This window comes from Pseudomonas qingdaonensis, assembly GCF_018398475.1.
Classification (GTDB): Bacteria; Pseudomonadota; Gammaproteobacteria; order Pseudomonadales; family Pseudomonadaceae; genus Aquipseudomonas; species Aquipseudomonas palmensis.
The window spans coordinates 2,166,929-2,215,000 of record NZ_CP074676.1; the positions used below are offsets into that span (position 1 = coordinate 2,166,929).

Annotated in this window: 40 protein-coding genes, 2 tRNA genes and 1 rRNA gene (2 of these 43 only partly in view); 29 read left to right on the forward strand and 14 right to left on the reverse strand. The window is 64.7% G+C overall.

Annotated elements, in window-relative coordinates:
• Positions 1 to 607 carry the 3' portion of a peptidase C39 family protein gene (locus KH389_RS09895; protein ID WP_054915713.1) on the forward strand. It extends 131 nt beyond the left edge of the window, so the window shows 607 of its 738 coding nt (coding positions 132-738); the start codon falls outside the window, past its left edge; its stop codon occupies positions 605 to 607.
• An 18-nt stretch (positions 608 to 625) separates the two neighbouring features.
• Here KH389_RS09895 and KH389_RS09900 read toward each other — a convergent pair whose 3' ends face one another.
• Positions 626 to 1,909 (reverse strand): NAD(P)/FAD-dependent oxidoreductase, encoded by a 1,284-nt coding sequence (locus KH389_RS09900; protein WP_043863032.1) that lies wholly within the window; start codon positions 1,907 to 1,909, stop codon positions 626 to 628.
• A gap of 203 nt (positions 1,910 to 2,112) precedes the next feature.
• Between KH389_RS09900 and KH389_RS09905 the strand changes: the two genes are divergently transcribed.
• Both KH389_RS09905 and KH389_RS09910 read left to right on the forward strand, forming a co-directional pair.
• Positions 2,113 to 2,189, forward strand: a tRNA-Val gene (locus KH389_RS09905).
• Positions 2,190 to 2,346: 157 nt separating this feature from the next.
• Positions 2,347 to 2,423 (forward strand) — tRNA-Val (locus tag KH389_RS09910).
• Between the two features lie 111 nt (positions 2,424 to 2,534).
• Here the strand turns inward: KH389_RS09910 and KH389_RS09915 are convergent.
• Complete coding sequence (locus tag KH389_RS09915) at positions 2,535 to 2,753, reverse strand: hypothetical protein (RefSeq protein WP_043859680.1); 219 nt, start codon at positions 2,751 to 2,753, stop codon at positions 2,535 to 2,537.
• A 147-nt stretch (positions 2,754 to 2,900) separates the two neighbouring features.
• On the opposite strand from KH389_RS09915, the gene KH389_RS09920 reads away from it, so the two are divergent.
• The gene (locus KH389_RS09920) at positions 2,901 to 3,455 is read left to right on the forward strand and encodes an NADPH-dependent FMN reductase (RefSeq protein WP_213607277.1); all 555 of its coding nucleotides are present in this window, start codon (positions 2,901 to 2,903) and stop codon (positions 3,453 to 3,455) included.
• Between the two features lie 100 nt (positions 3,456 to 3,555).
• On the opposite strand, the gene phnX is transcribed toward KH389_RS09920, so the two are convergent.
• Positions 3,556 to 4,383: a phosphonoacetaldehyde hydrolase gene (gene phnX, locus KH389_RS09925; RefSeq protein WP_213607278.1), complete on the reverse strand. Its 828-nt coding sequence runs from the start codon at positions 4,381 to 4,383 to the stop codon at positions 3,556 to 3,558.
• A gap of 49 nt (positions 4,384 to 4,432) precedes the next feature.
• Entirely contained in the window at positions 4,433 to 5,539 is a 1,107-nt protein-coding gene (locus tag KH389_RS09930) for a 2-aminoethylphosphonate--pyruvate transaminase (protein ID WP_213607279.1), read from the reverse strand.
• Positions 5,540 to 5,651: 112 nt separating this feature from the next.
• Between KH389_RS09930 and KH389_RS09935 the strand changes: the two genes are divergently transcribed.
• The 18 genes from KH389_RS09935 to KH389_RS10020 all read left to right on the forward strand — a co-directional run bounded on the left by KH389_RS09935 (position 5,652) and on the right by KH389_RS10020 (position 31,343).
• A complete protein-coding gene (locus KH389_RS09935) occupies positions 5,652 to 6,512 on the forward strand; it encodes a LysR substrate-binding domain-containing protein (RefSeq protein WP_213607280.1) in 861 nt (286 codons plus the stop codon).
• A gap of 73 nt (positions 6,513 to 6,585) precedes the next feature.
• Entirely contained in the window at positions 6,586 to 7,599 is a 1,014-nt protein-coding gene (locus KH389_RS09940) for an AraC family transcriptional regulator (protein WP_043859675.1), read from the forward strand.
• Positions 7,600 to 7,681: 82 nt separating this feature from the next.
• Positions 7,682 to 12,250 (forward strand): NEL-type E3 ubiquitin ligase domain-containing protein, encoded by a 4,569-nt coding sequence (locus KH389_RS09945; protein ID WP_213607281.1) that lies wholly within the window; start codon positions 7,682 to 7,684, stop codon positions 12,248 to 12,250.
• A gap of 136 nt (positions 12,251 to 12,386) precedes the next feature.
• A complete protein-coding gene (locus KH389_RS09950; RefSeq protein WP_213607282.1) occupies positions 12,387 to 14,039 on the forward strand; it encodes an AMP-binding protein in 1,653 nt (550 codons plus the stop codon).
• Between the two features lie 9 nt (positions 14,040 to 14,048).
• The gene (locus KH389_RS09955; protein WP_213607283.1) at positions 14,049 to 14,816 is read left to right on the forward strand and encodes an SDR family NAD(P)-dependent oxidoreductase; all 768 of its coding nucleotides are present in this window, start codon (positions 14,049 to 14,051) and stop codon (positions 14,814 to 14,816) included.
• Positions 14,817 to 14,830: 14 nt separating this feature from the next.
• Positions 14,831 to 16,024, forward strand: a complete 1,194-nt coding sequence (locus tag KH389_RS09960; RefSeq protein WP_054915720.1) for an acetyl-CoA C-acyltransferase — start codon at positions 14,831 to 14,833, stop codon at positions 16,022 to 16,024.
• A gap of 8 nt (positions 16,025 to 16,032) precedes the next feature.
• Entirely contained in the window at positions 16,033 to 17,160 is a 1,128-nt protein-coding gene (locus KH389_RS09965) for an acyl-CoA dehydrogenase (protein ID WP_043860115.1), read from the forward strand.
• Between the two features lie 14 nt (positions 17,161 to 17,174).
• Positions 17,175 to 17,948, forward strand: a complete 774-nt coding sequence (locus KH389_RS09970) for an enoyl-CoA hydratase (RefSeq protein ID WP_043860114.1) — start codon at positions 17,175 to 17,177, stop codon at positions 17,946 to 17,948.
• A gap of 72 nt (positions 17,949 to 18,020) precedes the next feature.
• Entirely contained in the window at positions 18,021 to 22,598 is a 4,578-nt protein-coding gene (locus KH389_RS09975) for a dermonecrotic toxin domain-containing protein (protein ID WP_213607284.1), read from the forward strand.
• A 130-nt stretch (positions 22,599 to 22,728) separates the two neighbouring features.
• On the forward strand, positions 22,729 to 24,249 hold the full coding sequence (gene exaC / locus KH389_RS09980) for an acetaldehyde dehydrogenase ExaC (RefSeq protein ID WP_123752225.1): 1,521 nt from the start codon (positions 22,729 to 22,731) through the stop codon (positions 24,247 to 24,249).
• A 109-nt stretch (positions 24,250 to 24,358) separates the two neighbouring features.
• Positions 24,359 to 24,430, forward strand: a complete 72-nt coding sequence (pqqA, locus tag KH389_RS09985; protein ID WP_020289857.1) for a pyrroloquinoline quinone precursor peptide PqqA — start codon at positions 24,359 to 24,361, stop codon at positions 24,428 to 24,430.
• 122 nt (positions 24,431 to 24,552) lie between these two features.
• The gene (gene ercA, locus KH389_RS09990) at positions 24,553 to 25,716 is read left to right on the forward strand and encodes an alcohol dehydrogenase-like regulatory protein ErcA (protein WP_043860111.1); all 1,164 of its coding nucleotides are present in this window, start codon (positions 24,553 to 24,555) and stop codon (positions 25,714 to 25,716) included.
• On the forward strand, positions 25,700 to 27,382 hold the full coding sequence (locus KH389_RS09995; protein ID WP_054915724.1) for a hybrid sensor histidine kinase/response regulator: 1,683 nt from the start codon (positions 25,700 to 25,702) through the stop codon (positions 27,380 to 27,382). Before ercA ends, KH389_RS09995 begins: the two co-directional genes overlap by 17 nt.
• Before the next feature lie 250 nt (positions 27,383 to 27,632).
• Positions 27,633 to 28,037: a TraR/DksA family transcriptional regulator gene (locus tag KH389_RS10000; RefSeq protein ID WP_043860109.1), complete on the forward strand. Its 405-nt coding sequence runs from the start codon at positions 27,633 to 27,635 to the stop codon at positions 28,035 to 28,037.
• Positions 28,038 to 28,577: 540 nt separating this feature from the next.
• Positions 28,578 to 29,807 carry a methyl-accepting chemotaxis protein gene (locus KH389_RS10005; protein ID WP_371917321.1) on the forward strand — a complete coding sequence of 410 codons (1,230 nt, stop codon included), beginning with the start codon at positions 28,578 to 28,580 and terminating at the stop codon, positions 29,805 to 29,807.
• Between the two features lie 117 nt (positions 29,808 to 29,924).
• Positions 29,925 to 30,134: a hypothetical protein gene (locus KH389_RS10010; protein WP_054915725.1), complete on the forward strand. Its 210-nt coding sequence runs from the start codon at positions 29,925 to 29,927 to the stop codon at positions 30,132 to 30,134.
• 535 nt (positions 30,135 to 30,669) lie between these two features.
• Positions 30,670 to 31,137, forward strand: coding sequence for a hypothetical protein (locus KH389_RS10015; RefSeq protein ID WP_043860106.1), 468 nt, complete (start codon positions 30,670 to 30,672; stop codon positions 31,135 to 31,137).
• Positions 31,134 to 31,343, forward strand: coding sequence for a hypothetical protein (locus tag KH389_RS10020; protein ID WP_235384112.1), 210 nt, complete (start codon positions 31,134 to 31,136; stop codon positions 31,341 to 31,343). The genes KH389_RS10015 and KH389_RS10020 overlap by 4 nt, the downstream gene beginning before the upstream one ends.
• A 9-nt stretch (positions 31,344 to 31,352) precedes the next feature.
• Here KH389_RS10020 and KH389_RS10025 read toward each other — a convergent pair whose 3' ends face one another.
• The 7 genes from KH389_RS10025 to KH389_RS10055 all read right to left on the reverse strand — a co-directional run bounded on the left by KH389_RS10025 (position 31,353) and on the right by KH389_RS10055 (position 38,522).
• Positions 31,353 to 31,724, reverse strand: a complete 372-nt coding sequence (locus KH389_RS10025; protein WP_043860104.1) for a Na+/H+ antiporter subunit G — start codon at positions 31,722 to 31,724, stop codon at positions 31,353 to 31,355.
• Positions 31,721 to 31,999 carry a K+/H+ antiporter subunit F gene (locus tag KH389_RS10030; RefSeq protein ID WP_043860103.1) on the reverse strand — a complete coding sequence of 93 codons (279 nt, stop codon included), beginning with the start codon at positions 31,997 to 31,999 and terminating at the stop codon, positions 31,721 to 31,723. Before KH389_RS10030 ends, KH389_RS10025 begins: the two co-directional genes overlap by 4 nt.
• Positions 31,996 to 32,484 (reverse strand): Na+/H+ antiporter subunit E, encoded by a 489-nt coding sequence (locus KH389_RS10035; protein ID WP_043860102.1) that lies wholly within the window; start codon positions 32,482 to 32,484, stop codon positions 31,996 to 31,998. Before KH389_RS10035 ends, KH389_RS10030 begins: the two co-directional genes overlap by 4 nt.
• Positions 32,481 to 34,166 (reverse strand): monovalent cation/H+ antiporter subunit D, encoded by a 1,686-nt coding sequence (locus KH389_RS10040; protein ID WP_213607285.1) that lies wholly within the window; start codon positions 34,164 to 34,166, stop codon positions 32,481 to 32,483. Before KH389_RS10040 ends, KH389_RS10035 begins: the two co-directional genes overlap by 4 nt.
• A complete protein-coding gene (locus KH389_RS10045) occupies positions 34,163 to 34,507 on the reverse strand; it encodes a Na+/H+ antiporter subunit C (RefSeq protein WP_007986256.1) in 345 nt (114 codons plus the stop codon). The genes KH389_RS10040 and KH389_RS10045 overlap by 4 nt, the downstream gene beginning before the upstream one ends.
• Positions 34,507 to 37,425 (reverse strand): monovalent cation/H+ antiporter subunit A, encoded by a 2,919-nt coding sequence (locus tag KH389_RS10050; RefSeq protein WP_054915726.1) that lies wholly within the window; start codon positions 37,423 to 37,425, stop codon positions 34,507 to 34,509. Before KH389_RS10050 ends, KH389_RS10045 begins: the two co-directional genes overlap by 1 nt.
• 149 nt (positions 37,426 to 37,574) lie before the next feature.
• Positions 37,575 to 38,522, reverse strand: a complete 948-nt coding sequence (locus tag KH389_RS10055; RefSeq protein ID WP_078480523.1) for a DMT family transporter — start codon at positions 38,520 to 38,522, stop codon at positions 37,575 to 37,577.
• A gap of 84 nt (positions 38,523 to 38,606) precedes the next feature.
• Between KH389_RS10055 and KH389_RS10060 the strand changes: the two genes are divergently transcribed.
• Positions 38,607 to 39,170 (forward strand): helix-turn-helix domain-containing protein, encoded by a 564-nt coding sequence (locus tag KH389_RS10060; RefSeq protein ID WP_043859845.1) that lies wholly within the window; start codon positions 38,607 to 38,609, stop codon positions 39,168 to 39,170.
• A 7-nt stretch (positions 39,171 to 39,177) separates the two neighbouring features.
• Here the strand turns inward: KH389_RS10060 and KH389_RS10065 are convergent, their stop codons facing one another.
• On the reverse strand, positions 39,178 to 39,735 hold the full coding sequence (locus KH389_RS10065) for a cysteine hydrolase family protein (protein WP_054915728.1): 558 nt from the start codon (positions 39,733 to 39,735) through the stop codon (positions 39,178 to 39,180).
• 104 nt (positions 39,736 to 39,839) lie between these two features.
• Between KH389_RS10065 and KH389_RS10070 the strand changes: the two genes are divergently transcribed.
• The 4 genes from KH389_RS10070 to KH389_RS10085 all read left to right on the forward strand — a co-directional run bounded on the left by KH389_RS10070 (position 39,840) and on the right by KH389_RS10085 (position 45,466).
• Entirely contained in the window at positions 39,840 to 40,820 is a 981-nt protein-coding gene (locus KH389_RS10070; RefSeq protein WP_054915729.1) for a GlxA family transcriptional regulator, read from the forward strand.
• Between the two features lie 77 nt (positions 40,821 to 40,897).
• A complete protein-coding gene (locus tag KH389_RS10075; RefSeq protein WP_213607286.1) occupies positions 40,898 to 42,337 on the forward strand; it encodes an FAD/NAD(P)-binding protein in 1,440 nt (479 codons plus the stop codon).
• A 105-nt stretch (positions 42,338 to 42,442) separates the two neighbouring features.
• Positions 42,443 to 43,603, forward strand: a complete 1,161-nt coding sequence (locus KH389_RS10080; protein WP_078480526.1) for a cysteine desulfurase family protein — start codon at positions 42,443 to 42,445, stop codon at positions 43,601 to 43,603.
• Positions 43,604 to 43,657: 54 nt separating this feature from the next.
• Positions 43,658 to 45,466, forward strand: a complete 1,809-nt coding sequence (locus KH389_RS10085; RefSeq protein WP_213607287.1) for an aminopeptidase P family protein — start codon at positions 43,658 to 43,660, stop codon at positions 45,464 to 45,466.
• A 43-nt stretch (positions 45,467 to 45,509) separates the two neighbouring features.
• On the opposite strand, the gene KH389_RS10090 is transcribed toward KH389_RS10085, so the two are convergent.
• Positions 45,510 to 45,791, reverse strand: coding sequence for a hypothetical protein (locus KH389_RS10090; protein WP_043859840.1), 282 nt, complete (start codon positions 45,789 to 45,791; stop codon positions 45,510 to 45,512).
• Positions 45,792 to 45,972: 181 nt separating this feature from the next.
• The gene (rhtA, locus tag KH389_RS10095) at positions 45,973 to 46,860 is read right to left on the reverse strand and encodes a threonine/homoserine exporter RhtA (RefSeq protein ID WP_100634752.1); all 888 of its coding nucleotides are present in this window, start codon (positions 46,858 to 46,860) and stop codon (positions 45,973 to 45,975) included.
• Positions 46,861 to 46,862: 2 nt separating this feature from the next.
• On the opposite strand from rhtA, the gene KH389_RS10100 reads away from it, so the two are divergent.
• Both KH389_RS10100 and KH389_RS10105 read left to right on the forward strand, forming a co-directional pair.
• Positions 46,863 to 47,144, forward strand: a complete 282-nt coding sequence (locus KH389_RS10100; RefSeq protein WP_213607288.1) for a hypothetical protein — start codon at positions 46,863 to 46,865, stop codon at positions 47,142 to 47,144.
• Between the two features lie 318 nt (positions 47,145 to 47,462).
• Positions 47,463 to 48,072 (forward strand): 16S ribosomal RNA (locus tag KH389_RS10105) (it continues 927 nt past the right edge of the window).

Here is a 48,072-nt window from a genome sequence, read left to right on the forward strand (position 1 = left end):
CGGTTGCGCCAGCCAGCCTTCATCCCAGCTCAACAGCCTGCCCCAGCGCGTGGAACTGGGCGCGGTGCCGTTCTACCGTGGTAACGCCAACCAGAGCGCGCCGATGGCGCTGGCCGCGATCCTCTCGCAGCAGGGGGTGCGCATCACCCCCGGCCTGCTCGAAGGGCCCTTGCAACTGCCACAAGGTGTCGACAGGCTGCAGGCCTCGGTAGCGACCGTGGCACGCCAGTACGGCATGGTGGTGTACCCGCTCGACGGCACCCTGCCGGCGTTGCTGACTCAGGTGGCCGCGGGCAATCCGGTGCTGTTGCGCTATCAGGAAGGTTCGGCGTTCTGGAGCGAGCCGCGCTATGCCCTGCTGGTGGGCTATGACCGCTACAAGTCGCGGGTGCTGCTGCGTGCGGGCAACAATCGGCGGTTGCTGATGGACTTCGACGATTTCGCCGCAGCCTGGAAGAAGGAGGGGAGCTGGGCGGTGCTGGTGCAGCCGCCCGGCCAACTGCCGGCCCAGGTGGACCGCCAGCGCTGGCTCAAGGCCGCCAATGAACTGGCCCAGGCAGGCCAGGAGCAGGCGGCCCGCCAGGCCGTCAATGCCGTGGGGCAGTGACGGCCCGGGGTTGCCGGCTTACACGCCCAGGCGGTCGCGCAGGCTGTAGTACCACGCGCCCAGGGCACTGAACGGTACGCGCAGCATCTGGCCACCCGGGAACGGGTAGTGCGGCAGTTCGGCGAAGGCGTCGAAACGCTCGGCCTGGCCGCGCAGGGCCTCGGCCAGCACCTTGCCGGCCAGGTGGGTGTAGGTGACGCCGTGGCCGCTGCAGCCCTGGGAGTAGTAGATGTTGTCGCCCAGACGACCTACCTGCGGCAGGCGCGACAGGGTCAGCAGGAAGTTGCCGGTCCAGGCGTAGTCGATCTTCACGTCCTTGAGCTGCGGGAAGGCCTTGAGCATTTTCGGGCGGATGATCGCCTCGATGTTGGCCGGGTCACGCGCGCCGTATACCACGCCACCGCCGAAGATCAGGCGGTTGTCGCCGGTCAGGCGGTAGTAGTCGAGCAGGTAGTTGCAGTCTTCCACGCAGTAGTCCTGCGGCAGCAGGGTACGTGCCAGCTCTTCGCTCAGCGGCTCGGTGGTGATCACCTGAGTGCCGCATGGCATCGACTTGGCGGCCAGCTCCGGTACCAGGTTGCCCAGGTAGGCGTTGCCCGCCACGATGATGAACTTGGCGCGCACCTTGCCCTGCGGGGTATGCACGACCGGGTTGGCACCGCGCTCGATGCGGATGGCCGGGGACTGTTCGTAAATCTTGCCACCCAGCGATTCCACTGCGGCGGCTTCGCCCAGGGCCAGGTTGAGCGGGTGGATATGGCCGCCGCTCATGTCCAGCATGCCGCCGATGTAGCTGTCGCAGGCGACCACTTCACGGATGCGGCGCTGGTCCATCAGTTCCAGCTGGGTGTGGCCGTAGCGTTCCCACAGGCGTTGCTGGGATTCCAGGTGGCCCATCTGCTTTTTGGTCAGGGCGGCGAACACGCCACCGTCCTTCAGGTCGCACTGGATGTTGTACTTGGCCACGCGCTCGCGGATGATGCGCCCGCCCTCGAAGGCCATCTGGCCGAGCAGCTGTGCCTGTTTGGGGCCGACGGTACGTTCGATCACGTCGATGTCGCGGCTGTAGCTGTTGACGATCTGACCGCCGTTGCGGCCAGAGGCACCGAAGCCGACCTTGGCGGCTTCAAGCACGGTGACGCTGAAACCGTTCTCGAGCAGGAACAGGGCACTGGACAGGCCGGTGTAACCCGCACCGATCACGCAGACGTCGGTCTGTACTTCTTCCTGCAGGCTCGGGCGCTGCGGGACGGGGTTGGCCGATGCGGCGTAATACGACTGGGGGTAGGGGGTGTTGGCCATGTGCGGGCACCTCAGGGTTTGTAGTTGTATGTTCTATATTTTTTACGATTGTGCAGATCGTATCAACAATAATAAACACCCGCCAGCCAGACGGTAAAAATCGCGCAAACCCGGGCTGGGGTAAAAAATATTAGTATTCAGTGGCTTAGCGTGAAAAAAGTATTGACACGCTGCGTCGATTGCGTAGAATGCCGCCTCACAGCAGGCACATAGCTCAGTTGGTTAGAGCACCACCTTGACATGGTGGGGGTCGTTGGTTCGAATCCAATTGTGCCTACCAAACATCACCGCCCCTGCTGGCGGTACACGAAAAAGGCGATCCGAGAGGGTCGCCTTTTTCGTTTGGGCTGTTTTCATGGGCGCGGCAAAGCTGCTGATTTTTTTGTACATTTCGCTTTACGAGGGGGCTTGAACCTGAGTAGAATGCGCCCCGCAGCAGGCACATAGCTCAGTTGGTTAGAGCACCACCTTGACATGGTGGGGGTCGTTGGTTCGAATCCAATTGTGCCTACCAAACATCACCGCCCCTGCTGGCGGTAACACAAAAAGGGCGACCCGCAAGGGTCGCCCTTTTTGTTTGCCTGAAGCAAAGGGCGCGGCCGGATTGCTCGGGCCGCGCGGTGCATCAGGGGATACGGGTGATCTCCACGCCGCTCTGTACCAACTCGAAGCGATCCTCGCCCAGGTGGTTGACCCGATCGCCGATGGCCAGGCGATAGCTGGTGATCGGCAAGGAGTCGGCACTTCCATCGGCCTGCAGGGTGGCTTCCTGAAATTCATGAACGGGGTAGATGCGTCCTTCAGCATCCCGAGCATGAAATTGTCCGACCAGTACTGCTGTCATTTGGCGTGTGCCCTCTGAAATGTTCTCTATGGGCCATAGACCACTGTTTTGCCTGGGAAGTTTAGTCCCCCTGGAAAAAAACCTGTGGGCCGCGCCGTAGCGTCTATAACTACCACTTCTCTATGTCGATCAGGTTGGAGCGTGGTCATGAGCCAGGTCTATTCGGTTGCGGTGTTGGTAGGCAGCTTGCGCAAGGAGTCGATCAACCGCAAGGTCGCCAGGGCGCTTGCAGAGCTGGCACCGGCCAGCCTCAAGCTGGATATCGTCGAAATTGGCGAGCTGGCGTTGTACAACGAGGATATCGACACCGACCCACCGGCAGCCTACAAGGCCTTTCGCGACAAGGTGCGTGCCAGCGACGCGGTGCTGTTCGTGACCCCCGAGTACAACCGCTCGGTGCCCGGGGTGCTCAAGAACGCCATCGACGTCGGCTCGCGCCCGTATGGGCAGAGTGTGTTCAGCAAGAAGCCGGGGGCGGTGATCAGTGTGTCGCCGGGGGCGGTGGGGGGCTTTGGTGCCAACCACCACCTGCGCCAGTCCCTGGTGTTTCTCGATGTGCCCTGCATGCAGCAGCCAGAGGCCTATGTGGGTGGGGCGGCGACGCTGTTCGACGAGCATGGCAAGCTTTCTGAGAAGACCCGGCCGTTTCTGCAGAGCTTCATCGACAGTTATGCGGCGTGGGTGGCGCGGCACCTGGCATAGGGCCCAGGCGCGCCCTTGGCTGGCGAGGGCGGCTCCTGGCCTGCAGGAGCCGCCTTGCCGATTGCAGGAGCCGGCCTTGCCGGCGAAAGCCCAACGCGGTCTATACCCCCTGCGGCATCTCACCCTGCGCCAAACGCCGATTGATATCGTCCACCACCTGCGGCAGGTCATTGATGGTGTCGATCAGGTAGTGCGGGCGTGACCCTTCGAACAGCGCATGAATGCGCGCACGCTCGCTGGCCAGTTGCTTGGCATCCAGTGCCAGGTAACCTTCATGGGTCAGCCCCAGCGCGTTGCCCGAGCACACCAGCGCCACGGTCCACATGCCGGCACGACGCCCTTCCAGAATGCCCGGTACGGTGTCGTCCACCTTCACGCACGCCGCCACATCGTCGATACCCAGCGCAATCACGTTGGCCAGCGCCTGGGCCGGCCACGGGCGACCGTTGGGGGTCTGGTCGGTGGCCACCACATGGTCGGCCACATAGCCATTGCGCCCGGCCAGTTCCACCACCTTGTCCATCACCACCTTCGGATAACCGGAGCACGAACCGATCTTCAGGCCCTGCCGGCGCAGGGCGCTGATGGTCTGCAGTGCGCCGGGGATCAGCGCCGAATGGGTGGCGATCTTTTCGATCTGCAGCGGCATGAAGCGGTTGTAGAGCGCCGTCACGTCATCATCGCTCGGCACGCGGCCGAACACCGCGCGATATCGCTCGGCAATCTGCGGCTGGTCGCACAGCGTGCGGATATGGTCCCACTTGCCCATGCCCATAGGGCCGCGGGCCTCCTCGATGGACACCTGTACATCGAATTCGGCAAAGGCCTCGACGAAGATCTGCGTGGGGGCGAACGAGCCGAAGTCGACCACGGTTCCGGCCCAGTCGAGAATGGCCGCTTGCAGCTGTGTGGGGTTGCTGTAGTTCATCATTGCGTTCCTTGTTCGGTATACCGCAGAAAAGGGGGATAAAACGGAATCAGATGTGCAGCACTTCCATTTCCCGCAGCGCATCGGCCACGGCCTGGACCGCGGCGCGCATCTCGTGGGGGCCGACGCAGCCGATGCAGCCCACGCGGAATGTCTCGACCTGGGTCAGCTTGCCGGGATAGAGGATGAACCCCTTGGCCTTGACCCGTTCGTAGAAGTCCGCGAACTGGTAGCGCGGGTCACGCGGGGCGTGGAAGGTGACGATGATCGGGGCCTGGATGGCAGCGGGCAGAAAGCTGCGCAAGCCGATGGCCGCCATGCCGTCGAGCAGGCTATTGCAGTTGCTTGCATAGCGCTGGTGGCGCGCCGCCAGGCCGCCTTGCTCGTGGTACTGCAGCAGCGCCTCGTGCAGCGCCGCCACCACGTGGGTGGGCGGGGTGAAGCGCCACTGGCCGGTGCGGGCCATGTAGGCATGCTGGTCATGCAGGTCCAAGGCCAGCGACGGCGAGTTGCCCTCGGCGCCAGCCAGTGCGGCCTTGTCGGTGAACACGAAGCCCATGCCCGGTACGCCTTCGAGGCACTTGCCGGACGCCGCGATCAGGGCGTCGAAAGGCACCTGGGCCGCGTCGATCGGCAGGGCGCCGAACGAGCTCATGGCGTCGATGATCAGGCGCTTGCCGTGATCGGCGACGACCTGGGCGATCTGCGCCAGCGGGTTGAGGATGCCGGTACTGGTTTCGCAGTGAATCAGCGCCACGTGGGTAATGCTGGCATCGGCGCGGATCAGGCGTTGGACATCGGCGGCGGTGGTGGGCTGGTCTTCGGCGGTCTCGAAGGTGGTGAATGCGCGGCCCAGCACCTGGCAGATCCTGGCCAGGCGTTGGCCATAGGCGCCGTTGACCAGTACCAGCACCTTGCCGTCACGGGGCACCAGCGTGCCGATGGCCGCCTCCACGGCGAAGGTGCCGCTGCCTTGCAGGGGCACGCAGTGGTGGCTGGCGTGGCCATTGACGATGCTCAGCAACTGCTGGCACAGGTTGGCGGTCAAGGTGTTGAATTCGCGGTCCCATGAGCCCCAGTCGAGCATCATCGCCTGCCGCGTGCGTGCCGAGGTGGTCAGGGGGCCCGGCGTCAGCAGGACGGGGGTGTGGGTCATGGCGATGCTCCTCGCAAGCGGTGGGCTGAAACTACGGTGCCTACGTTGCAATTGCGCGCTTCATCAATCAAATTGTTTGTCGTTATGCCAACCATAAGTCAGGCCGATAGATATGAACCTGTTCCAGCTTCGCGCTTTCGATGCGGTGGCCCGCGAGGGCAGCTTTACTCGCGCTGCCGCGCGCCTGTTCATCAGCCAGCCAGCGGTCACCGGGCACATCAAGGCACTCGAGGAGCATTACCAGATCACCCTGCTGCGGCGCACTGCGCGGCGTGTGGAGCTGACCGAGGAGGGCACCCGCCTGGCCGCCATCACCCGCGCGATGTTCGGCCTGGCCGAGGAGGCGCAGGTGATGCTCGAAGCCAACCGCCAGTTGCTTACCGGGCGCCTGGAAGTTGCCGCCGACGGGCCACACCAGGTCATGCCGATGCTGGCCCAGCTGCGCGTGCGCTACCCCGGCATCACGGTCAACCTGCGCCTGGGCAATGCCCAGGAAACCCTGGCGGCGCTGCTGTCCGAGCATGCCGACGTGGCCGTGCTGACCGAGGTCGAACCGCGCAAGGGCCTGCACCTGCAGGCCCTGGGCCCGTCGCGTATCTGTGCCTTGCTGCCGGCCGGCCATCGCTGGGCCAGCCGCCCCGAGTTGCCCCTTGCCGAACTGGACCAGCAGATCATGGTGCTGCGCGAACCCGGCTCGATCACCCGGCGCACCTTCGACCAGGCCTGTGCCCGGGCCGGGGTGCAGCCACGGGTGCTGCTGGAGCTCGACAGCCGCGAAGCGGTGACCGAGGCGGTGGCCGCGCAGCTGGGGCTGGGTATCGTCTCGTCGATGGAGACCAGCCACGATCCGCGGGTGGTGGCCCGGCCCATAGAGGGGCCAGGGCTGGTCAACCAGCACATGCTCGGTTGCCTGGAGCGGCGCCGCGAGTTGCGCCTGATCCAGGCCTTTCTCGGCCTGGCGTCACCGGCATGACACGGCGTTGGCGTTTTGCCGTCGGCCCCCTAAGATGGCCGGCACACACCACCTGCAACACGAGTGAGGGTCGATGAAGGAGAAAGACACCATCTCCATGCAACTGGTGCGCGAGGCCCTGTTGCAAAGCAGCGCACCCGGCGCGGCGGCTGCGGCGTTGCTGCAGCGGGTGGGGATCGACCCGCAGCAACTGGAGCAGCCCCAGGCCCGCGTGCCGGCCAGTGCCTATGCCCGGCTGTGGCGGCTGCTGGCGCGGCGCTGCAACGACGAGTTCTTCTGCATGGACCCGCGTGGGCTGCGCAGCGGCAGCCTGGCGTTCATCTGCCGCTCGTCCATGGCCCAGCCGACCCTGGGCGCGGGCCTGGAGTGCGCGCTGGGGTTTCTGTCGCTGATGCTCGAGCACCTGCACCCGGTGCTGGTGCGCCAGCAGAGCCTGGCTGAAATCGTGATCGGCGAACCCGCCGAGGCGCCGCGCCGACCCTTCACCTATTTCACCTTCTGGATGATCGTGCATGGTGTGGCCTGCTGGCTGGCGGGTCGGCGCATTCCGATTCTGGCCATCGAATTGCGCTGCGCCGAGCCGGACTACTGCGATGACTACCGCGTGATGTTTTCACAGAACCTGCAGTTCGAGCGCCCACGCACGCGGCTGATTTTCGCTGCCGATTGCCTGGACCTGCCGCTCAGGCGCACACCTGAAGAGCTGCAGCGTTTTCTGGCCGAGGCGCCGGCCAACATTCTGGTGAAGTACCGCGACCCCACCAGCCTGGCGCGGCGGATCCGCGACGACCTGCGCCAGTTGCCCGCCAGCCAGTGGCCGGATGCCGAGGCACTGGCCCAGCAGCTGTGCCTGTCGGCCTCCACCCTGCGTCGACGCCTGGCCGAGCAGGGCCAGACCTACCAGGCCCTCAAGGACAGCGTGCGCCGCGAGCTGGCCATCGGCTGGCTGGCCGATGCGCAGGTCAGCTACGTGGAGATCGCCGAACGCCTGGGGTTTGCCGACACCAGTTCGTTCTACAAGGCCTTTCGCAAGTGGTCGGGGTGCAACCCCGGGCATTACCGCAGCCTCGTGCTGGGTTCGGGCTGAGGCCGCGAGGCAAGCCTTCCCGCTCCCTTGCCGGCGGGGCTGTTCCTAGTCTGGGTGCCCACCCCTTGATGGAGCAGGCGCCATGAGCCCGACCTCGAGCACCCGCAAAACCACCGGCACCACAGACGATCCCACCATTCTCGATCAATTCATCGCCGAACGCCTGCCGGGTTGGCTGCGCACGGCATCCAGGGAACAGGCGCGCGCAGTGAGCGCTGCATTGATCCGGCATCAGGCGTCGCTTGAAGCGTTGACCGAGTTGTTCCAGCTCCTGCAGTCGCCCGACGTGTTCGCTGCGCCCCTGCTGGACAAGGCCTTGCGCGACACCCTGGGGCTGCAACTGGACACGCGTGCGGCGTACTGGAAGGAAGTGCGCCTGCGTCAGTACCGCCCGGGGCTTTCGGCCACGCCCATGCCTTATCTGGAGGCGATCGAGATCCAGAGCCCGCTGTTGCAGCGTGCCCTGCAGAACTTCAGCGAGACTGCCGGCGGCTACTGGGGATTCTTTCGCGGCACGGCGATCGTGTCTGCGGGTCAGGCACTGGGCGTCGCGCCCGAGCGGTTTGCCGGCCTGTGTCGCACGCTGGACCTGGGCCAGAAGTATCAGGCTCATCTGGACAGTGTGCTCGACCCGCCGGATGACGCACTCAAGCGCCAGCGCCATGCGCTGCTGGCCCGCGAACAGCGCGATCAGCTGGATGTGGCCGCCCAGGTCGGCTACCTGAAAAAGGACATCGACGAGGTGGCCTACCGCATGCTGCGCCAGGTGGTCGACGGGGCGAGCCAGGTGACTTACGCCGAGCACCCGGTAAGGGTGCGCAGCATCGAGGTGCTGGGGCAGCAGGTACAGGGCGCGGTCGCCTTTCTGGCCCGTGGCGAACCCCTGGAGGGGGCGATACGCTGGACCGAGGCCGGCCTGGTGCGCCAGGTGGTGGTGTTTCTGCCTGGCGATCCGCAGCGCCCGCTGCGTCAGTATCCGACCTGGTATGCCTGTGCAACCGATCTGGGCCTGGCCTTGAAATCGGCTGATTACCTGAGCTACTTCCAGAGCCTGATCAGCCTGCAGGAGCGTGCAGCTTTCGGCGCGGCCTGGCAGGCGCAGCGAGACGCGGCGCGCCCGGACCTGGAGCTGCTCGATTACCCGCTGGCCGGGGAGTTGTTCGCCAGCCTTGCGCAATGGCGTATCGCCCGGCTCAAGGCCGACGCAGCGGTGCTTGCCGTGCCTACGGCCAGGGTCGACGATGCGCTGGCCGAAGCACGTCGCGAGGCCTACCTGGCCGCAGGTGAAACCCTGCTCGGCATATCGGCCTCGTTCGTCCCCGGGGTTGGCCAGATCATGCTGCTCAGTAGCGTCGGGCAGTTGCTGGGCGAGGTCTACGAGGGCGCCGTCGACTGGAGCAAGGGCCAGCGCAAGGAGGCCCTGGCGCATCTGACCGGCGTGGCCGAAAACGTGCTGGCCAGCGTTGCAACAGGGGCGGGTGTGGCGGGCCTGGTGGCGGTGGCCAAACGTTCGGCCTTCGTCGACGGCCTCATGCCGATAGTGCGCAGCACGGGCCAATACAGGCTGTGGAACGAAGACCTGGCAAGCTACCGTCATGCCCACCCTTTGCCTGAAACCCTGGTGCCGCGCAGCGATGGCTTGTATGAGGATGCAGGCGCGCTGTGGCTCAGGCATGAAGGGCAGACCTATCAGGTTCAGCAGCGCGATGGGCGCTGGGTTATGGTGCACCCGCAGCGTGCCGAAGCCTACTCGCCCGGCCTGGAAACCAATGGCGAAGGCGCCTGGCGCCTGCCTGGCGAGCATGCGCTGCAGTGGGCGGGCAATGCCCTGCTGATGCGGCGCCTGGGCCCGCTGGCCGAAGGGCTGAGCGATGCGCAGATCGACCAGGTCATGGTGATTGCCGGTATGGACGAGGCGCGCCTGCGCGGCCTGCACGTGGAGAACCGGGGCATGCCGGTTCGCCTGCGCGATACCCTGGTCCGCTTCGGTATCGATACGCGCATCTCGACATTCTTCGAGCGCCTGCACCGGCAAACCGATGCCCAGGGCCTGGACCCTGTGCTCCATGCCTTCTGCAGGGAGCATCTGCAGGGTGTCGAAGACGCGGGGCAGGACTCGGAGCTCGATCACATCTGGGAGCAGATGCCGCGCTTGCGCTTCGAACTGTTCGAGCACCTTGAGGCGGCCACGCTGAGCGCTGCCGATAGCCGTGTGAGCCTGTTGCAACGTGACTTCCCCGGGCTGGCGCGACGCTATGCCCAGGCGCTGGCAGAGCAGGCCGATGCCACGCAGCGCCAGATGATGGATCAGACTCGGCGCATTCCCCTGGCGGTCGCCGAGCAGGCACGCCACACCTTGCGTGAGGCGCGATTGAGCAGGGCGCTGGAGGGGTTGTGCCTGCAGAACGTGCACAGTGACGACAGCGTGGGCCTGGCCTTCGGCTTGCTGCGACGCATGCCGGCCTGGCCCGACGGGCTGAACCTAGAGCTGCGCGAAGGTTCGTCCAGCGGGCGGGTGATCGAGCGCCAGTTGTCACTCAGCGATACCCGCCAGACCCGCGTGCTGGTGCGTCGCGACGGGCAGTTTTCGGTGTACGACACTGAAGGCTACGAGATCGACGACGAGATCCCGGCTCCCCAGGGAATGTTCGAGGCGATTGCCTGCTGCCTGACGCGCGAGCAGCGTCGCGCCCTGGGCTGGACGCGTCATGACAGCGCGGCACAAATGCGCCAGGCCCTGGCTGCGCGGGCCCTGGCCAATCCCTCCGAGGCCGCGCAACTGATCGGACAGGCGCGCTCGGCCGGGCGCTTCAGCCCGCCCCAGCGCTTGCCCGACGGTCGCATCGGGTATCCGCTCAGTGGCCGGGGCAGTGCGACACGACGGTCCCTGGTCAGTGTGGTGCGTGTACTGTTCCCGGGCTATGACCAACTCCAGATCGATGTGCTTCTGACCGAACTGCAGGGGGGCTCGGTTGAACCGATGACGGCACTGATGCGCCTGCTGGACCAGTACCAGCGCCTCGATGCGAGCCTGCAGCTGTGGTGTCGGGAGGTCTTTGGCCAGTCCCGCGAGTGGCGACGCCTGGTGGCCGATGAGCTGCGCCGGTGCTGGCGACGACAGACCGATCGCGTGACCAATGGGGGTGGCACGCTGATCGGCTATCGCCTGAACCTGGTGGCGATGCCGGTGGGGCATCTGCCGCCGCTGGGGGCCGGTATCGATTTTTCCCACGTGATAGACCTGAGCCTGGTGGGCATGGGGCTGACCGAGCTGTCGAACAGCTTCCTGCAACGCTTTGTCGGCGTGCGCTGGCTCAACCTGGCCAACAACCGCTTCGGGCGCATACCGCCTGCCTTGAACGGCATGAACTGGTTGCGTGAGGTGAACCTGAACCTCAACCAGATCAACCTGCGCAACACCGGGGTCAATACCCTTGCGTCCCTGCATCGGCTTGAAGTGCTGAACCTGGACAACAATCCCATCGAGATCCTGCCGAACATGGCCGGCATGTACAACTTGCGCCACGTGTGGTTGCGCAGCACGCGCCTGCAGCTGTTCCCGGCCGGGTTGCTCGAATGTCCGTTTCTGGATGTGGTCGACTTGCGCGACAACCTCATCACCCAGTTGCCGGAGACGTTCTTCGTGCCCGAGTCGCTGAACATCTACCTGCTCCAGCGTAACCCCCTGCCGCAGGCCACCTGGGACCGTATCAACGATCTGCAGCAGTTGCTGCCCGTGGTGGAGGCTGCGGCCGGTGTCATGGTACGTGCTGAAACGACTGCGCAAGCCCGCGCACTGTGGCTGGAGCTGGCGAACGAGGCGCAGCTGGATGTGCGCAGCCGTTACTGGGACAGCCTGATTGCAGAGCCTGGCGCCGCAGACTTCTTCCAGTTGCTGACCGAACTGACCGGGTCGGCGGATTTCCAGCATACCCGGGCCGAACTGGACCAGCGCGTGTGGCGCATGCTCGAGGCGATGGCGCAGCACACGGCGCTGCGCGAGGAACTGTTCGAACTGGCGGCCAGCCCGACCACGTGCGTGGACAGCGTGTCGTCCACCTACAGTGCGCTCGAAGTGCGGTATTTGCTGTTTCAGACCGTGCGCGCGGACAGCCCGAACGAGCAGCAGGGCGAAGCGTTGCTCGCCTTTGCGCGGCGTCTGTTTCGTCTTGAACAGGTCGAACAGTTCGCGCGTGCCGACATCCAGGCCAGGACGCAGGAGGCGCGTGGGGTGGACGAGGTCGAGGTGAGCCTGGCCTATCGCACCCGTCTGGCCGCTGCACTGGACCTGCCCGGGCAACCGCGCAACATGCAGTTCGCCGAAGTGGCCGCCGTGGCCCCGGCACAGATACACGAGGCCCAGCGGGTGGTGCTGGCTGCCGAGCAGACCGACCAGCTGGCAACGTTCATCAGCGGCCGGGATTTCTGGCTGGCCTACTTGCGCCAGGCTCACGAAGGCGAGTTCGAGCAGGTCGAACAACCGTTCTGGGATCGACTCGAGGTGCTGGCCGCGCAACAGGGCACGCTGCAGGAAGGGGTGTACCTGACGCGAATGAACGCATTGCGCAGCGAACGCGAGGCGGCAGTGCAGGCGCTGGCATTGCGCCTGACCCAGGCGGCGCTGGAGGCTGCCGCGCCGCCTGCGGGCTAGCGCCGGGGGCTGTGCAGGCAGTGGCCAAACCAGTCATCCAGATTGACAGCTTTGGCCATTGTCGCTGCGCGCTGGTGGCGCGACTATCGTCAGATCATTCGTTCTATTCCAACAATAAGAAACGAGGAGTCTGGCAATGCGTGATTACCACGACGCGCAGCGTGCTTTCGATTACCTGCACACTGCCGATGCCGTGCTGGCGGGCAACCTGGGTGCGCTCAACGCCTGCGTCGAGTGTTGCGACCGGCACGCCGCCGAGGGCGGCGTGGCCTTGTACTGGGAGCGCCACGACGGGGCCTGCGCGCAGTACACCTTTGCCGACCTGCAGCAGCGCGCCGCACGCCTGGCCAATGTGCTCAAGGCGCAGGGCGTGGGGCCGGGCGACCGGGTGGCGGGGCTGCTGCCGCGCACCGTCGAGCTGCTGGTCACGGTGCTCGCCACCTGGCGCCTGGGGGCAGTCTACCAGCCGCTGTTCACTGCCTTCGGGCCCAAGGCCATCGAGCACCGCCTGCACAGTTCCGGCGCCCGCGTGGTGGTCACCGACCGCACCAACCGCCCGAAGCTCGACGAGGTCGAGGGCTGTGCGCGGATCATTACCGTCGATGCCCAGGCCGGCAGCGGCGACCTGGATTTTCACACTGCCCTGGACGCTGCCAGCGCCGACTGCGCGCCTGTGCTGTTGTCCGGGGAGGCCCCCTTCCTGCTGATGTTCACCTCCGGCACCACCGGCCCGGCCAAGCCGCTGGAGGTGCCGTTGCGGGCCATCGTGGCGTTTCAGGGCTACATGCGCGACGCCATCGACCTGCGCCCCGAAGACAACTTCTGGAACCTGGCCGACCCCGGCTGGGCCTACGGCCTGTACTACGCCGTCACCGGGCCGCTGGCGCTGGGCCAGGCCACCACCTTCTTCGACGGCCCGTTCAGTGTCGAAAGTACCTGCCGGGTGATCGACAAGTACGCCATCACCAACCTGGCCGGGTCGCCCACGGCCTATCGCATGCTGATCGCTGCCGGCCAGGCCTTCGCCGAGCCGATCAAGGGCCGCCTGCGGGTGGTCAGCAGCGCCGGCGAACCGCTCAACCCGGAAGTGATCCGCTGGTTCGCCGAACACCTGCAGGTGACCATCCACGATCACTATGGCCAGACCGAACTGGGCATGGTGCTGTGCAACCACCACGGCCTGCGTCACCCGGTGCACCTGGGCTCGGCCGGCTTTGCCATCCCGGGTCATCGCATCGTTGTGCTTGATGAGCAGCAGCACGAACTGCCGCCCGGCCAGCCCGGCATCCTCGCGGTGGACCGCGAGCAGTCACCGCTGTGCTGGTTCGGTGGCTACCACGGGGTGCAGACCAAGGCCTTCGTCGGCAAGTACTACCTCAGCGGCGACACGGTGGAGCTGAACCAGGACGGCAGCATCAGCTTTGTCGGGCGCAGCGACGACGTGATCACCACCTCCGGGTACCGGGTCGGGCCGTTCGATGTGGAAAGCGCGCTGATCGAGCACCCGGCGGTGATCGAGGCCGCCGTGGTCGGCAAGCCGGACCCGGAGCGCACCGAACTGATCAAGGCGTTCGTGGTGCTGGCCAGCGGCGTGGAGGGCACGCCGGAGCTGGCCGAAAACCTGCGCCAGCATGTGCGCCAGCGCCTTTATGCACATGCCTACCCGCGCGAAATCGAATTTGTCGGCGAGCTGCCCAAGACCCCGAGCGGCAAGCTGCAGCGTTTCATCCTGCGCAATCAGGAAATAGCCAAACAACACACCGCGCCGGCGCCCGTCGCCAGCGCCTGAGGACCCCTTATGCAAATTGCCAACAAGAACTTCATCGTCAGCGGCGCCGCCTCCGGGCTGGGCGCCGCCACCGCCGAGATGCTGATCGGCGCCGGTGCCCAGGTGATGCTGGTGGACCTTAACGGCGAGGCCGTTGCAGCCAAGGCGCAAGCCCTGGGTGACAAGGCCCGTTTCGCCGTGGCCGACATCAGTCAGGAGGCCCCGGCCAAGGCCGCCGTGGACGCGGCCGTCAGCGCCTTTGGCAGCCTCCACGGGCTGGTCAACTGTGCCGGCATCGTCGGCGCCGAGAAGGTATTGGGCAGGCAGGGGCCGCACGGCCTGGACAGCTTCAGCCGGGTGATCAACGTCAACCTGATCGGCAGCTTCAACCTGCTGCGCCTGGTGGCAGCGGCCATGGCCGAAGGCGGTGCCGACGCCGACGGCGAGCGCGGGGTGATCATCAATACCGCCTCCATCGCCGCCTATGACGGGCAGATCGGCCAGGCGGCCTACGCTGCCTCCAAGGGCGCGATTGCCAGCCTGACCCTGCCGGCCGCCCGCGAACTGGCGCGCTTCGGTATCCGCGTGATGACCATCGCGCCGGGCATCTTCGAAACCCCGATGATGGCCGGCATGACCCAGGAAGTACGCGACTCGCTGGCGGCCGGCGTGCCGTTCCCGCCGCGTCTGGGCCGCCCGCAGGAGTACGCGGCGCTGGCGCGTCACATCATTGAAAACAGCATGCTCAACGGCGAGGTGATCCGCCTCGACGGTGCCTTGCGCATGGCTGCCAAGTAATTCAGGAGAACCGCATGAGCATGTCCCATGATCCCATCGTAATCGTCAGCGCCGTGCGCACGCCCATGGGCGGCCTGCAGGGCGATCTCAAAAGCCTGACTGCACCGCAACTGGGCGCTGCCGCCATTCGCGCAGCCGTCGAGCGTGCGGGCGTGGCTGCCGACAGCGTCGACCAGGTGCTGTTCGGCTGCGTGCTGCCGGCCGGCCTCGGCCAGGCCCCGGCACGCCAGGCGGCCCTGGGGGCCGGCCTGGACAAGGGCACCACCTGCACCACCCTGAACAAGATGTGCGGCTCGGGCATGCAAGCCGCGATCATGGCCCATGACCTGCTGCTGGCCGGTACTGCCGAGGTGGTGGTGGCCGGCGGCATGGAGAGCATGTCCAACGCCCCGTACCTGTTGGACAAGGCGCGCAGCGGCTACCGCATGGGGCACGGCAAGGTCATCGACCACATGTTTTTCGACGGTCTGGAAGATGCCTACGACAAGGGTCGCCTGATGGGCACCTTTGCCGAGGACTGCGCCCAGGCCCAGGGCTTCAGCCGCCAGGCTCAGGACGACTTTGCGATTGCCTCGCTGACCCGTGCGCAACAGGCGATCGAGAACGGCAGCTTTGCCGCCGAGATCGTGCCGGTGGAGGTGACCGAGGGCAGGCAGACCCGCCTGGTCAGCCACGACGAACAGCCGCCCAAGGCCCGCCTGGACAAGATCGCGCAGCTCAGGCCGGCGTTTCGCGAAGGCGGTACGGTCACGGCAGCCAACTCCAGCTCGATTTCCGACGGTGCGGCGGCGCTGGTGCTGATGCGCAGGTCCCAGGCCGAGCAGCGCGGCCTCAAGCCACTGGCGGTGATCCACGGGCATGCGGCGTTCGCCGACGAGCCTGCACTGTTCCCCACCGCGCCGATCGGCGCCATCGATGCGCTGCTCAAGCGCACCGGCTGGAGCCTGACCGAGGTCGACCTGTTCGAAATCAACGAGGCGTTCGCGGTGGTCACCCTGGCGGCGATGAAGCAGCTGGACCTGCCCCACGACAAGGTCAACATCCACGGCGGCGCCTGCGCCCTGGGCCACCCCATCGGCGCATCGGGCGCGCGTATTCTGGTGACCCTGCTTGCCGCGCTGCGCCAGAAGGGCCTGCGCCGCGGCATCGCGGCCATCTGCATCGGCGGTGGCGAAGCCACGGCCATGGCTGTCGAGTGTCTGGACTGAGGTGCACCATGCTAGTCAACGATGAACAACAGCAGATCAGCGACGCCGTTCGCCAGTTTGCCCAGGAGCGCCTGCGGCCGTTTGCCGAGCAGTGGGACCGCGAGCACCGCTTCCCGCGGGAGGCTATCGAGCAGATGGCCGAGCTGGGCCTGTTCGGCATGCTGGTGCCGGAGCAGTGGGGCGGCAGCGACACCGGCTATGTCGCCTACGCCATGGCCCTGGAGGAAATCGCCGCCGGCGATGGTGCCTGCTCGACCATCATGAGCGTACACAACTCGGTGGGCTGCGTGCCGATCCTCAAGTTCGGCAGCGAGCAGCAGAAGCAGCAGTTTCTGACGCCGCTGGCCACGGGCGCGATGCTCGGTGCCTTTGCCCTGACCGAGCCCCAGGCGGGCTCCGATGCCAGCAGCCTGAAAACCCGTGCGCGCCTCGAGGGCGATCACTATGTGCTCAACGGCTGCAAGCAGTTCATCACCTCGGGGCAGAATGCCGGCGTGGTGATCGTGTTCGCGGTGACCGACCCGGCAGCCGGCAAGCGCGGCATCAGTGCCTTTATCGTGCCCACCGACTCGCCTGGCTACCAGGTGGCGCGGGTGGAGGACAAGCTCGGCCAGCATGCCTCCGATACCTGCCAGATCGTCTTCGAGAACGTGCGTGTGCCGCTGGCCAATCGCCTGGGCGAGGAGGGCGAGGGGTACCGGATCGCCCTGGCCAACCTGGAAGGCGGGCGCATCGGTATTGCCGCGCAATCGGTGGGCATGGCGCGGGCCGCGTTCGAGGTGGCACGTGACTATGCGCGCGAACGCGAGAGCTTCGGCAAGCCCCTGATCGAACACCAGGCGGTGGCGTTTCGCCTGGCCGACATGGCCACGCGCATCGCCGTGGCCCGGCAGATGGTGCATCATGCCGCCGCCTTGCGTGATGCCGGGCGCCCGGCGCTGGTGGAGGCCTCGATGGCCAAGCTGTTTGCTTCGGAAATGGCCGAAAAGGTCTGTTCCGATGCCTTGCAGACCCTGGGCGGTTATGGCTATCTGAGCGACTTCCCGCTGGAGCGGATCTACCGTGACGTGCGGGTTTGCCAGATCTACGAAGGCACCAGCGACATTCAGCGCATGGTCATTGCGCGCAATCTTTGAAGGGAGCAGCTTGCATGAGTTTCGAAACCATTCTGTTGGACATCCGTGGCAAGGTCGGCCTGATCACCCTCAACCGGCCCCAGGCGCTCAACGCCCTCAACGCGCAGATCGTGCGCGAGCTGAACCAGGCGCTGGACCAGCTCGAAGCCGACCCGAACATCGGCTGCGTGGTGCTGACCGGTTCGGAGAAAGCCTTCGCCGCCGGTGCCGATATCAAGGAAATGGCCGAGCTGAGCTACCCGCAGATCTACATCGACGACCTGTTCAGCGACAGCGACCGCATCGCCAACCGCCGCAAGCCGATCATCGCCGCGGTGTCCGGCTTCGCCCTGGGCGGTGGCTGCGAGCTGGCACTGATGTGCGACTTCATCCTGGCCGCCGACAATGCCAAGTTCGGCCAGCCTGAAATCAACCTGGGCGTGTTGCCGGGCATGGGCGGCACCCAGCGCCTGACCCGCGCGGTGGGCAAGGCCAAGGCCATGGAGCTGTGCCTGAGCGGGCGCATGATGGGGGCCGAGGAGGCCGAGCGTGCCGGCGTGGTGGCGCGTATCGTGCCCAAGGAGCAGCTGCTCGAGGAGGCCCTCAAGGTGGCGGCACAGATCGCCAGCAAGTCGGTGCCGGTGGCGATGATGGTCAAGGAGAGCATCAACCGTGCTTTCGAGGTGAGCCTGTCCGAAGGTGTGCGCTTCGAGCGCCGGGTGTTCCATGCCGCGTTTGCCACCGAAGACCAGAAGGAAGGCATGGCGGCGTTCATCGCCAAGCGCGAGGCCCAGTTCAAGGACCGCTGAGCAACATCTACCACCTGCCCGGCAGGGCGTGACGCTGTACTGCGGCTTCTTTACTCACAAGGAAGTCGCATCATGGATGCAGCAGATACGCTTTTCGGGCAGTTGGCCACACACGCTTCGCTGTGCGGCCCCATCGGCCGCCAGATGGTCACCCGGCCCTCGTTGCACGCCGTGGCTGCGCAGGTGTGCGCGCAGCAATGGCAGGTGCGCGGGATCAAGGGCCCGGCGCCATCGGCCTTGACCCTGGTCAGGGGGCGGCCGGGGCAGGGCGCGCGGCTCGATACGCTGGCCGATGCCCTGATACGGCGCTATTGCGAACGCACCTGCCTCAACCTGGCCAGCGGGCTGGACTACCTCACCCTGCAGCGCGGCGCCGAGTATCCGCAGGCCGCCGATGTCGACCTGCACGCGGTCGAAACCCTGCTCAATGAATGCGGGCCGTTGCTGCTCGATGAATACAAGCGTGTGCTCAGCCGTTACTGGGGCCAGGCCGAGCCGGGCCAGACCGCGCGCTGGGACTGGCTGGCCGATTACCTCAAAAGCCGTTTTTCCAGCGCCTGCGAACTGGCCCGAGGGGCTGGCGTGCTGGACGGGCTGGAGCTGGCCACGGCGACGATGGTCGGCATCTATCCACGGGCGACGCAGCGCGCGCAGTTCGGCAACGGCGCGGATGTACGCGTGTCGCTGCTGTGCCTGGATGCCGAACCCGGTGGCGGGCTGGACCCTGAACTGGCCAGCGCGGTGCTGATCGAGCGCCAGGTGCTCGGCCAGTTGCGCACTGTCGTGGTGCTCTACACCCTGGCGGGTGGGCTGTATCGCTTCGATTCGCGCCAGGCACTGCTGGAGGCATTGGCCAGGGGCTGGGGCGCGCAGGCTTCGGGCACCTTCAAGCTCAACCTGTACCAGACCGAACTGTCGATTTTCCAGGCCCAGGCGCGGTTGTTGTTCGAACAGCAATTGCGCCTGATCGATGCCATCGCCGCAGCACCTCTCGATTCGCAGGTCGACCCGGTGCAGACGCTGGTCGCGCGCCTGGACGAAGCCACCTCGCTGGTGCAGGTGTGCGATGTGAGCGAGCGCCAGACCCTGGCCAGCCTGCGCGGGCTGTTGCCGACGTGGTTGCGCGACGCTGACGAGGCGCCGCGCCTGCAGTACACCGAGATGCTGGTGCGCCTGGCGCGGGCGCAGCAGCGCAGTGGCGGGCAGTCGTTCCTGCATGACCTGCCCGGCATGCCGGAGTACGCCTGGGCCCAGTGGCAGGCGGCGGTGCATGCCGGGCACCCGGGATTTACCCGTGCCGAGCTGGAGGATGTCGAGCTGGTCAACCGCCAGGTGATTGCCGGCGCCGGCGGCAGTGGGGGGGATTTTGCCCCGGCGGGCAGCATTCGCGAGGTGACGCTGAACCTGGCCCAACTGGCGGTGGGCAACCTGGGGCTGCTCAGGGCAGGCAGCGTCACCTTGCGCAGCCGCAGCGGCGCAGTGCTGCCGACATGGCTGGATCTTGCATTCATCAAGGCCCAGGTCACCCGCCTGGATGTGGGCCAGACCTACCCGGACCTGTTGCAGCACAGCCTGCTGGATGACCCTGTGCAGTCGGCCAGTCGCCAGCAGCTGTTCGTCGATCAGTTGCGCGAACAACTGCCGATGCTGGTGCTGGAGTACTGCCTGCGTCAACGCGAAGGGGTCAGTGCACTGAGTGCCCGGCGGGTCACGGCACTGTGCCGTGGCGAGGAAACCGACGCGGTGCTGCGTCCGTTGGGCCTGTTGCGCGAGGCGGGTGCACACCCCGATGTCGCGCTCAATGCGTACCTGGTCGAGGGCCGCGACCCGCGCCAGGGGCCGTGCCTGCTGTATCGCCCACTGCACCGCGAGCCGCTGCAGGAGTTCAGCTCGCGCCAGGCCCTGTTCGAGCGGTTGTGCGAGCCCGGCGCGCTGCACGACGATCTGCTGGCGCGGCTGCCTGCCAAGGCACAGCCGGTGTACGCGCGTGGCGGGCTGGAGCAGCCGCATACGGTGCGCTTTCTGCCCGGCTCGGACTTCGCTCCCCTTCAGGTGCCGGCCCCGGCGTCGTTCAGCGACGCGCTGATCGACGGCGACCCGCTGGTGCATCTGTACCGTAGCTGCGCCCAGGAACTGGTGGCCCGCGCCCGGGCCGGCTCGCAGTCATCCAGCGAACAGCGCTGGGCGGCCTATGCCGAACTGGGCTGGCTGATGTTCAACACGCTGTTGCCACTGTGCAATGGCCCGGTTGCGGTGGCCGGCTGGCTGGTGCAACTGACGGCGGGCCTGCGCGATACCTTGCAGCAACACCAGAGCGAGGGTGACGGGCAGCTGGCGGGATGGTTGTTCAACCTGGCGCTGACGTTGCTGGCGAGCAGGACCGACACCACCCGGCTCAAGCTCTCAACCCCTGCGCAGAGGGGCGAGTCGCCGCTGGCCCAGGTGCTGGAGCCCGAGTTCGGCCATGCCCTCGCTTCGCCCTCGGGCCAGGCGTTGGACAGCCTGGATTTCAGCTGGGCAGCGGCGGCGTACCGACTGAGCGGCGAACAGCGCGCGCGGCTGGTGCCCCTGCAGCGCGTGCAGGGCCGCGAGGGGCTGGGGGCACCGATCAGCCACGGGCCCTGGCAGGGGTTGTACCTGCATGAGGACCGTCTGTGGGTGGGTGTCAGCGGGCAGGTCTACCCCGTGGTGGAGGAGGATGCCGGCCTGCGAATCCGCGACGCGCAACAGCCTCCCGGGCCCTGGCTGCGGCACGCCGCCGATGGCAGCTGGCAATTCGACCTGGGCTTGCGCTTGCGTGGCGGCATGCCGCTGAATCGGCGCATCCAGCAGTTGCGCCTGGCCAACCAGGCTCGCGTGGAGGTTCTGCAGAAGGAACTGGACGACTACCAGCCGGTGCGCCAGGCCAGCGCCTTGCAGCTCAAGCGCGATCTGGACGAGGTGGTGAAACAGGAGCCGCAGCCCTCGGCCGAGCGATTGCGCCGCTATGTGGATGATCTGCGACGGCACGGGCAGGGGCTGGCCAAGGCGCGGGAAAGCCATGCGCAACTGAACCAGCTTAAAACCCTGGCAAACTTTCGCGCCCAGCAGGGCAACTACCTGTTCGAGGAGTCCAGCATTACCGTGCAGTTGCTGTACGCCTTGCGAAGCCTGTTCATGCATAACAAGGACGGCATAAACAACCTTCGCGGCGGCCAGGGTCAGGACCGTCTGCGCGAACTGGTGCTGGAAGGCACTTCGCCCACCTATCGGCAACTGGTGGTGCTGCTCGAAGGGGCCAAGACCCTGACCGAGCAGATCATCGACTGCTATCAGGCCCTCGATCGCCTGACCGGGCAGCTGCGCCAGATCCTGCCCGGCGGCCCGGCCCAGGCAAGCAGGATCGAGGCGATGCGCGGTGAAGAGCTGGCAGTCCAGGCCTGGCGTTCGTCCCAGATCAACATGCTGGGGGTGTTGGTGCTGCAGGCAGACCGCGGGCACGCCGGAGGCGAGGGTATCTACGAGACGGTGTTGTCTGCCCGATTGGGCTTGCAGCTGGAGCTCGAGATGGGCGGGGCGTTCACCGATCAGGAACGGGTGCAGATGCTCGACAGCAGTGTGCGCCACTATGCCAGTGCACTGCAGGGCACCCAGCTGTACAAGGCCTCCAGCGCGGTTTTGCAGGGGGCGGCACAGGTGGAGGAGTACCAGCAGGTGCTGCAGGCCCTGCATGATGCTGCCCAGAAGCAACTGGCCGGGCTGATTCGCGACCTGCCACGCCAACCTTCGGCGCCACCGGCCTCAGGCAGCCGCTCGCGCACGTTGATACGCACCCGCAACCGCGGCGTGGTGGTGGGCCAGCAGCGTCGGCTGGCAGGAGCCGACAGCGACGTGGTGGTGGTGATCGACCCGGTGGAACAGCGCGAGCTGGCCCGCTACGAGGAAACCGCCGAGGCCGGTATCTGGCAGCCGGTGGAGCGCCCCCGCCCAGCACCTGCGCGCGCCACCCAGGCGCAGTTGCCGGGCTTGCTGGAGCGCTCCACGCGGTTGCTGAACGACTCGGCGCAGCAGCTCAGGCGCGCCGTCGCCCAGGCCAGGACCGCCATGCTTCCGGTGGAGATGGAAGAAATCCTGACGCACCAGGCGCGCCCGCTTGACGAGCTGGCCCGGCAGATCGAACAGGCATTGACTGCCGGCAACGACACCGACCGGTCGGCTGCCGGCCAGGATGCGGCGCTGCAAGCCAAGGCCCTGCTCGAGCAGGCCAAGCACCTGCGTGATGAAGGGCGGCGTCTGCGTGTGCAGATGACCCTGGCACAGTTGCCGACGGTCAGTCGGGTGGCCTACCTCAAGGCCCAGGGCGAGGTCAGCCTGCACAGGCTCCAGCCGCGCAAGCCCACGCGAAAACGCAAGGGTCATGCCCAGGATTTCCTTCAGGAGTACGAAATCCACGACAAGGCGGGGCAGTTGCTGTGGGTGGCGCACTTTCATTACGCGACCCTGGACGCAGAGCCTGGGCTGTACACCGCGGCGCATCTGAAAACCGCCGCACAGCGGTTCGAGGGGGGGCAGTACCAGTTGCCGGCAGACGCCGACAATGAGCGCGTGATCCAGATCTACCGCAGCCAGATCGACAGCCGCTCGGCCCGGGCGCTGTTCCTGGACCTGTAGCGGCGCCCGCGCCTACTACCAAATGACGAGTTGTCCTCTGCCAAAGGGCGATTCGTCAGCCGCCCCGGGCTGCCTAAGATCCGTACACCGCCTGTCGTCATGACAGGCCCGGATCAACAGAGGCCCGAACATGATCTATGCAGCTCCCGGCACCGAAGGCGCCCTTGTCAACTTCAAACCGCGTTACGGCAACTACATCGGCGGCGAGTTCGTTGCCCCGCTGAACGGCCAGTACTTCACCAACAGCTCGCCGGTGAACGCCCAGGTCATCGCCGAATTTCCACGTTCCAGCGCCGAAGACGTCGAGCGCGCCCTGGACGCCGCCCACGCCGCTGCCGATGCCTGGGGCCGTACCAGCGTGCAGGACCGCTCGCGCATCCTGCTCAAGATTGCCGACCGTATCGAGCAGAACCTCGAAGTGCTGGCCATTGCCGAAACCTGGGACAACGGCAAGGCCATTCGCGAAACCCTGAATGCCGACGTGCCGCTGGCCGCCGACCATTTCCGTTACTTCGCCGGTTGCATTCGTGCCCAGGAAGGCAGCGCCGCCGAGATCAACGAAAACACCGCCGCCTACCACTTCCATGAACCGCTGGGCGTGGTCGGGCAGATCATTCCATGGAACTTCCCGCTGCTGATGGCCGCCTGGAAGCTCGCCCCGGCCCTGGCCGCCGGCAACTGCGTGGTGCTCAAGCCGGCTGAACAGACCCCACTGTCGATCACCGTGTTCGCCGAGCTGGTGGGCGACCTGCTGCCGCCGGGCGTGCTCAACATCGTGCAGGGCTTCGGGCGCGAGGCCGGTGAAGCGCTGGCCACCAGCAAGCGCATCGCCAAGATCGCCTTCACCGGTTCCACCCCGGTGGGCTCGCACATCATGAAGTGCGCTGCCGAGAACATCATCCCCAGCACCGTGGAACTGGGCGGCAAGTCGCCGAACATCTTCTTCGAAGACATCATGCAGGCCGAGCCGAGTTTCATCGAGAAGGCCGCCGAAGGTCTGGTGCTGGCGTTCTTCAACCAGGGCGAAGTGTGCACCTGCCCATCGCGTGCGGTGATACAGGAATCGATCTACGAGCCGTTCATGGCCGTGGTGATGAAGAAGATCGCCCAGATCAAGCGTGGCAACCCGCTGGACACCGAAACCATGGTTGGTGCCCAGGCGTCCGAGCAGCAGTACGACAAGATCCTCTCGTACCTGGACATCGCCCGCGAAGAGGGCGCGCAGGTACTGACCGGTGGCGCCAGCGAGCGCCTGGCCGGCGACCTGTCGAGCGGCTACTACATCCAGCCGACCCTGCTCAAGGGCCACAACAAGATGCGCGTGTTCCAGGAAGAGATCTTCGGCCCGGTGGTGGGCGTGACCACCTTCAAGGACGAGGCCGAGGCCCTGGCAATCGCCAACGACACCGAGTTCGGCCTGGGCGCCGGGCTGTGGACCCGCGACATCAACCGTGCCTACCGCATGGGCCGTGGCATCAAGGCCGGGCGCGTGTGGACCAACTGCTACCACCTGTACCCGGCGCACGCCGCGTTCGGCGGGTACAAGAAGTCCGGCGTGGGTCGTGAAACCCACAAGATGATGCTCGACCACTACCAGCAGACCAAGAACCTGCTGGTGAGCTACGACATCAATCCGCTGGGCTTCTTCTGACGCCCGATGGCTGTGGGAAAACCTGTTCCAAAGTAGCATTCGACCTGCGTCGGCAACGGTGTATTAATAGACGCACCGCAATCCTGTGGTGCCAGAAGAGGATGGACCTATGTGGAAAAAACCCGCGTTCACTGATCTGCGTATCGGCTTTGAAGTGACCATGTACTTCGCCAGCCGTTGATCCCTCTTGCGCCGGTGCCCCAAGGCACCGGCGCTGCCTTGTGCATCCCCCCTATCGTCTGATTGCAAAACCCTCCTGATGCTTTAGGCTGGCGCTACCTTAAAAGAACAAGAAGGCGTCGCATGAGCCCGAACCTGAGCCAGTTGCGTAAATTCGTCTCTCCGGAAATCATCTTCGGTGCCGGCTGTCGGCACCATGTGGCCAATTACGCCAGGACCTTCGGCGCGCGCAAGGTACTGCTGGTCAGTGACCCTGGCGTGATCGCCGCCGGCTGGGTCGGCGACATCGAGGCCAGCCTGCAGGCACAGGGCATCGATTACTGCCTGTACAGCGACGTGTCGCCCAACCCGCGGGTCGAAGAGGTCATGGCCGGCGCCGAGCGCTATCGCAGCGAACAGTGCGACGTGATCGTGGCCGTTGGCGGCGGCAGCCCGATGGACTGCGCCAAGGGCATCGGCATCGTGGCGGCCCACGGCCGGCACATCCTGGAGTTCGAAGGGGTCGACACCATCCGAGTGCCGAGCCCGCCGCTGATCCTGATCCCGACCACCGCCGGCACCTCGGCCGACGTGTCGCAGTTCGTGATCATCTCCAACCAGCAGGAACGCATGAAGTTCTCCATCGTCAGCAAGGCGGTGGTACCCGATGTGTCGCTGATCGACCCTGAAACCACCCTGAGCATGGACCCGTTCCTGTCGGCCTGTACCGGCATCGACGCGCTGGTGCATGCCATCGAGGCGTTCGTGTCCACCGGTCATGGGCCGCTGACCGACCCCCATGCCCTGGAGGCAATGCGCCTGATCAACGGCAACTTGGTGCAGATGATCGCCAACCCGCAGGACATCGCCCTGCGCGAGAAGATCATGCTCGGCAGCATGCAGGCCGGGCTGGCCTTCTCCAATGCCATCCTCGGGGCGGTGCACGCCATGTCCCACAGCCTGGGCGGGTTTCTCGACCTGCCCCACGGTCTGTGCAATGCGGTGCTGGTCGAGCATGTGGTGGCCTTCAACTACAGCGCCGCCCCCGATCGCTTCAAGTTGATCGCGCAGACCCTGGGTATCGATTGCCGCGGGCTGAACCACAATCAGGTCCGCCAGCGCCTGGTCGAGCACCTGATCGCGCTCAAGCACGCCGTGGGCTTTCACGAAACCCTGGCCTTGCATGGGGTGGGCAGCAGCGACATTCCGTTCCTGTCGCAGCATGCGATGGACGACCCGTGCATCCTCACCAACCCGCGGACTTCGAGCCAGCGTGATGTCGAGGTGGTGTATGGCGAGGCCCTCTGAGCCTGGCGCGAATGCGCTGGCCGGGCTGCTGGGGCTGAGCAACCACACTGTTCGCAAAAGCCACTACCCGGAACTGGCGGCGCGCCTGGACGAGCTGGAAACCGAGCGCAAGCGCTATTCGTGGCTGTTCGAGCATGCGGTGCACGGCATCTTCCAGGCCAGCCTCGACGATGGCCTGCGCGCCGCCAACCCGGCGCTGGCGCGCATGCTGGGGTATGCCGACCCCCAGGCGGTGCTGTTTTCCCGGCGTGACCTGGCCAGCCACCTGTTCGTGGGCGGCCAGGCCGAGTTGCAGGACATTGCCCAGGTGCTGCAGCGCGAGCAGGCCCTGCTGGGTTACGAAACCCAGCTGCGACGCAAGGACGGCAGCAGCATCGATGTGCTGATGAACCTGTTGCTGCGCCCGGACGAGGAGGGCGTGGTCGAGGGGTTCGTCGCCGACATCACCGAGCGCAAGCTGGCGCAGGAGCGTCTGCAGCAACTCAACGACGAGCTGGAGCAGCGCGTGGCCGAGCGTACCCGCCAGCTGATGGAGGCACGCGATGCGGCCCAGGCCGCCAACCGCAGCAAGGACAAGTACCTGGCCGCCGCCAGCCACGACCTGCTGCAACCGCTCAACGCTGCACGCCTGTTGATTTCGACCCTGCGCGAGCGCCAGTTGCCGCAGGCCGAGCAATTGCTGGTGGAGCGCGCGCACCAGGCGCTGGAAGGTGCCGAAGACCTGTTGAGCGATCTGCTGGATATTTCCCGGCTCGACCAGGCGGCAATCAAGCCTGACCTTGACCTGTACCTGCTGGACGATGTGCTGGCGCCGCTGGCCTCGGAGTTCCAGCCGGTGGCGGCTGCCGAGGGCCTGGGCCTGCGTTTGCGCAGCGGGCGCCAGGTGATCCGCACCGATGTGCGGCTGCTGACGCGGATCCTGCGCAACTTCCTCAGCAACGCCTGCCGCTACACCGAACAGGGGCGCATCCTGCTGGGGGCGCGGCGGCGTGGCGACTGCCTGCGCCTGGAGGTCTGGGATACCGGGCGCGGCATTGCTGCGCAGCGCCTGCAATCGATCTTTCTCGAATTCAACCAGCTCGATGTGGGCCGCGCCGCCGATCGCAAGGGGGTGGGCCTGGGCCTGGCGATCGTCGAGCGCATTGCGCGGATCCTCGATTACCCGGTACGGGTGCGCTCCTGGCCGGGGCGCGGTTCGGTGTTCAGCATCGATGTGCCGCTCTCCACCGAACGTCGTTGCCCGCCGGTGCTGGCGCCAGCACCGCTGCCGAGCGTCGGCGACCCGCTGCCGGGGCGCCGCCTGCTGGTGCTGGACAACGAACTGAGCATCCTGCAGAGCATGGCCGCCCTGCTGGCCCAGTGGGGGTGCGAGGTGCTGACCGCGACCGACCGCGAGACGGCATTTCAGGTGTTGCAGGGGCGCGCGCCGGAACTGGTGCTGGCGGACTTTCACCTGGACCACGGGGTGACCGGCTGCGAAGTGGTGCGCGACCTGCGTGAGCATTTCGCGGTGACCATACCCGCCGTGATGATCACCGCCGATCGCAGCGACCAGAGCCGCCGTGCGATGCAGCGCCTGGGCGCGCCATTGCTCAACAAGCCGGTCAAGCCGGGCAAGCTGCGTGCGGTGCTGAGCCAGCTGCTGGGCGAGGCGGGCGTGCGATAAACAGCGAGACTACCCCCGCGGACGAGTTTTTTTGCTATAAAGGCCGCCCTCAGGGGAGCGTTGACGCTCGTTCGAGGGGCATTTCGGACAAAACCACCTTCATTTGTATTGCCCCTTGCGAAACTCGGCCTTAGACTGCCGCCCCCTGTAAATTGAGTGCCGGATGGTGCTTGAAGAATTGCGCCGCCGGCGAGCTGTTCGCCGGTAGCACCCGATCGCCTAAATGCACGTATTTTTTATAGAGAAATCAATGACAAAGGAAAAGTTGCTGGCCATGCCGGCCGATGACTACATGAACGCTGAGCAGCATGCCTTTTTCACCGAGCTGTTGCAGTCGATGAAAGTGGAGATCCATGAGCGCATCGAGAAAAGTCGTGTAGCCATCGAAAGCCTGGACACCCCTGCTGATCCTGCCGACGCCGCCTCGGTCGAAGAAGAGCGTCACTGGCTGGTCAACACCATCGACCGTGACCAGCGCCTGCTGCCCCAGCTGGAAATTGCCCTGGGCCGCATCAAGGACGACAGCTTCGGCTGGTGTGAAGACAGCGGCGAGCCGATCGGCCTCAAGCGCCTGCTGATCAGCCCCACCACCAAGTACTGCATCGAGGCGCAAGAGCGCCACGAGCAGCTCGACAAGCACCAGCGTCAGGCCTGACGCCCGCTGTCGTACCAGCAAGCCCCGGGTTCACAGCCCGGGGCTTTTGCGTTTCTTTGCCTTGCATCAAGCAGGAGGGTCTTACATCCAACGAAGCATGGATAATGGCCTTGTAGTGGCGTTTAATGGGGGCACAATAACGACACTGCGGGAACCATTGTTATGATGCGAGAAGGATCTCTGCCTGGCACGCTGGTGCCGCTGCAAGGTACGTCCACTGGCGCCCGGCGCTGGTCGGGCACGGCGCTGCAAAGCCTGGTGCTGGTGGTGTTGCTCAGTGCCATGGCGTTTGCCGATGTGTCCTTCTACCTGTGTCTGCCATTGGCCTTGCTGGCCCTGTGGCTGCCGTTGATGCGCAAGCGGCCGGCCGAGGTGGTGAACGAGCAGGACCCGCTGGGCGACCTGACCCGTGACCTGGCCCAGGCCACCAGCCACAACGCGCTGTCTGCCGCTGGCGTTGCCCATGCGGTGCAGCAACTGGCCGACAAGCTGCAATCGCAACTGGTGTCGGCGGCGCAGATCGTCAGCAGTGCCGAAGTCATGATCGGTACCGAGAAAGCCACTTCGCAGCTCAGCCAGCAGGCCCTGGGTGCGGCCCGCGAGGCCCACCACAGCAGTGCTGCCGGCAGAACGGTGCTGGCCGAGTCGATCCAGCGCATGCACCAGCTCAGCGCCCGTGCCAACGACAGCCGCGAACTGATCGAGGCGCTGCACCAGCGCAGCGAAGACATCGCCCGGGTTACCCTGGTGATCCAGACCATCGCCAGCCAGACCAACCTGCTTGCATTGAACGCGGCCATCGAGGCCGCGCGCGCCGGCGAACATGGTCGTGGCTTTGCCGTGGTGGCCGATGAGGTGCGTGGCCTGGCCGGACGTACCGCCAGTGCCACCGAGGAGGTCGGCCTGATGGTGGCCGATATCCAGCAGCGTACCGCCCAGGTGGTGGAGCAGATCCGTGAGTTGTCCGATGACCTGCACCAGGGGGTGGACCAGGTCGAGCACACCGGCGAGCAACTGGACGCCATCGCCGGGCTCGCCGCTGGCGTCGAGCAGCAGATCGATGCGATCGCTGCCGGTACCGAGACCAACCGTACTCAGCTCGACAGCCTGTTCCAGGCCGTGGCGCAGATGCGCAGCGACCTGGTGGTGAGCGATCAGCAGACCCAGCGCCTGGCCCAGGCAGCCGTGCAGATGGAAGGTCAGGCCGAGCGTATCAGCGAGCGTCTGGCCGAGGTGGGGCTGGATGACTACCACCAGCGCGTATACGACCTTGCCCGCCAGGGGGCCCAGAAAATTGCCGAACGCTTCGAGGCCGACATCGCCCAGGGGCGCATCAGCGTCGATGCTCTGTTCGATCGCCAGTATCAGCTGCTGCCCGGTACCCGCCCGGCCCGTTACCGCACGCGTTTCGACGACTACACCGACCAGGTACTGCCCGCGATCCAGGAGCCGCTGCTGGCCCAGCATGAAGGCCTGGTGTTCGCCATTGCCTGTACCCAGCAGGGCTATGTGCCGACCCACAACAACGCCTTCAGCCAGCCACTGACCGGTGACGAGGCGACCGATACCGCGCACAACCGCAGCAAGCGCAAGTTCGACGACCGTACCGGTATCCGTTGCGGCAGCCATCAGCAACCGGTGCTGCTGCAGACCTATACCCGTGACACGGGCGAGCTGATGCATGACCTGTCGGTGCCGATCCAGGTACAGGGGCGCCACTGGGGCGGCTTGCGCCTGGGCTATCGACCCCAGCACAGCGTGATTTCCTGAGCCGGATTTATTGCGCTTGATGCAAAACAGCTATGCCAGGGATAGCTTTTTCCCGCAAGGGGCAGGGGTTTATCATCGCCTCATCGTTAGGCTGCTAATTAAATTCCGGAGGGAATCATGCAGTGCAAGGTCGATGTGGCGGTGATGATCGGCAGTGGCGTTCCCATTTCGCTGCGTTCGGTGGGCATGCGCGTGTGCTGGGTGGTGCTGGTCAACGGTGAGCGCAGAGGCACCGCGTTCGCCAGCCGTGACGAGGCACACGCCTGTCGCGCCGCCTGGCTGGCACAGTTCGATGGGCAGGGGCTGGACGCCTGTCAGGCCGGGTAGGCGCGGGGCCTGGCCTCGAGGGTCCTTGCCAGGGCGCAGGCCTCCCCGTGATGTCGGCGAAAGCCTTTCACCCGGCCCGTGGCAGACTCCGTGATATGGAAAAAACCTACGCCAGCCGGCACTACAATGTAGCGCGGCCGGGTTTTGCCGGATGCGCTCCCGATATTTTTTGATACTTCTAGTGTATTGCCCACTCGACGTGTTTCGGTGTTTTCGTGCATATTCGCTTCCCTGTGCAGTGAACATGTTCGTCCAGAGGTCCTTCGTTCTGGGATCTTTCTTTCAGCTATCGCATTTTTTCAGCGAGCACGCTGTCAGAGAAATCGGTTGCACTTTGGGAAATGGCTGTTTGTAGCCGCCGGTTATCAACTGGCAGGGCACGACGTGTTTTCCTTCGCAGCCTGGTGTCTGTGCGTACGAACAACCCTGGCACTGATCCACTAGTCTTTCAGACTTCAAATTGAAAACCGGGACCTTCGCGGCGCAGTGCCGCCTGCGAGGTGGCGGGGTGATGCTGGTTTTGAGGAATTAATCATTGGCAGTCAGTAATCTGGATATGCACGCCCTCTTCGTGTTGGGCGACCTGCGGGCCAAGTTGGTCAAACAGTTTCAATCGCGCTTCGTCTACGTGACCGAACAAAGTGCCGAAGGTATCTACCTTGCCGAGATCGATACCGAAGAGGCCCTGGTGGTCGATGACAAACAGCGGCTCGAACTGAAAGTGGGCGATCACTTTCGGGCGGCGGTATTGCCCAGCCGCGAAGGTGGCAAGTTGGAGATCCGCTTTCGCGACATCAAGCTGACCGTCTACGAACTGGGCGATTATGCGTTCGTGACCGTGCCCGAAGGGCATGGCATCGTGTTCCGCGAAGGGCAGACCGTGGTGATGGTGTTTGCTGCCCACGAGCAGATCAAGGAAGGCCTGACCAAGACCCTGAAGGCTGCCACGGCCAAGGCCGCCAAATGGCGCAAGGGCGAACTGACCTTCAAGGCCAGCGAGTGAGCAGTACCGCTGCGGCGTCGGGGCGTGCGCGCTTCCACGCCGAGCATCAGGCCCGCGCCCAGGCCCAGGCCCTGGAGTGGCTGGCACAACGCGCGGTGCTGCAGGGCGCCTGGTTGAACTGGGTGGCAGGGCAGCTGTATCAGCTGAGCCCGCCGGAATATGCGGCGATGGTGCGCCGCGAGCTGCAGGTGTTGGCAGCTCGATAGGGCCAGGTGTCAGTGCCCGGTATCGCGCCCGCGGCCACTGCTGACCTCTTCGGGCACGTCATCCCCGGCCATGCGCTTGCGAAACAACCCGGCCCGCGCCAGCAGCAGGGTGGTCACCGGCACGGTGATCGACAGCAGGATCGGGATCAGCCAGGCGTGCAGTACAGGCGAGTGCTTGAGGCCCGAAAAGTATAGGATCGAAGCCATGGCCACGCACCAGGTGCCGAAGGTCGACGCCAGGGCGGGCGGGTGCATGCGCTGGAAGAAGGTCTTCAGGCGCAGCAGGCCTACCGCGCCGCTCAGGGCGAACAGGCTGCTGACGACCAGCAGCACAGCCGTGACCACTTCAAGCCAGAACGGCAATTCGACGGTCGAGTTCATTCGATCACCTCGCCACGCAGCAGGAATTTGGCCAGGGCAAACGAGCCGACAAAGCCGAACAGGGCTATCAGCAGCGCACCTTCGAAGTAGGTGTCGCTGGCGTAGCGGATACCCAGCACCAGCATCATCAGCATGGCCAGAATGTACAGGTAGTCCAGCGCCAGTACCCGGTCCTGCGCCGAAGGGCCCTTGAACAGGCGCACCAGGGTCAGGGCCATGGCCAGGGCAAAGATGAACAGGCTGGCGAGAATGGCGTTGGCGAGCAGGCCAGTCATTCGAAAATCTCCATCAGCGGACGTTCGTAGGTGTGCTTGAAGTGGTCGATGAACTGCGTTTCATCGTCCAGATCGAAGACATGCAGCAGCAGGATGCTGCGGTCCAGCGCCAGCTCCGACCAGATGGTGCCGGGAATGACCGTGGTGATCATCGACAGCGCCGCCAGGCCATGGGCATCGCGCAGGTCCAGCGGGATACGGATGAAGCGCGAGCGTGGCGGCCGGCCACCGGCCTGCCATACGCTACGGGCAACCTGCAGGTTGGACATCACCACATCGCCCCCCACTCGCAGAATCAGCCGCACGATGGTGCCCGGCTTGCGTATGCGCACCGGTAGCGGACGCAGCGGCGCCATCAGGATGGGTGCCAGGATTGCCAGCAGTGCGCCAAGCAGCAGGTTGCCGGCACTCAGCGAGAGGTTGAGCAGCAACCACAACCCCCAGAGCGAAAGCGACAGCAGTGGCGCGGGAAACAGGCGCTTCATGGCTGCACCTGCCCGGCAATCGCCTCGCTGGTGGGGCCGGGCACCGGTCGCGTGCCGAGTACCGCATTGACGTAGCTGGCAGGGTCCTTGAGCCCGGCTGCCGTGTCCTGGGTGTAGCGCAGCAGTGGTTCGGCGCGCACGCTCAGCAGTACGCACAGCCCCAGCAGCAGCACGATGGGAATGCATTCATTGCGCCGTAGCAACGGCGAGGGGCGCTCCTGCGGGGTCCAGAAGCGCTGGATGCCGACACGGGTCAAGGCGATCAGCGATGCCAGGCCCGAGAGCACCAGCAAGGCCACCAGGCCCCAGCCGGCTGCAGACAGCGGCTGGTCGACCGGCACGCCCAGGCCGTTGGGGTTGAACAGGGCGCTGATCAGGCTCAGCTTGCCGATGAAGCCGGACAGCGGCGGCATGCCGATGATCAGCAGCGCGCAGGCGATGAAGCTCAGGCCCAGGAATGCCATGGTCCAGGGAATCACCTGGCCGATCACCGCCTTCTGTTCATCGTCCAGGTTGATGCCCTTGGGCGGCTGCAGCGATTCCAGGGGCGAGGGCAGCGCATCGGTGTCGTCTTCCAGCGGGAACTCGTTGGCCGAGCGCGAGCGCTCGATCAGCTCGGCCAGCAGGAACAGCGCGCACAAGGCCAGGGTGGAGCTCACCAGGTAGAACAGGGCGGCGGCGGTCAGCGCCGCCTGGCCGAAGCCGATGGCGGCCAGCAAGGTGCCGGCCGAGACCAGGATGCTCAGGCTGGCCATGCGCTCCAGGCGTTGCGCCGCCAGGATCGACAGCGCCGCGCAGCCCAGGGTGGCCAGGCCACCGATGACCAGCCACTCGCCGCCGAAGAACGCCGAAGCGCCGGCCTGACCGGAGAACAGCAAGGTCCACAGGCGCAGCACGGTATAGGTGCCCACCTTGGTCATGATCGCGAACAGTGCGGCAACCGGGGCGCTGGCCGACGAGTAGGCCGGGACCAGCCAGAAGTTGAGCGGCCAGATACCCGCCTTGGCCAGAAAGGCCGTGGCCAGAATCGCCGCGCCGGCATGCAGCAGGCCGCGGTCGGCCTCGGGCACCAGCGGAATCTTCAGGGCCAGGTCAGCCATGTTCAGGGTACCGGTGACCCCGTAGAGCATCGCAGCCCCCACCAGGAACAGCGAGGAAGCGAGCAGGTTGATGGCAATGTAGTGCAGGCCGGCCTTGACCCGCGCACGACCCGAGCCATGCAGGATCAGGCCGTAGGAGGCGGCCAGCAGCACTTCGAAGAACACGAACAGGTTGAACAGGTCGGCCGTCAGGAAGGCGCCGTACAGGCCCATCAGCTGGATCTGGAACAGGGCGTGGAAGCTGGCGCCTGCACGGTCCCAGCGCGCGGTGGCGAACACCAGCGCGCTGACCCCGACGATGCCGGTGAGTACCAGCATCAGTGCCGAAAGGCGGTCGAGTACCAGCACGATGCCGAAAGGTGCCTGCCAGTTGCCCGGCAGGTACACGCCGATCGAGCTGGCCTGGCCCTGCTCCTGCACCCACAGCAGCAGGCAGATCGAAATACCCAGCCCGGCCAGGCTGGAGATCAGGTTGATGCGGGCCTTGAGCGGCCGGCGCTTTTCGCCCAGCAGCAGCATCAGTGCGGCGGTCAGCAGCGGCAGCAGAATGGGCGCGACGATCAGTTGGTTCATCACACTCATTCTTTAGGCTCCCGGCCATCCACGTGGTCGGTGCCGGTCAGCCCGCGCGAAGCCAGCAGCACCACCAGGAACAAGGCGGTCATGGCGAAGCTGATGACGATGGCCGTCAGTACCAGTGCCTGGGGCAACGGGTCGGTGTAATGGAGCAGGTCCTGGGGTACGCCGTCCTTGATGATCGGCTCCTTGCCGATGAACAGGCTGCCCATGCTGAAGATGAACAGGTTGACGCCGTACGACAGCAGGCACAGGCCCATCACCACCTGGAAGGTCCGTGGGCGCAGGATCAGCCACACGCCTGACGCGGCGAGCACACCGATGGCAATTGCAATCACTTCTTCCATCAGGCGGCTCCCGGGTTGACGGTGGGTTTGGGCTGGCTGCTCGGCCGGTGGCTGCGCACCGACTGGTGGGCCAGTGCGGTGAGGATCAGCAGCGTGGACCCGACCACCACGGTAAAGATGCCCGTGTCGAAGAACAGGGCGCTGGCGACATGGATGTCGCCCAGTATCGGCAGGTCAAGGTGCGCGGTATGCGTGGTCAGGAACGGGTAGCCGAGCAGCATCGCCCCGGCCCCGGTGAGGGTTGCCAGCAGCAGGCCGGTGCCCATCCAGCGCAGCGGACGCAGGCTCATCTGGGCTTCCACCCACTGGGTGCCGGCCACCATGTACTGCAGGATGAAAGCCACCGACATCACCAGGCCGGCGACGAAGCCGCCACCGGGCTGGTTGTGGCCGCGCATGAACAGGTACATCGAGATCACCAGCGCGATCGGCAGCAGCAATCGCACCAGGGCGGCGGGCACCATCATGAAGCCCAGCGCGGTATCGGCGGCCTGACGCGGGTTGACCAGGTCGGTGACCACGTCCGGCGCCAGCAGGCGCTGCTGGGCAGGCAGCTGGATGCTCTCCTTGGGCGGGCGGAAGCGGCGCAGCAGGGCAAACACGCTCAGTGCCACAGCCACCAGTACGGTGATTTCACCCAGGGTATCGAAGCCGCGGAAGTCAACCAGCATCACGTTGACCACGTTGGTGCCGCCACCCTCGGGCAGCGCCCGGCTCAGGTAGAAGGAAGAAATCACGTTGGGTGTCGGGCGGGTCAGCATTGCGTACGACAGCAAGGCCATGCCACCGCCGACCAGCACCGCCAGCAGCAGGTCGCGCAGGCGGCGTGCCACAGCGCGCTCCTTGCTGCCGGGCAGGGGCGAGATGTCTTCGATACGCCGTGGCAGCCAGCGCAGGCCCAGCAGGATCAGCACCGTGGTGACCACTTCGACCACCAGTTGGGTGAGTGCCAGGTCCGGCGCCGAGAACCAGACGAAGGTGATGCAGGTCATCAGGCCGCAGACACTGACCATGGTCAGGGCCGCCAGCCGGTGGTACTTGGCCTGCCACGCAGCGCCGATGGCGCAGATGATCGCGATCAGCCAGAGCATCACGAATACACCTGAGCCCGGGATCTTGGGCCGGTCGCCCCAGCTCAACCCGGTTTGCAGCATGGGCAGCACGCCGGCGAGCAGGGCGATGAGCACCAGCATGAACAGCTGCTTCTGCAGGCGGCGGGTGGTGAACAGGCGCTCGAAGCGGCGCGCCACCCGCATCAGCAGTACCTGGCCGTGTTCGAAGAGGCGCTTGCCATTGAACAGCTCGATCAGCGGCGGGTAGAGGAAGCGCCCGCGCTTGAGCTGATTGCGCAGCACCAGGTAGAGCACCACGCCGCCGCACATGGCGATCAGGCTCATGATCAGTGGTGCATTCCAGCCGTGCCAGATGGCCAGGCTGTACTCGGGCAGCGTGCCACCCACCACCGGCAGTGCGGCAGCGGCCAGCAGCGGGCCCACCGACTGCGCAGGGAAGATACCCACCACCAGGCAGGTCAGCACCAGCAACTCGACCGGCGCGCGCATCCAGCGCGGCGGCTCGTGGGGGGTATGGGGCAGGTCGGTGGCCGGCGGGCCGAAAAACACGTCGACGGTGAAGCGCAGCGCATAGGCGACGCTGAAGGTGCCCGCCAGGGTCGCGATGATCGGCAAGGTGGTTTCGACCCAGGCCGTGGAACTGATGAACACGGTTTCGGCGAAGAACATTTCCTTGGACAGAAAGCCGTTCATCAAGGGTACGCCGGCCATCGAGGCACTGGCGACCATGGCCAGGGTGGCGGTGAACGGGATCAGCCGGAACAGCCCGCTGAGCTTGCGGATATCGCGGGTGCCGCTTTCATGGTCGATGATGCCGGCGGCCATGAACAGCGAGGCCTTGAAGGTGGCATGGTTGAGAATGTGGAACACCGCCGCTACCGCTGCCAGCGGGCTGTTCAGGCCCAGCAGCAGGGTGATCAGGCCCAGGTGGCTGATGGTCGAGTAGGCCAGCAGGCCCTTGAGGTCGTTCTGGAACATGGCCGCATAGGCGCCCAGCAGCAGGGTGCAGGCCCCTGCGCCGCTGACGATCCAGAACCATTCTTCGCTGCCGGCCAGCGACGGCCATAGCCGGGCCAGCAGGAACACCCCGGCCTTGACCATGGTGGCCGAGTGCAGATAGGCCGAGACCGGCGTGGGCGCGGCCATGGCGTGGGGAAGCCAGAAGTGGAAGGGGAATTGAGCGCTCTTGGTCAGGGCGCCGAGCAGGATAAGGGGAAGCAGAATGGGGTAGAGGGCATGACTGCGAATCAGGTCACCGGCGGCCAGGACCTTGTCCAGGTCATAGCTGCCCACCACATGGCCGAGCAGCAGTACCCCCGCCAGCAGGCACAAGCCACCGGCCCCGGTGACCATCAGCGCCATATAGGCGCCGCGCCGTGCATCGGCACGGTGGTGCCAGTAACCGATCAGCAGGAACGAGAACAGGCTGGTCAGTTCCCAGAAGAACACCATCTGGATCAGGTTGCCAGAGATCACCAGGCCCAGCATGGCACCCATGAACGCCAGGAAAAACGCGAAGAAACGCGGAACCGGGTCCTGGGGTGACATGTAGTAGCGCGCATACAGCGACACCAGGGTGCCGATGCCCAGCACCAGCAGCGAGAACAGCCAGGCGAACCCGTCCATGCGCAGCACGAGATTGAAGCCCAGGCTCGGCAGCCACAGAAATTCTTCACGGATGACGCCGCCATCGGCAATTTGCGGGTACAGGAGTGCGACCTGCACGGTACCGACCAGCGCGACAAGGCCGGCCAGAAGTGATTCGCTGTTACGCGCGTTGTGCGGCAGTACAGCCGCCAGACAGCTGCCAACAAACGGCAGAAGCAGTAGAACTATCAAGGACATAGATTTCTAATCTGCAGAGGTTTGTAAGGGATCATACGTGGCGCCCCGTCGATCACCAACACGCAAGCTGTCGCAGAATCCTACTTTTGCGCCTCATCAACGCGTTTTTTTATAACAGTTTTTTACAAGAATTGTGCCGCTATTGCAGATTACCGGTCCGTTTGTTGCACCTGTTGATCGTCATCACTGGCGCCGAGGGGCTCGCCACGGCGTTTGATCTTCAGTTCGCTAACCACCACCGCGATCACGATCAGTAGCCCGCCGAGCAGTGCGATGCCCGGCAGACGCTCGCCCGCCAGGCGGCCGACGATACCGGCCCATACCGGCTCTGCAGCGTAGATCAGCGTAGCCCGGGTGGGCGAGACTGATTGCTGGGCCCAGTTCATTGCCACCTGGATCACCGCACTCATGGCGCCCAGGCCGACGGCACTGCCCAGCAGCAGCCAGGAAAAGTCCGGCAGGGCTTCCCGGGTGGGCACCACCATCATGAACGACAGCGCCGACGCGGTAGCCAGTTGCACCACGGTCACGCGGCGCACGTCGACCTTGCCGGCATAGTTGCTGATCAGAATGATCTCGGCTGCGATCGCCACGGCGCCGATCAGCGTGGCGATTTCGCCGGGGCTGAACTGCAGCGAGCTGCCACTGGGGCCGGCCACCAGCATCAGTCCGGCGAACGCCAGGCCAATGCCCAGGCTCGGCATCAGCCCCGGGCGCCGGCCCAGCACCAGCCACTGCAGCAGCGGTACAAAAGGTACGTACAAGGCGGTGATGAATGCCGACTGGCTGCTGGTGATGGTTTGCAGGCCCACGGTCTGCAGGCCGTAGCCCAGCATGATCGAGGCGCCGATCAGCACGCCGGCCTTGACTTCGAACCAGGTCAGGCCGGACAGCGCACGCGCACTGAACGCTCCGACAAACAGCGCCGCCGCTGCAAAGCGCAGGCCGACGAAGAACATCGGGCCGCTGACGGTCATCACGTTATGCACCAGCAGAAAAGTGGCGCCCCAGAGCATGGTGATGAACACCAGCACCAGTTCGGCCTTGCTCAGGCGCAATGAAAGGAAGAGGGATCGGGCAGTGGTCGGCGAGGTCATGGGCTTGCACACGTGGGGCGAGCGACGCACAATGCGTCGGAAGGTGGGCAGTATACTGCGCAAGTCATGTGAGTGAGCAATATAGTGCACAAAGATTCCAGTCAGCGGGCCTCCGTGCTTCAGCACGTGAGCCAGAATATCCGGCGCCTGCGCCATGCGGCAGAGCTGAGCCAGAGCGCCCTTGCAGAAAAATCCGGTGTCAGCCGACGCATGCTGGTGGCAATAGAAGCGGGTGAAAAGAATGTCAGCCTGACCACCCTCGACCTGATCGCCGAGGCCTTGTCGGTGGCGTTCAGCGACCTGATCCAGGCACCTGACAGCCGTGACCCTGATCGCATAAACGAACTGGCCTGGGCCGGTGTGCACCCCGGTAGCAAGGCCGTGTTGCTGGCCAGTTCCAGGGCCAGCCGCGAGGTGGAGTTGTGGGAGTGGCGCCTGGAGCCGGGCGAGGTGTACCCGGCCGAGGCCGATTTCGACGGCTGGAGCGAACAGATCTACGTGTTCGAGGGGCGCCTTACCCTGGTGATAGAAACGCAGGAACATGTGCTGGCGGCTGGCGATTTCTACAGCTTCGCCAGCAACCGCATGCATGCCTACCGCAACGATGGCGACGTGGCGACGCGCTTCGTGCGCAACGTGGTGATCTGAAGGCCTGTCAGCGCCGATTGGCGTCAAGCCACTCCTGGGTGGAGACCACCTGCGCGTAGGCGAAGGCCAGCGATGCCATGTACGCCGCGTGGGCCTGGGCCGCCGGTACGACCACGCCGTTGAATTCCAGGTCGCGGGTGGCGCAGGCATCGTGCACCACCGTGGTGCCATAGCCCATGTCCGAGGCGGCCCGGGCGGCGGCATCGATGCACATGTGGCTCATGCTGCCGACCAGGGTCAGGCCGGTAATCTTGTGCTGGTCGAGCAGGGCCTTGAGGTCGGTGCCCAGAAAGCTGTTGACGTTGTGCTTGAGCACCACCGGCTCGCCCTCGCGAGCGGCTGCTTTCGGATGAATCTGCGCGCCTTCGGAGCCCGGAGTGAAGAAAGGTGCATCGGCGGACTCGAACTCATGACGTACATGGACCACCAGGTCGCCGTTTTCGCGGGCAGCCTGGATGATCCGTGCGGCGTTGTCGGCGGCCGCATCGGCGCCGTGCAGCGTCCATTTGCCGCCGGGGAAGTAGTCGTTCTGGATGTCGACGATGATCAGTGCCTGTTTGCTCATGGTGCAGTCCTTCAGGAGAATGGTTGTGACGTGCTGATAGTTATAGGCTTGTGCGACAGGCTTGCGCATTGGCGCGACCGACAAATTGGCGGGAAAAACTGACAATGGATGCAATCGGCGATCAGGTCGAGATCGGTATTCTGGTTTACCCAGGTGCCCAGATGGCGGCAGTGCATGGCCTGACCGACCTGTTCGCGGTGGCCAACCGCATGGCCGCGGACCTCGGGGCGCGACGCAGCCCGCTGCTGCGGGTGTGCCACTGGGCCGAGATGCCGGGACAGCCGCTGGCGGTGAGCTTCGACAGTCACCCGCAGGCGCATCACCGCCCGCGAGTGATGATCATCCCGCCCAGCCTGACCGAGGAGCCGGGCCCCGACCTGATCGATCGCTTCTGCAACGACCTGCGCCAGTGGCACCGCGAAGGCGCGCTGCTGGTGTCGGTGTGTGTCGGGGTGTTCTTCATTGCCGCCAGCGGCCTGCTCGACGGTCGCTCCGCCACTACTCACTGGAATTTTGCCCAATCGCTGGCCGAGCGCTTTCCCCTGGTCAAGGTCGAGGCCAACCTGCCGTTGCTGGAAGATGGCGACATCATTACCTCGGCCGGATTGATGGCCTGGACCGAGTTGGGGCTCAAGCTGGTCGAGCGCTTCCAGGGGCAGACCCTGGCGGCTGAGACGGCGCGATTTCTCGCGGTGGCGCCAGTGCATGCCATGCCTGGGCCGGGCAGCGTGTTCAGCCCGCGCCTGGACCATGGCGACGAAGCGGTGCTCAAGGTGCAGCACTGGCTGCAGAGCACGGGGGCGCGGGAGGTCAACCTGGCCTTGATGGCCGACTGCGCAGGGCTCGAGCAGCGCACCTTCCTGCGGCGTTTTCGCAGCGCCACCGGCCTCAAACCCACCGAGTACTGTCAGCAGGTGAGGGTAGGGCGCGCTTGCCGGATGCTCGAGTTCACCAACCGCAGCATCGACCAGATCGCCTGGGGTGTTGGCTACCAGGACCCTGGTGCGTTTCGCAAGGTCTTCCACAAGGTCACAGGGCTTGCGCCAGGCGAGTACCGCAAGCACGTGGTCGGGCCTGCGGGCTGATCCTCCTTTGGTACCGCACCGCTGCCCTTGCGGTGGATTGCTGCTTATTATCCGGTCTCCCGGGAAAGGAGATACCGATGCACGAACAACAACCGGCACCTGCCTGCGACGACATGGCGGATGTACTGATCATCGGGGGTGGCCTGAGCGGCGCCTTGTTGGCGGCGCAATTGCTGCGTCGCCCCGGACGCCGGCGCCTGCTGGTGGTCGAGCCGCGTGGGGAGCTGGGGCGTGGCGAAGCCTACAGCGCTACCGAAAACGGTCATACCCTCAATGGCAATGCGGCGCGCATGAGCGTCGATCCGGACAATCCCGATGACCTGACCCACTGGCTGCAACAGCAGATCGATGCCGGGCAGTGGCCCGAATCCGCCGAGCAGGGCGTGCCGGTGGCCGAATTGTTCCCGCCGCGAGGTCTGTTCGGTCGCTATGCCCGCCAGCGTCTGGCAGAGGCCGAGCGTGTCGGCGCCAAGGCCGGCTCCACGCTGGAGCATGTGTGTACCGAGGTGGTTGACCTGCAGGTGCACGATGACAGGGTTCAGGCGCAATTGCAGGATGGGCGCCGGGTGCAGGCGCGCCAGGCGGTGCTGGCTACCGGCATGTTTGCCGCGGCGCGCACGGCGCAGGTGGGTGAGAACAGCCTCAACGCCGCAGCCATCGACCCCTGGGACGTGGCCGCCATGCGGACGATCGACCCGCAAGGCACAGTGTTGATCATCGGTTCCGGGCTGACCATGGTCGACACCCTGGTGTCGTTGCAACTGGCCGGGCATCGTGGGCCTGTCGAGGTATTCTCGCGCCACGGGTTGTGGCCCCACGAGCGCCGTCAGCCACCGCCCTGGGAGGATTTTCTCGAGGCGGACCCTTCGCTGCGCAGCCCGCGCCAGTTGCTGCGTGCGCTGCGCCGGCAATGCAGGCTGGCGTTGGCCCAGGGCATCGACTGGCAGGCCCCGCTGGACACTGTGCGGGTGCATATCCCCAGGCTGTGGAGCCAGGCCAGTGACCGCGAACGCCGCCAGTTCGTGCGCCATGTGCGGCCCTGGTGGGAAAGCCATCATCACCGTTCGCCGCCCCAGGGTGCAGCGCTGCTGGAGCGGTTGCGCCAGGAGGGGCGCCTGCATATTCATGCGGCCTCCCTGCAGAGGGTCGAACCGGCTACCGGAGCCGGGGTGGGGGTGCGCCTGCGGTTTCGCGGCGAGGCCCAGGCGACGCGGGTTGAGGGTGCCGCACTGGTCAACTCCACCGGTATCGAATATGACTGGCGGCGCGTGGCACGCCCGCTACCGCAAGCGTTGTTGCAGCGCAGGCTGATCCGGCCAGGGCCGCTGGCCCTTGGAATTGATGTCGACCCGCAGGGCGCAGTGATCGATGCCGATGGCGCGGTCAGTACGCGCCTGTTTGCGATGGGCCCGCCGCTGCGTGGCCTGTGGTGGGAAAGTACTGCCGTCACCGATGTGGCGTTGCAGGCCAAGGGATTGGCTGCTCGTCTGACGCGGGAGCCTGAGTCATCACCGTAATGATATTTTTGTTATATAAATATGAAAATTGATAATTAATGGTTCTATGCGTGTTCGTGCACTATAGATGCACGACTACTCCACGCATTCAGGAAGCGCCTGGCCATGACCACACTCCCGCTGTATTTCGACTACGCCGCCACGACACCCGTCGACGAGCGAGTCATTCAGGTAATGGTGGAGTGTCTGGGGGTATCCGGGCGTTTTGGCAATCCGGCTTCCAGCTCCCATCGGTATGGTCAGCAGGCACGCCTGGCGGTCGAGCAGGCACGGTCCCAGGTCGCCGGCCTGGTAGGGGCGCGGGCCGACGAGATCATCTGGACTTCGGGTGCCACCGAATCCAACAACCTGGCCCTCAAAGGGCTGGCTCAGGGCCGCACAGGTGGGCATGTCATCACCAGCCGCATCGAGCACAAGGCCGTGCTCGATACTGCCCGACAGCTCGAGCTGGCAGGCATCGAGGTGACGTGGCTGAGCCCCGATGCCCAGGGGTTGATCACTGAACAGGCGGTATCGGCGGCGCTGCGTGACGACACCTTTCTGGTATCGCTGATGTTGGTCAACAATGAACTGGGCACCCTGAACGATGTGCAGGCCATCGGCGAGCGGGTGCGCCGCCACGGCGCATTGCTGCATGTGGATGCCGCCCAGGGGGCAGGCAAGGTGCCTATCGACCTGTCACGCTGGCCGGTGGACCTGATGTCGTTTTCGGCGCACAAGGTGTATGGGCCCAAAGGGATCGGTGCGCTCTACGTCGGCAAGCGCGCCGCGCCGCTGCTGCAGGCACAGATTCACGGTGGCGGGCACGAGAACGGATTGCGCTCGGGCACCCTGGCCACTCACCAGATTGCCGCCATGGGCGCAGCCTTCGCACTGGCCGGGCAGGTGCAGCAGCAGGAAGTTGCACGTATGCACCGGTTGCGTGAGCGGCTGCTGGAGCAGCTGGCCGATATTCCCGGCCTGGGGCTCAACGGCAGCCCTGTCCAGCGCATCCCTCATACGTTGAGCCTGACCTTTGGCGGTGACGGTATCGATCTGCAGGCGCTGGCCCGTACGCTGGCGTTTTCCTCGACGTCGGCCTGCAATTCGGCCAGCAGTGCGCCTTCGCATGTGCTGCTGGCGCTTGGGCATGACGAGCGTGCGGCACGGCAGACGTTGCGTCTGAGCCTGGGGCGCTATACCCGCGAAGAGGATATCGACGCCGCTGCCGGTGCCATCCACGCAGCGTTACACAATGTGCCTTTCTGGGCGGTTGCCCACGGTTGAGTGCTGCTTCATTATCGTCCACCAGAACATTGGTCGCGGTGGTGGCACAACATAATGAACAGTCAGCCTGGAATGCAGGAAGCAGTAACCGCGCGCCTGGCGCGCATGCGTGCAGTGATGAACCGCGAAGGGGTCGATGCACTGCTGGTGCCCTCGGCAGACCCGCACCTGTCCGAATACCTTCCAGGCTACTGGCAGGGGCGCCAATGGCTGTCCGGGTTTCATGGCTCGGTGGGTACGCTGGTGCTGACGGCCGATTTTGCCGGGCTGTGGGCCGACAGTCGTTACTGGGAGCAGGCCGAAAAGGAGCTGGCGGGTAGCGGCATCGCGTTGATGAAGCTGATGCCGGGTCAGCCGGGGGCCCTTGACTGGCTGGCAGAGCAGGCGCCCGCAGGCGGCACGGTGGCAGTAGACGGTGCGGTGATGCAACTGGCGTCGGCGCGGCAGCTGCAGGATCGCCTCAGGGTGCGCAATGTGCGCCTGCTCAGTGACAGGGACCTGCTGGCACAGGTGTGGCTGGAGCGGCCTGCGTTGCCAGGCAGCCCGGTTTACCAGCACCTGCCGCCGCACGCGAGCGTCAGCCGTGCCGACAAGCTGGCGCAACTGCGCACAACGCTCAAGGAGCGCGGCGCAGATTGGCATTTCATTGCGACGCTGGATGACATCGCTTGGCTGTTCAACCTGCGTGGCAGCGACGTTTCATACAACCCGGTATTCGTTTCCTTCGCATTGATCGGTCAGCATCAGGCCATTCTGTTCGTGGCATCGAGCAAGGTCGACAGCGCTGTGCGCGAGGCACTTGAGTCTGACGGGGTGCAACTGCGCGAGTATGAAGCAGTGGGCAGCGCGCTGGCAGGCATCGAGGCGGGCAGTGTCCTGCTGGTAGATTCGGCACGGGTGACCAGCGGGTTGCTGGCCAACCTCGGTGCCCAGGTGCAGCTGCTCGAAGGCATCAATCCAAGCGTTCTGTCCAAGTCGAGAAAGAGCGAGGCGGACCTCGTTCATATCAGGCAGGTGATGGAACAGGACGGTGCGGCGTTGTGCGAGTTCTTCGCGGACTTCGAAGCCGCACTGGGGCATTCGACCCTTACCGAGGTCAGTGTTGACACCTTGCTCGGCGCAGCCCGGGCTCGACGTCCCGGTCATGTGTCCCCAAGCTTTGCTACCATTGCCGCCTTCAACAGCAATGGGGCCATGCCGCATTACCGCGCCACCGACGCCTCGCATGCGCTCATCGAAGGTGATGGGCTGTTGTTGATCGATTCAGGTGGGCAGTACCTGGGAGGGACCACCGACATTACCCGTATGGTGCCCATCGGCACGCCAAGCCTGGAACAGAAGGTGGATTGCACGCGGGTGCTCAAGGGCATGATTGCACTATCCAGGGCGCGTTTTCCGCGGGGCATTGCCTCGCCTTTGCTCGATGCGATTGCCCGAGCAGCGTTATGGGCCGAGCATGTGGATTACGGGCATGGCACCGGCCACGGCGTCGGCTACTTCATGAACGTGCACGAAGGGCCCCAGGTGATTGCCTATCAGGCCTCGCCTGCACCGCACACAGCCATGCAGGCCGGCATGATCACTTCCATCGAGCCGGGCACCTATCGGCCTGGGCAGTGGGGCGTGCGCATCGAGAACCTGGTGTTCACCCGGGATTCGGGCAAGAGTGGTTTTGGTGACTTTCTTGAATTCGAAACGCTGACCTTGTGCCCTATCGACACACGATGCCTGTTGCCTGAGCAACTGGGCAGCGAAGAACGCGAATGGCTCAATGATTACCACCGCACGGTGCGTGAACGGCTTTCGCCACTGCTGGCAGGTGCTGCTCTGCACTGGCTGGAACAAAGAACCGAAGCTGTCTGATCGGGCACATGAAAAAGGGCAACCTGCGGGTTGCCCTTTTTCGTTACTTGCAGATGACGATCATGCTTCGGCTGGTGTAGCCGGCGGGGTTGAGACCGAAGGGGTAGTCCCCTGGCTCGTCTTCGCCATCGCCAGACTTGGCGACGACTTTGTAGCCTTTGGTGCCGCAGGAACTGGCGGCCTTGGCGTAGCACTTGTTCCATGAAGACGACAGGCCCGAGCAGTTGATGTGCATGCCCTTCTTGCCGTGTTTGACCTCAGTTTTGGCGTTCGCCGCACAGCCAGCAATGGCCAGAATGGCTAGGATGAGCAAAATTCGTTTCATTCCTGTCCTTACAAAGAGTGTCGGGTCTGCAAGCCCGAGACGGTTACCTGCGCCTCTTCCTGATGCCTCTCGCGTCCTTGTCTTAAGTTAAAACTTCAAGCAGTGCATTGAATTACAGCTTAAACAGGGTGCCATGGCGACACAATGACAAAAACAGGTTCAAATGGAAATATTTCTCAAATCAGTCGGCTGGGACCAGTGGTGGGCTTTCCCTGCGCATGGACAGTGTGGCACCCACCGAGGCAGTAATGATCGCGGCGATGGCCAGCCATTGCGCCATGCTCAACACTTCGTTGAGAAACAGTAGTCCCGACAATGCGCCGAATGCCGGTTCGATGCTCATCAGTGTGCCGAAGGTTCGGGCGGGCAGGCGTGTCAGGGCCACCATTTCCAGGCTGTACGGCAATGCTGTCGACAGAATGGCCACGCCAATCGCCACGGGTAGCAGGGCAGGGTTGAGCAGGGCGCTGCCGGCATGAACGATGCCGATCGGCGCAACGAACAGTGCGGCAACCATGACGCCAAGTGCGGCGGTCTGAATGCCGTGCTCGGCCCCGGCTTTCTGCCCATATAGAATGTAGAGCGCCCAGCACACGCCGGCGCCCAGTGCGTAGCCGGCGCCTACCAGGTCGATGGCCGCCCCGGTCTGCCCGATGGGTATCAGCAGCAACAGGCCGACCACTGCCAGACCGATCCATACGAAATCCATGGCCCTGCGCGATGCGTACAATGCCACGGCCAGCGGGCCGGTGAACTCCAGGGCAACGGCGATACCCAGCGGGACACTGCGCAAGGACATATAAAAGAGAAAGTTCATGCCGCCCAATGCCAGCCCATAGATGATGACCGACTTGAGGGTGCTGGAGGTGAAGCGCGCGCGCCAGGGGCGCAGCAGCACCAGCATGATGAGGCTGGCGAAAATCAGGCGCAGCGTTGTGGTGCCTTGCGCACCTACCAGCGGGAACATGCTTTTTGCCAGCGAGGCGCCGGACTGGATGGATGCCATTGCAATTAGCAGCAGGCCAATGGGGAAGAGGCTGGAGGCCAGGCTGCGGGGGTGGGTGTTCATTGTTGGAGTTGCTTCCTTATATAGAGAGAGGCGTGTGGCCTGGCGTCTATGATGCGCAAGGAGGCGAAGATGAGCAATATAGTGCGCAACTTTCTTTGTTCATCGAATATCGCCAATTAACCCTTGACGCGCGATTTAATCTCTCTATAATTCGCCCCACTTCCGGCGTAGCAGGAACGAAAAACTCCTTGAATATCAACGAGTTGGGCGTTTCAGGTCAGGCTGGAGGTGCTTCGATCGAAAGATCGGCAGCGGTGAAAAAGGTGGTTGACAGCAGGTTGTAATGCTGTATAATTCGCCTCCCGCTACGAGAGATCGAAGCGAGTCAAGTGTTTGAAGTGAAACGAAAAACTTCAAAATAAACGCTTGACAGACTCTGAGGAAAGCGTAGAATGCGCGCCTCGGTTGAGACGAAAAGTTCTTGACCAACCGCTCTTTAACAATTGAATCAAGCAATTCGTGTGGGTGCTTGTGAGCTCAGACTGATAGTCAGAAAGATTATCAGCATCACAAGTGACTGCACGAAAATCGAAAGATTTGAAAGTAAGTCATTTGAGAATGCTGAGCCAAGTTTAGGGTTTTCTCAAAACCCAAGCAGTATTGAACTGAAGAGTTTGATCATGGCTCAGATTGAACGCTGGCGGCAGGCCTAACACATGCAAGTCGAGCGGATGAGAAGAGCTTGCTCTTCGATTCAGCGGCGGACGGGTGAGTAATACCTAGGAATCTGCCTGGTAGTGGGGGACAACGTTTCGAAAGGAACGCTAATACCGCATACGTCCTACGGGAGAAAGCAGGGGACCTTAGGGCCTTGCGCTATCAGATGAGCCTAGGTCGGATTAGCTAGTTGGTGAGGTAATGGCTCACCAAGGCTACGATCCGTAACTGGTCTGAGAGGATGATCAGTCACACTGGAACTGAGACACGGTCCAGACTCCTACGGGAGGCAGCAGTGGGGAATATTGGACAATGGGCGAAAGCCTGATCCAGCCATGCCGCGTGTGTGAAGAAGGTCTTCGGATTGTAAAGCACTTTAAGTTGGGAGGAAGGGCAGTAAGCGAATACCTTGCTGTTTTGACGTTACCGACAGAATAAGCACCGGCTAACTCTGTGCCAGCAGCCGCGGTAATACAGAGGGTGCAAGCGTTAATCGGAATTACTGGGCGTAAAGCGCGCGTAGGTGGTTCGTTAAGTTGGATGTGAAATCCCCGG

Bases quoted from the DNA above. Each gene is read 5' to 3' on its own strand.
- KH389_RS09900 (WP_043863032.1), bottom strand. From the start codon at position 1,909: ATGGCCAACACCCCCTACCCCCAGTCGTATTACGCCGCATCGGCCAAC.
- KH389_RS09915 (WP_043859680.1), bottom strand. From the start codon at position 2,753: ATGACAGCAGTACTGGTCGGACAATTTCATGCTCGGGATGCTGAAGGA.
- KH389_RS09920 (WP_213607277.1), top strand. From the start codon at position 2,901: ATGAGCCAGGTCTATTCGGTTGCGGTGTTGGTAGGCAGCTTGCGCAAG.
- phnX (WP_213607278.1), bottom strand. From the start codon at position 4,383: ATGAACTACAGCAACCCCACACAGCTGCAAGCGGCCATTCTCGACTGG.
- KH389_RS09930 (WP_213607279.1), bottom strand. From the start codon at position 5,539: ATGACCCACACCCCCGTCCTGCTGACGCCGGGCCCCCTGACCACCTCG.
- KH389_RS09935 (WP_213607280.1), top strand. From the start codon at position 5,652: ATGAACCTGTTCCAGCTTCGCGCTTTCGATGCGGTGGCCCGCGAGGGC.
- KH389_RS09940 (WP_043859675.1), top strand. From the start codon at position 6,586: ATGAAGGAGAAAGACACCATCTCCATGCAACTGGTGCGCGAGGCCCTG.
- KH389_RS09945 (WP_213607281.1), top strand. From the start codon at position 7,682: ATGAGCCCGACCTCGAGCACCCGCAAAACCACCGGCACCACAGACGAT.
- KH389_RS09950 (WP_213607282.1), top strand. From the start codon at position 12,387: ATGCGTGATTACCACGACGCGCAGCGTGCTTTCGATTACCTGCACACT.
- KH389_RS09955 (WP_213607283.1), top strand. From the start codon at position 14,049: ATGCAAATTGCCAACAAGAACTTCATCGTCAGCGGCGCCGCCTCCGGG.
- KH389_RS09960 (WP_054915720.1), top strand. From the start codon at position 14,831: ATGAGCATGTCCCATGATCCCATCGTAATCGTCAGCGCCGTGCGCACG.
- KH389_RS09965 (WP_043860115.1), top strand. From the start codon at position 16,033: ATGCTAGTCAACGATGAACAACAGCAGATCAGCGACGCCGTTCGCCAG.
- KH389_RS09970 (WP_043860114.1), top strand. From the start codon at position 17,175: ATGAGTTTCGAAACCATTCTGTTGGACATCCGTGGCAAGGTCGGCCTG.
- KH389_RS09975 (WP_213607284.1), top strand. From the start codon at position 18,021: ATGGATGCAGCAGATACGCTTTTCGGGCAGTTGGCCACACACGCTTCG.
- exaC (WP_123752225.1), top strand. From the start codon at position 22,729: ATGATCTATGCAGCTCCCGGCACCGAAGGCGCCCTTGTCAACTTCAAA.
- ercA (WP_043860111.1), top strand. From the start codon at position 24,553: ATGAGCCCGAACCTGAGCCAGTTGCGTAAATTCGTCTCTCCGGAAATC.
- KH389_RS09995 (WP_054915724.1), top strand. From the start codon at position 25,700: ATGGCGAGGCCCTCTGAGCCTGGCGCGAATGCGCTGGCCGGGCTGCTG.
- KH389_RS10000 (WP_043860109.1), top strand. From the start codon at position 27,633: ATGACAAAGGAAAAGTTGCTGGCCATGCCGGCCGATGACTACATGAAC.
- KH389_RS10005 (WP_371917321.1), top strand. From the start codon at position 28,578: ATGATCGGTACCGAGAAAGCCACTTCGCAGCTCAGCCAGCAGGCCCTG.
- KH389_RS10010 (WP_054915725.1), top strand. From the start codon at position 29,925: ATGCAGTGCAAGGTCGATGTGGCGGTGATGATCGGCAGTGGCGTTCCC.
- KH389_RS10025 (WP_043860104.1), bottom strand. From the start codon at position 31,724: ATGAACTCGACCGTCGAATTGCCGTTCTGGCTTGAAGTGGTCACGGCT.
- KH389_RS10030 (WP_043860103.1), bottom strand. From the start codon at position 31,999: ATGACTGGCCTGCTCGCCAACGCCATTCTCGCCAGCCTGTTCATCTTT.
- KH389_RS10035 (WP_043860102.1), bottom strand. From the start codon at position 32,484: ATGAAGCGCCTGTTTCCCGCGCCACTGCTGTCGCTTTCGCTCTGGGGG.
- KH389_RS10040 (WP_213607285.1), bottom strand. From the start codon at position 34,166: ATGAGTGTGATGAACCAACTGATCGTCGCGCCCATTCTGCTGCCGCTG.
- KH389_RS10045 (WP_007986256.1), bottom strand. From the start codon at position 34,507: ATGGAAGAAGTGATTGCAATTGCCATCGGTGTGCTCGCCGCGTCAGGC.
- KH389_RS10050 (WP_054915726.1), bottom strand. From the start codon at position 37,425: ATGTCCTTGATAGTTCTACTGCTTCTGCCGTTTGTTGGCAGCTGTCTG.
- KH389_RS10055 (WP_078480523.1), bottom strand. From the start codon at position 38,522: ATGACCTCGCCGACCACTGCCCGATCCCTCTTCCTTTCATTGCGCCTG.
- KH389_RS10065 (WP_054915728.1), bottom strand. From the start codon at position 39,735: ATGAGCAAACAGGCACTGATCATCGTCGACATCCAGAACGACTACTTC.
- KH389_RS10070 (WP_054915729.1), top strand. From the start codon at position 39,840: ATGGATGCAATCGGCGATCAGGTCGAGATCGGTATTCTGGTTTACCCA.
- KH389_RS10075 (WP_213607286.1), top strand. From the start codon at position 40,898: ATGCACGAACAACAACCGGCACCTGCCTGCGACGACATGGCGGATGTA.
- KH389_RS10080 (WP_078480526.1), top strand. From the start codon at position 42,443: ATGACCACACTCCCGCTGTATTTCGACTACGCCGCCACGACACCCGTC.
- KH389_RS10085 (WP_213607287.1), top strand. From the start codon at position 43,658: ATGAACAGTCAGCCTGGAATGCAGGAAGCAGTAACCGCGCGCCTGGCG.
- KH389_RS10090 (WP_043859840.1), bottom strand. From the start codon at position 45,791: ATGAAACGAATTTTGCTCATCCTAGCCATTCTGGCCATTGCTGGCTGT.
- rhtA (WP_100634752.1), bottom strand. From the start codon at position 46,860: ATGAACACCCACCCCCGCAGCCTGGCCTCCAGCCTCTTCCCCATTGGC.